The sequence below is a fragment of the Methylocystis iwaonis genome, from assembly GCF_027925385.1.
Lineage (GTDB): Bacteria > Pseudomonadota > Alphaproteobacteria > Rhizobiales > Beijerinckiaceae > Methylocystis > Methylocystis iwaonis.
In genome coordinates this window covers 3,628,096-3,685,386 of record NZ_AP027142.1, presented here as the reverse complement: position 1 = coordinate 3,685,386, position 57,291 = coordinate 3,628,096, and the positions used below count along the sequence as shown (strand labels likewise).

Annotated in this window: 48 protein-coding genes (2 of these 48 cut by a window edge); 30 read left to right on the top strand and 18 right to left on the bottom strand. The window is 65.4% G+C overall.

The annotated features are described in order from the left end of the window. The 6 genes in view from QMG84_RS17570 to QMG84_RS17545 are tightly spaced (at most 53 nt apart) and all read left to right on the top strand, a layout consistent with a single transcriptional unit that may run on beyond the window. Positions 1-155 carry the final stretch of a MotA/TolQ/ExbB proton channel family protein gene (locus tag QMG84_RS17570; RefSeq protein ID WP_202071146.1) on the top strand. The gene continues 487 nt to the left of window position 1, outside the view, so 155 of the gene's 642 nt are visible here — the last part of the coding sequence; its start codon lies beyond the left edge, outside the window; it ends in the stop codon at positions 153-155. Next, positions 156-653: an ExbD/TolR family protein gene (locus QMG84_RS17565; protein ID WP_281929490.1), complete on the top strand. Its 498-nt coding sequence runs from the start codon at positions 156-158 to the stop codon at positions 651-653. Further along, a complete protein-coding gene (locus tag QMG84_RS17560; protein ID WP_281929489.1) occupies positions 650-1,363 on the top strand; it encodes an energy transducer TonB in 714 nt (237 codons plus the stop codon). Before QMG84_RS17565 ends, QMG84_RS17560 begins: the two co-directional genes overlap by 4 nt. A 53-nt stretch (positions 1,364-1,416) precedes the next feature. Next, positions 1,417-1,851, top strand: a complete 435-nt coding sequence (locus tag QMG84_RS17555) for an energy transducer TonB (protein WP_281929487.1) — start codon at positions 1,417-1,419, stop codon at positions 1,849-1,851. A gap of 23 nt (positions 1,852-1,874) precedes the next feature. Continuing rightward, positions 1,875-3,140, top strand: a complete 1,266-nt coding sequence (locus tag QMG84_RS17550; protein WP_281929486.1) for a sialidase family protein — start codon at positions 1,875-1,877, stop codon at positions 3,138-3,140. After that, the gene (locus tag QMG84_RS17545; protein ID WP_281929485.1) at positions 3,137-3,688 is read left to right on the top strand and encodes a TlpA family protein disulfide reductase; all 552 of its coding nucleotides are present in this window, start codon (positions 3,137-3,139) and stop codon (positions 3,686-3,688) included. Before QMG84_RS17550 ends, QMG84_RS17545 begins: the two co-directional genes overlap by 4 nt. A 393-nt stretch (positions 3,689-4,081) precedes the next feature. Here QMG84_RS17545 and QMG84_RS17540 read toward each other — a convergent pair whose 3' ends face one another. The 3 genes from QMG84_RS17540 to QMG84_RS17530 form a co-directional block, all read right to left on the bottom strand. Continuing rightward, positions 4,082-4,489 (bottom strand): bacteriohemerythrin, encoded by a 408-nt coding sequence (locus QMG84_RS17540; RefSeq protein ID WP_281929484.1) that lies wholly within the window; start codon positions 4,487-4,489, stop codon positions 4,082-4,084. Positions 4,490-4,753: 264 nt separating this feature from the next. Then, positions 4,754-5,782: an AMP-binding protein gene (locus tag QMG84_RS17535; RefSeq protein ID WP_281929482.1), complete on the bottom strand. Its 1,029-nt coding sequence runs from the start codon at positions 5,780-5,782 to the stop codon at positions 4,754-4,756. Next, on the bottom strand, positions 5,779-7,620 hold the full coding sequence (locus QMG84_RS17530; protein ID WP_281929481.1) for an extracellular solute-binding protein: 1,842 nt from the start codon (positions 7,618-7,620) through the stop codon (positions 5,779-5,781). Before QMG84_RS17530 ends, QMG84_RS17535 begins: the two co-directional genes overlap by 4 nt. Before the next feature lie 327 nt (positions 7,621-7,947). Here QMG84_RS17530 and QMG84_RS17525 point away from each other — a divergent pair, with 327 nt between their 5' ends. Beyond that, the gene (locus QMG84_RS17525) at positions 7,948-8,658 is read left to right on the top strand and encodes an invasion associated locus B family protein (RefSeq protein WP_202071155.1); all 711 of its coding nucleotides are present in this window, start codon (positions 7,948-7,950) and stop codon (positions 8,656-8,658) included. A gap of 331 nt (positions 8,659-8,989) precedes the next feature. Next, positions 8,990-10,297 (top strand): adenylosuccinate lyase, encoded by a 1,308-nt coding sequence (gene purB, locus QMG84_RS17520; protein WP_281929479.1) that lies wholly within the window; start codon positions 8,990-8,992, stop codon positions 10,295-10,297. 197 nt (positions 10,298-10,494) lie between these two features. On the opposite strand, the gene QMG84_RS17515 is transcribed toward purB, so the two are convergent. Next, a complete protein-coding gene (locus tag QMG84_RS17515) occupies positions 10,495-10,983 on the bottom strand; it encodes a DUF2721 domain-containing protein (RefSeq protein ID WP_202071157.1) in 489 nt (162 codons plus the stop codon). Positions 10,984-11,112: 129 nt separating this feature from the next. Between QMG84_RS17515 and ccmI the strand changes: the two genes are divergently transcribed. The 11 genes from ccmI to QMG84_RS17460 all read left to right on the top strand — a co-directional run bounded on the left by ccmI (position 11,113) and on the right by QMG84_RS17460 (position 21,628). After that, positions 11,113-12,234, top strand: coding sequence for a c-type cytochrome biogenesis protein CcmI (gene ccmI, locus QMG84_RS17510; protein ID WP_281929478.1), 1,122 nt, complete (start codon positions 11,113-11,115; stop codon positions 12,232-12,234). A gap of 135 nt (positions 12,235-12,369) precedes the next feature. Continuing rightward, a complete protein-coding gene (gene ccmE, locus QMG84_RS17505) occupies positions 12,370-12,807 on the top strand; it encodes a cytochrome c maturation protein CcmE (RefSeq protein WP_281929476.1) in 438 nt (145 codons plus the stop codon). 139 nt (positions 12,808-12,946) lie between these two features. Next, positions 12,947-14,923 carry a heme lyase CcmF/NrfE family subunit gene (locus QMG84_RS17500; RefSeq protein ID WP_281929475.1) on the top strand — a complete coding sequence of 659 codons (1,977 nt, stop codon included), beginning with the start codon at positions 12,947-12,949 and terminating at the stop codon, positions 14,921-14,923. Positions 14,924-15,051: 128 nt separating this feature from the next. Next, positions 15,052-15,519: a cytochrome c-type biogenesis protein gene (locus tag QMG84_RS17495; protein ID WP_281929474.1), complete on the top strand. Its 468-nt coding sequence runs from the start codon at positions 15,052-15,054 to the stop codon at positions 15,517-15,519. Positions 15,520-15,919: 400 nt separating this feature from the next. Beyond that, entirely contained in the window at positions 15,920-16,813 is an 894-nt protein-coding gene (locus QMG84_RS17490; protein ID WP_281929473.1) for a lipase family protein, read from the top strand. Positions 16,814-16,928: 115 nt separating this feature from the next. Next, positions 16,929-17,174: a zinc-finger domain-containing protein gene (locus tag QMG84_RS17485; RefSeq protein ID WP_281929471.1), complete on the top strand. Its 246-nt coding sequence runs from the start codon at positions 16,929-16,931 to the stop codon at positions 17,172-17,174. 273 nt (positions 17,175-17,447) lie between these two features. Then, positions 17,448-17,726: a type II toxin-antitoxin system RelE/ParE family toxin gene (locus QMG84_RS17480; RefSeq protein WP_281932059.1), complete on the top strand. Its 279-nt coding sequence runs from the start codon at positions 17,448-17,450 to the stop codon at positions 17,724-17,726. A 48-nt stretch (positions 17,727-17,774) separates the two neighbouring features. Next, complete coding sequence (locus QMG84_RS17475; RefSeq protein ID WP_281929470.1) at positions 17,775-18,095, top strand: HigA family addiction module antitoxin; 321 nt, start codon at positions 17,775-17,777, stop codon at positions 18,093-18,095. A gap of 46 nt (positions 18,096-18,141) precedes the next feature. Then, entirely contained in the window at positions 18,142-19,332 is a 1,191-nt protein-coding gene (locus tag QMG84_RS17470) for an FAD-dependent monooxygenase (protein WP_281929468.1), read from the top strand. Between the two features lie 152 nt (positions 19,333-19,484). Beyond that, a complete protein-coding gene (locus tag QMG84_RS17465; RefSeq protein ID WP_281929466.1) occupies positions 19,485-20,309 on the top strand; it encodes a MipA/OmpV family protein in 825 nt (274 codons plus the stop codon). 689 nt (positions 20,310-20,998) lie between these two features. Further along, positions 20,999-21,628, top strand: a complete 630-nt coding sequence (locus QMG84_RS17460) for a transglutaminase-like cysteine peptidase (RefSeq protein ID WP_202071163.1) — start codon at positions 20,999-21,001, stop codon at positions 21,626-21,628. A gap of 4 nt (positions 21,629-21,632) precedes the next feature. Here QMG84_RS17460 and QMG84_RS17455 read toward each other — a convergent pair whose 3' ends face one another. Further along, positions 21,633-21,914, bottom strand: coding sequence for a hypothetical protein (locus QMG84_RS17455; RefSeq protein WP_281929464.1), 282 nt, complete (start codon positions 21,912-21,914; stop codon positions 21,633-21,635). Positions 21,915-22,099: 185 nt separating this feature from the next. Between QMG84_RS17455 and QMG84_RS17450 the strand changes: the two genes are divergently transcribed. Further along, the gene (locus QMG84_RS17450; RefSeq protein WP_281929462.1) at positions 22,100-22,723 is read left to right on the top strand and encodes a transglutaminase-like cysteine peptidase; all 624 of its coding nucleotides are present in this window, start codon (positions 22,100-22,102) and stop codon (positions 22,721-22,723) included. A 3-nt stretch (positions 22,724-22,726) separates the two neighbouring features. Here QMG84_RS17450 and QMG84_RS17445 read toward each other — a convergent pair whose 3' ends face one another. Continuing rightward, positions 22,727-23,260, bottom strand: coding sequence for a gamma carbonic anhydrase family protein (locus QMG84_RS17445; protein ID WP_281929461.1), 534 nt, complete (start codon positions 23,258-23,260; stop codon positions 22,727-22,729). A gap of 458 nt (positions 23,261-23,718) precedes the next feature. Between QMG84_RS17445 and QMG84_RS17440 the strand changes: the two genes are divergently transcribed. The 3 genes from QMG84_RS17440 to QMG84_RS17430 all read left to right on the top strand — a co-directional run bounded on the left by QMG84_RS17440 (position 23,719) and on the right by QMG84_RS17430 (position 27,528). Further along, positions 23,719-25,374 (top strand): heparinase II/III family protein, encoded by a 1,656-nt coding sequence (locus QMG84_RS17440; protein ID WP_281929460.1) that lies wholly within the window; start codon positions 23,719-23,721, stop codon positions 25,372-25,374. Between the two features lie 140 nt (positions 25,375-25,514). Then, positions 25,515-27,107 carry a bifunctional phosphoribosylaminoimidazolecarboxamide formyltransferase/IMP cyclohydrolase gene (gene purH / locus QMG84_RS17435; RefSeq protein ID WP_281929458.1) on the top strand — a complete coding sequence of 531 codons (1,593 nt, stop codon included), beginning with the start codon at positions 25,515-25,517 and terminating at the stop codon, positions 27,105-27,107. Positions 27,108-27,213: 106 nt separating this feature from the next. Then, a complete protein-coding gene (locus tag QMG84_RS17430) occupies positions 27,214-27,528 on the top strand; it encodes a cellulose-binding protein (RefSeq protein ID WP_202071169.1) in 315 nt (104 codons plus the stop codon). Between the two features lie 52 nt (positions 27,529-27,580). On the opposite strand, the gene QMG84_RS17425 is transcribed toward QMG84_RS17430, so the two are convergent. From QMG84_RS17425 to ptsP, 3 genes are all read right to left on the bottom strand, one after another. Beyond that, entirely contained in the window at positions 27,581-27,847 is a 267-nt protein-coding gene (locus tag QMG84_RS17425; RefSeq protein ID WP_202071170.1) for a hypothetical protein, read from the bottom strand. A gap of 439 nt (positions 27,848-28,286) precedes the next feature. Beyond that, complete coding sequence (gene prfA, locus QMG84_RS17420; RefSeq protein ID WP_281929456.1) at positions 28,287-29,357, bottom strand: peptide chain release factor 1; 1,071 nt, start codon at positions 29,355-29,357, stop codon at positions 28,287-28,289. Between the two features lie 53 nt (positions 29,358-29,410). Then, positions 29,411-31,675, bottom strand: coding sequence for a phosphoenolpyruvate--protein phosphotransferase (gene ptsP / locus QMG84_RS17415; RefSeq protein ID WP_281929454.1), 2,265 nt, complete (start codon positions 31,673-31,675; stop codon positions 29,411-29,413). Positions 31,676-32,105: 430 nt separating this feature from the next. Here ptsP and QMG84_RS17410 point away from each other — a divergent pair, with 430 nt between their 5' ends. The 4 genes from QMG84_RS17410 to ligA all read left to right on the top strand — a co-directional run bounded on the left by QMG84_RS17410 (position 32,106) and on the right by ligA (position 39,540). Next, the gene (locus tag QMG84_RS17410) at positions 32,106-34,976 is read left to right on the top strand and encodes an EAL domain-containing protein (RefSeq protein WP_281929452.1); all 2,871 of its coding nucleotides are present in this window, start codon (positions 32,106-32,108) and stop codon (positions 34,974-34,976) included. Between the two features lie 14 nt (positions 34,977-34,990). Then, positions 34,991-35,587, top strand: a complete 597-nt coding sequence (locus QMG84_RS17405; RefSeq protein WP_281929450.1) for a 2-hydroxychromene-2-carboxylate isomerase — start codon at positions 34,991-34,993, stop codon at positions 35,585-35,587. A 141-nt stretch (positions 35,588-35,728) separates the two neighbouring features. Next, positions 35,729-37,090: an IS4 family transposase gene (locus QMG84_RS17400; RefSeq protein ID WP_281929448.1), complete on the top strand. Its 1,362-nt coding sequence runs from the start codon at positions 35,729-35,731 to the stop codon at positions 37,088-37,090. 329 nt (positions 37,091-37,419) lie between these two features. Further along, positions 37,420-39,540, top strand: coding sequence for an NAD-dependent DNA ligase LigA (gene ligA, locus QMG84_RS17395; RefSeq protein ID WP_281929447.1), 2,121 nt, complete (start codon positions 37,420-37,422; stop codon positions 39,538-39,540). A 155-nt stretch (positions 39,541-39,695) separates the two neighbouring features. Here the strand turns inward: ligA and QMG84_RS17390 are convergent, their stop codons facing one another. The 5 genes from QMG84_RS17390 to QMG84_RS17370 all read right to left on the bottom strand — a co-directional run bounded on the left by QMG84_RS17390 (position 39,696) and on the right by QMG84_RS17370 (position 45,528). Beyond that, the gene (locus QMG84_RS17390; protein ID WP_281929445.1) at positions 39,696-41,045 is read right to left on the bottom strand and encodes a (Fe-S)-binding protein; all 1,350 of its coding nucleotides are present in this window, start codon (positions 41,043-41,045) and stop codon (positions 39,696-39,698) included. A gap of 147 nt (positions 41,046-41,192) precedes the next feature. Next, positions 41,193-41,840: a sterol desaturase family protein gene (locus QMG84_RS17385; RefSeq protein ID WP_281929444.1), complete on the bottom strand. Its 648-nt coding sequence runs from the start codon at positions 41,838-41,840 to the stop codon at positions 41,193-41,195. Positions 41,841-41,844: 4 nt separating this feature from the next. Next, positions 41,845-42,831, bottom strand: a complete 987-nt coding sequence (locus tag QMG84_RS17380) for a fatty acid desaturase (protein WP_281929442.1) — start codon at positions 42,829-42,831, stop codon at positions 41,845-41,847. Positions 42,832-43,073: 242 nt separating this feature from the next. Beyond that, positions 43,074-44,216, bottom strand: coding sequence for a hypothetical protein (locus QMG84_RS17375; protein WP_281929440.1), 1,143 nt, complete (start codon positions 44,214-44,216; stop codon positions 43,074-43,076). Between the two features lie 67 nt (positions 44,217-44,283). After that, a complete protein-coding gene (locus QMG84_RS17370; RefSeq protein WP_281929438.1) occupies positions 44,284-45,528 on the bottom strand; it encodes an aminotransferase class I/II-fold pyridoxal phosphate-dependent enzyme in 1,245 nt (414 codons plus the stop codon). 217 nt (positions 45,529-45,745) lie between these two features. On the opposite strand from QMG84_RS17370, the gene ccmA reads away from it, so the two are divergent. Continuing rightward, on the top strand, positions 45,746-46,408 hold the full coding sequence (ccmA, locus tag QMG84_RS17365) for a heme ABC exporter ATP-binding protein CcmA (RefSeq protein ID WP_281929436.1): 663 nt from the start codon (positions 45,746-45,748) through the stop codon (positions 46,406-46,408). Continuing rightward, the gene (gene ccmB, locus QMG84_RS17360) at positions 46,405-47,076 is read left to right on the top strand and encodes a heme exporter protein CcmB (RefSeq protein ID WP_281929434.1); all 672 of its coding nucleotides are present in this window, start codon (positions 46,405-46,407) and stop codon (positions 47,074-47,076) included. Before ccmA ends, ccmB begins: the two co-directional genes overlap by 4 nt. A gap of 105 nt (positions 47,077-47,181) precedes the next feature. Here ccmB and QMG84_RS17355 read toward each other — a convergent pair whose 3' ends face one another. From QMG84_RS17355 to QMG84_RS17345, 3 genes are all read right to left on the bottom strand, one after another. Beyond that, positions 47,182-47,979 (bottom strand): enoyl-CoA hydratase, encoded by a 798-nt coding sequence (locus QMG84_RS17355; protein ID WP_281929433.1) that lies wholly within the window; start codon positions 47,977-47,979, stop codon positions 47,182-47,184. Between the two features lie 76 nt (positions 47,980-48,055). Next, positions 48,056-50,464 (bottom strand): penicillin-binding protein 1A, encoded by a 2,409-nt coding sequence (locus QMG84_RS17350; RefSeq protein ID WP_202071186.1) that lies wholly within the window; start codon positions 50,462-50,464, stop codon positions 48,056-48,058. A 353-nt stretch (positions 50,465-50,817) separates the two neighbouring features. Beyond that, positions 50,818-52,077: an N-acetylmuramoyl-L-alanine amidase gene (locus QMG84_RS17345; protein ID WP_281929431.1), complete on the bottom strand. Its 1,260-nt coding sequence runs from the start codon at positions 52,075-52,077 to the stop codon at positions 50,818-50,820. Between the two features lie 715 nt (positions 52,078-52,792). Here QMG84_RS17345 and QMG84_RS17340 point away from each other — a divergent pair. Beyond that, the gene (locus QMG84_RS17340) at positions 52,793-55,822 is read left to right on the top strand and encodes an Rne/Rng family ribonuclease (protein ID WP_281929429.1); all 3,030 of its coding nucleotides are present in this window, start codon (positions 52,793-52,795) and stop codon (positions 55,820-55,822) included. Positions 55,823-56,179: 357 nt separating this feature from the next. Here the strand turns inward: QMG84_RS17340 and QMG84_RS17335 are convergent, their stop codons facing one another. Then, a protein-coding gene (locus tag QMG84_RS17335; protein ID WP_281929428.1) for an aminotransferase class I/II-fold pyridoxal phosphate-dependent enzyme crosses the window boundary here: on the bottom strand, positions 56,180-57,291 show its 3' portion. Its footprint extends 58 nt past the window's final position; only the last 1,112 of its 1,170 coding nucleotides appear in the window; the start codon falls outside the window, past its right edge; the stop codon is at positions 56,180-56,182.

Genomic DNA, 57,291 nt, shown 5'->3' with positions numbered 1-57,291 from the left:
GCCTCGCCGCCGCCATTCCGGCTTCGGTCGGCTATAACCGTATCGGCTCTTCCTTCTCGCGCCTCGGCCAGCAGGTCGCGCATTACATCGAGGACGAGGCGCTGCGCATGACCAGCGCGCCGAACGCCCGCCGTTCGCAAAAGGAGGCCGCATAAATGGCGCTCCCGACCCGCTTCAAGAACAACAACGACCTTTATCAGCCGCTCGCCGACATCAATGTCACGCCGCTCGTCGACGTGATGCTGGTGCTGCTCATCATCTTCATGGTGACCGCGCCGCTGCTCGCCAAAGGCGTGAAGGTCAATCTGCCTCAGGCCAGCGCCGCGCAGCCGATCAATCAGAAGGACCCGATCGTCGTCACGGTCGGCAAGGACGGCAAGGTGTCGCTCGGCGCCGATCCGGTGTCCGAGGAGGCGCTCATCGACGGCATTCGCGCCATGATGGGCGAGGACGTCACGCGCGTCGTGCATGTCCGCGGCGATACCGAGGCGGTCTATGGCGAAGTCGTCGCGGTGATGGACAGACTCGCGACGAATGGCATCACTCATATCGCCATCATGACCAATTCGCGCAGCAAGACCGGCTCGGCGGCGAAAGCCGCTGCGCCTGCTACGCCCGCCGCGCCGGCTCCGGCGGGAGGGGCGGCGAAATGACGGACTTCGCCCTCAGCCCCGACTACGCCAGCCAGCCCGACGAGCCGGAAGGCGCGCCGCCGGTCAATCCGCCGTGGCTGCGCCCCGTCGCCGTCACGGTGATCGTCGCCGCGCATATCGCTGTCTTCGCGGCCTTCCTTTACGCGCCGGCGCCCAAGACGATCTCGCTCGACTCGCTCTCCATGGATCTCGTCCAGGAGGGCGATTTCATCGAGCAGCAGGAAGTGAGCGCGGCGGAGGACACGCCCCCGCCGGTCGCCGTCGAGCAGCCGGACCTCGCCTTGCCGCCCCCGGTCGTCATGGCGCCGGACGCGATCCCGCTCGCGGTGAAAAAGGACGACACCGAGAAGCTCGAGAAAAAGAAGGAAGAGCGCAAGGAAATCGAGCGCGCCGAGCAACGCCGCGAAGCGCAGGCGCGTCGTCGCGCCGGCGCGCCGAATGCGGGCGGCGCCACCAGCGGCGCGTCGCAGGCGAGCTGCCTCGCCCATGTCGCCGCCTCGCTGCGCCAGCATACGCCGGGCTCGACGAGCCTCGGCGCCGGCACGGCCCATGTGACCTTTCATGTGAACGCCGGCGGCGGCATTTCGGGCGTTTCGGCTTCCGGCTCGACCCCGGCGCATGCGGCGCTGGCGCGGCGCATCGTGGGCTCGTCACGCGGTCCGGGTAGCTGCGGCTCCGCCTTTGTAAGCCAAGCCTTCGCCTTCCATTGACCTTTGCCGGCGGACTCGCAAGAGCCCGCCGCTTCTCTTGTTGGAAGCACGCCATGAAGGTTCTCCTCAGCGGGCGCGTCGCAATTCTTTGCGCGCTCGTCCTTACCGGCGCCGCGCGGGCGGAGGCCCCCAAGCCGCCGTCCGCCCCAGCTCCCGCCGCCGCGGCAAAGCCGGCGCCTGCGCCAGCCGCGCCGAAACCCGCGCCCCAAACAGCGCCCGCGCCCGCCTCTGGCATGTCCGAGAGCAAATATCTCGGTCTGCTCTACGCCGAGATCGCCAAGCATACGCCGGAGGAAAACGCCTCCGGGCCGGGCGAGGTGAGGGCGAGCTTCATCGTCGGCGCCTCTGGCAAGATCGAGAAAGTGACGATCGACAAGACGACGAGCCCGGCGCATGCCGAGATGGTGAAGAAAATACTGGCGGCGGTTGTCGTTCCTGCCCCGCCCGGCGGCGCGATGGATGTCGGTCAGACCTTCAAGTTCCGCTGAAGCGAAACGATTAGAGGGAAGTCATGGAGTCGATGGCCATTCCGCGCGTGATTATCATATCGGCCGCCATGTTCGGCCTGAGCGGCGGCGCCGACGCCGAGCTCAGCGCGCCGGCTCCGGCGCCGGCCGAAGGGCATCGACATAGCGCGCTGGCCTGCGCCGAGCGCAAGCCGGATTGCGCCGCGACCGTCAACCCGGCGTACGACGCCAAGGGCAAGCTTTGGGTCGCTTACGCCATCGAAAAGACGGTCTATGTCGCCTCTTCCGCGGACGGGGCCAAAAGCTTTTCCGCGCCCGTCGCGATCGCGTCGGTCAGCGACGGCGTCATCGACGCCCATGGCGACGCACGGCCGAAGATCGTTCCCCTCGACGATGGATCGCTGCTCGCCAGCTATACGACGCGGCCCGACAAGCAGATGATCGGCACGATCTTCACGGCGCGCTCGACCGACGGCGGCAAAAGCTTCTCCACGCCCCAAGCGCTGCTCGCCTCCGGCGGGCAGCGCTTCGAGACTTTCGTCGTCACGCCCAAGGGGCGCCTCTACGCCGGCTGGCTCGACAAGACCAATGCTCTGAAGGCCAAGGCCGAGGGCAAGGAGTTCGAGGGCAGCGGCGTCGCCTTCGCCTGGTCGGACGATAATGGGCAGAGCTTTGCGGGCAAAAAAATCCTGATGGACCACGCCTGCGAATGTTGCCGCATGTCTGCGGCGCTGGATCGCGACGGCCTGCCGGTGTTTCTGTGGCGGCAGGTCTTCGACGGCAATGTTCGCGATCACTACGCTGCGAAGCTTTCCGCCGATGGCGCGACGCTGACGGGCGGGCGCGTTTCCGACGATAATTGGGCGATCAATTCCTGCCCGCACCATGGCCCCAGCCTCGCCGTCGACGCCCATGGCGGATGGCACGCGGTCTGGTTCACCAAGGGCAAGAATCGGCAGGGGCTTTTCTACGCGCATAGCGAAGATTCGGGAAAAAGCTTCTCCAGCCCCGAGAAATTCGGCGACGACGCCAAGGCCCCGGGCCACCCCGTCGTGCTCGCGGCGAAAGGCCGTCTCTATCGCGTCTGGAAGGAGTTCGACGGGACGACGACGACCATCCCACTGCAGCTCTCGCGTGATGGCGGCAAAAGCTGGAGCGCGCCGAAAATCCTCGCGCAGACCGACGACGCCTCGGATCATCCGGAGCTCGTCGCCTACAAGGGCGCGGCTTATCTTTCGTGGGTGACGCATAAGGAGGGCTATCGCCTGCTGCCGCTTCCCCGCGACGAGAAGAGTGCCGCAGTGCGATGAAGAAGGTGATCGCCGCTTTACGTGCAGCCTGTCATTCCCGCCTTCGGCTCGCCGGGAATGACGGACGAAACAGTCTCGCTGTTCGTCTCTCCCTCTGCGCCTTTATCGCCTTCACCGCTTCGAGCGCCCATGCGCTCGATTTCAAGCCCTATGGTCGCGGCGCCTTCTCGCAGATCGCCAAGGCGCATGCGGGGCGGCCGCTGATGATTCACTTCTGGTCCGTCACCTGCCCGCCCTGCCTCGCCGAGCTGGCGCAATGGGCGCAGATGACGGCCGAACACAAGGATGTCGACATCGTCTTCGTCAATGTCGATAGCGAAGAAGATCGCGCACGGGCGGCGGCGCGCGCCGAGAAAGCCGGGCTCGGCAAATCGGCGCATTACGGTTTTGCGGATGATTTCGTCGAGAAGCTCTATTTCGAGGCCGATAAGACGTGGCGGGGCGAATTGCCGTTCACCGCGCTTGTGGCGCCCGACGGCGGGGTGATCGCCGTGACCGGCGCAATCGACGATCCGCTCGTTCTGCAGTGGCTGGAAAAACACAGATAAGCGCGGCCAGATTGCTGACAAAGTGGCGATGACGCCCCTCGTGCTTCGAGACGCCTGCTGCGCAGGCTCCTCAGCATGAGGGGCTTCTGCGATTTCGTCGAACACTAATACGAGATCCGCTTAATTGGTTCGGTGTCATTCCCGACGCTCGCGCAGCGAGCGATCGGGAATCCAGAGCAAAGGCGGCTATCATGGCTCTGGATTCCCGGTCGGGCCTTCAGCCCGCCGGGAATGACAAGACCCGATGCGAGCTGTTCAAACGGAAATGGTGTTGGGCCTCTTCCTGAGGAGCGAGCAAAGCTCGCGTCTCGAAGGACGAGGCCGCCTCAAAGTTCGTCAACCAACTGACCTTTCCCGCCTAAGCGGGAAAGGCGCTCTCGAGTATCGAGCTTATCAGGCGACGCCCTTCGCGTTCAGATAAGGGCCGTAGAGCCTGTCGATATTGGGGATGTGGTCCGTCAGCCAGCCGACCACGAAGCCGGCCGTCTCTCCGGTCACCTCCGCTTCGCCGGCGTGGAATTTCTTTTGCAAATCGGCGCAAGTTGCGACCAGCTTGTCGTGCTCGGCTTTGTGGCCGGCTGCGGCTGGATAGTCATATTGTGCGAAATTCGCTTCCTCCGCCGCGAAGTGCTTCACCACATAGTCGATGAGCGCATCGAGCTCCTTGCCGATCGCGTTTCGGTCGCCGCTGGCGACGGCGTCGCCGAGCACATTCACCAGCCTGAATATTTCCTGATGTTCCGCATCATGCGCGCTGACGTTGGTCGCGAATTGTTCCTTGGTCCAGGTGATAAGCGACATGCAGTTTCCTCCACACCAACGCCCCATGCGCCCCTCGTGGCGACGAGTCGCGCAATTGCAAAAGCGCATGCGCGATCTCGTCGCGCACGCACTTTGACGTGATGACTCGAGGCTGTAATTGACCGGCGTCAACACGAGACAATGTGACGCGCCCATCATTCGCCGCCGTCATTGCGAGCAAAGCGAAGCAATCCAGGGCCGTGATGTGACTGTGGATTGCTTCGTCGCTTGCGCTCCTCGCGATGACGGGGCGCGAACGGTCTGTCAGAGTCTGCGCAAAACGAACGCGTCGTCTTCCGCGCGCAGCGCGATAATCGGACAGCGTTCTTGCGAGTCGCCGACGCAAGCGGCGCCATCTCCCAAGGCGACGACTGCGGCGATGGCGCCATTGTCGAGCAGTCCGGCGCGTACGAGATCGGCGAGGATGGAAACCGGTGCAATCAATCGCGCCGACCCAAGCGCATCGAGCGTTTCGAGAAAGCGCGCCGTGGTGAAAGGCGCAAGAAAATGCAGCGGCGCGCCTGCGAGCAACGCCGCGAGCGGGCCCGCGACAAGAGCCGCGAGCGAACTCGGCGCATAGAGCGAAAGAATGGGCGCTTCGCGCGCGGCGCGAGTCGCGCGCACGAGATCGAGCGCTGCGCCGAGCAGCGCGCCTTGCGAAGCGAAACGGACATTCCCGCGCTCGTCGAGCGCGCCGACATCGAAGCGTTCGTCGTCGCTCCAATCTTCGGAGAGCGGCACGCGCGGCGACATCTGCGCCGCGAGCGCTTGCGCTGAAAAATCAGCAGCGCCGTCGAGCGCGCCATGCAGCGCGCCGATCACACGCAATGACGGCGTATCGGCGGCGATGTCGAGCAGCGCCTCCTCGAAATCGAGGCCGCAGATCTGCGCCGGCGCGAACAGCGCACCGATCTGCAATGTCTTCGCCCCATGCGCGATGGCTGCGCGCCATTGGGGGAGGGGCATGGGCGCGAGCGTCGGCGCCAGGCCCGCGGCGAGCGCGCCGACGAGCGCGACAAAGGCTTGCGCGCCGGATGGAGAGCAGATGAGAATTCTCTCGCCGCGCGCGAGATCGAGGGCGCGGAGCTTGGAAAGGCAAGCGCCGACGCGCTGGTAGAGATCGGCGTAGGTGACCTGGTCCACGGCGCCGTCGACGTCATCGAGAAAGGCGAGCCCGCCGGGACGCGGTCTCGCCGCGCCGGCGACGAGGGCGTCGAAGCCGAATTGCGTCAGCGGATGGGCGCGGACGAGCGCCGCTTCCTCTCTCTCGGAAACAGCGGCGCGCGCGGTCATGGATTTTTCCTCCACCAGCTCTCGAGCGTCGGGCCAAAGAGCGGCGCTGCGTAGCGCGGCAGGCGCTCGGGCCGGGCGAGGTCGGTCGAATGCGCGATCCATTGCTCGGAGGCGTGAAACAAAGGCACGACATAAAAGCCCGAGAGCAGCACGCGGTCATAGGCGCGCACCGCCGCGACGAAATCCTCGTGGCTTTGCGCGGAGAGGAGCGCAACGATCAGGCTGTCGATCGCGGGCGATGCGGCGCCAGCGAGATTGAAAGAGGATTCCTGCGTCGCGCTCGCCGAGCCCCAACGCATGCGCTGCTCATTGCCGGGCGAGGCCGACGCCAGATACTGCCCGATCATCATGTCGAAATCGAACTTCTGGCGCCGGCGCTGATATTGCACTTCGTCGACGAGCCTGACGCGCGCCTCGACGCCGATGCGCGCGAGGGAAGCCGCATAATTGAGCGCAAGACGCTCCTGATTGCGGTCCTTCACCATGATCTCGAAGGAAACCGGCGCGCCGTCCTTCGAAAGCTTGTCGCCGTTCACATGGTAGCCGGCCGCCGCCAGCAATTCGAGCGCGCGCTTGGCCATCTCGCGGTCGCGGCCCGAACCGTCGTTGACCGGCGGGCGCCATTTCCCGTCGAGAATATCCGCGCGCACGGCGTCAGGGTAGGGCGCAAGAAGCGCGCGCTCCTTCTCATTCGCGGGACGGCCCGAGGCGGAAAGCTCCGATTCGTCGAAGAAGCTTTTGGTGCGCGTATAGAGGTTCGAATAGAGATTGGCGTTGATCCACTCGAAATCGAACATCATGCCGAGCGCTTCACGCAGCCGGATGTCTTTGAAGATCGTTTGTCGCGTGTTGAAGACGAAGCCTTCGAGCCCCTTGGGGTTCTCGTTCTTCAACGCCTCGGTTGCAACGCGGCCCTCGCGCAATGCGGGGAAGTCGTAGCCGGTCGACCAGCGGGTCGTGCTGGTCTCTTCGCGATAGTCGATCAAGCCGGCCTTGAAGGCCTCGAACAGGGCGTTGCCGTCGCGGAAGTATTGAATGTCGATCTCGTCGAAATTGTAGAAGCCGCGCTGGCTCGGAACGTCCGCGCCCCAATAGTTGGGGTCGCGCTTCAACAGCAGCCGCGCGCCGGCCTGCGCATCCGCGACGATATAGGGGCCTGAGCCAAGGGGCTTGGCGAGCGTCGCGTCCGAGAATCGCTCGAGGTCGGTCGCGTGCCTGGGCAGCACGGGCATGATGGCGAGAATAAGCGGCAGCTCGCGATCGCCGACGCCGGTCAGATCGTAGGAGACCGTCTGCGCGTCGGGTGCTGTGATCGATTTCACGAGCCCATAGGCGACCCGCTGCTGCGGGCGGCCCTTCGACTTGAGCAGGTTGAAGGAAAACAGCACGTCTTCCGAGGTGATGGGTTTGCCGTCGGAGAAATGCGCTCGTGTGTCGAGGTGGAAGGTCACATGGGCGCGGGCGGCGTCGATGTCGAGCGATTGCGCGATGAGCGGATAGAGCGTGAAAGGCTCATCCTGCGACCGCGCCATCATTCCTTGAAAGACATTGCCGACGAGGCCCTGGGCCGTGGAGCCGGATTTGAGATTGAAGGGGTTGAGGCTGTCGAATGTCCCGGCGAGACCGACACGAAGCCTGCCGCCTTTCTTTGCTTGCGGGTCGGCGTAAGGGAGATGATCGAAGTCCGGCGGCAGCGCCGGCGCGCCATGCGCCGCCAGGCCATGAGTAGGCTCGCCCGCCATGAGCGGACCGCCGGGCGCAAAGGCCGTCAGCAGCGCAAGGGCGAGGCTCGGAAGGCGGCGCCTCTTTGGGCGGCCGCGAATCGCGGAAGAGATCATGCTGCGACAATAGTCGAAGCTATGGCGGCAAGAAGCCGAGACCGGGCGTCATTCCGCCTCATTTATGAAATTTTAACGTAATCGGCGCTCGCGGGGGCTTTATGCGCGCCGGGGACCGCTGGAATTTGCCGCGGCGACAAGGTAAGAGCTTTGCCGTCGCTCCGGCGCGGCGGCTGCGCCGGGGGAGAATCGCGGTCGGGGCAAAAGTTCCAAGGGCGTTCCATTTTTCGTCCGCGCAGGCGGGCGGCCCCCGCAAGACGAGACAACAAGAGCTGTTTAGAAGCCGGAAGAGCGCCGGCTAGAGAGCAATCGAAAGGGACTTCGGAAATGTCGAACCTCTTCTCGCGGTCCGCCGCGGTCGCGCTGGCAGGCGCTTTCCTGCTCGCCGGCGTTTCGGCGCAAGCCCAGCAGGCTCCGGCCGCTGCCGGGCAGCAGCCTGCCGCAGGCGGGGCGCAGGGCCCCATCACCGCCACGCTTCAGGCGGTGCAGCCCGACTGGACCAAGGTCTGCGGCAGCGATCCGGCGACCAAGAAGGAAGTCTGCTACACGACCCGCGATTTCGGCGCCGCCGCGAAGGAAGGCGACGCGCCGCAGCCGCTGCTCGCGCTCGCGGTCTACGATCCCAAGGGCGACGACACCAAGATCATCCGCCTGCTGCTGCCGCCGGGCCTGATGCTGAAGCCGGGCTTCCGCTTCGCCATCGACAAGGGAGCCATGGAGGCCGGCGCCTTCGAGATCTGCTTCCCGAACGGCTGCTTCGCCGAGGCGAAGGTCAAGAAGGCCTCGGTCGACGGCATGAAGAAGGCCCAGCAAATGACGGTCATCGTCAAGAACCAGGCCAACACCGAGGTCACTTTCTATTTGCCGCTGAACGACTTCGGCAAAGCCTTCGACGGCCCGGCGATCGACCCCAAGGTGCTCGAGGAGCAGCAGAAGAAGCTGCAGGAAGAGCTCCAGAAGAAGGCCGAGGAAGAGCGCAAGAAGCTCGAAGCCAAGAGCGCCGCGCCGGCCGCGGCTCCTGCGCCGGCCAAGAAGTAAGCGTCTCTCTTTAGGAACAAAGAAACGCCCGCATGCCTCATGCGGGCGTTTTCTTTTGGGCGGTGGGAGAGAAGCCGGGAAATGCCGGGAAGCTGGTCCAGCGCGGCCAAGTAGCGATGATGGGCATGCGCTGGCGTCCGTCATTGCGAGGTGCGCAAGCGACGAAGCAATCCAGAGCCGCGATGGCTGCCCTGGATTGCTTCGCTCCGCTCGCAACGACGGGATGGGCTGCGAGCCCGAAGGCTCGCGGTTTCGAGGCGCTCTTTTGCGCTTTCCGCCGCTCTATGCTAGCGCGAGCCCTCCCAATGCGTTCCACACTCGAGCTGCGCCCATGATCCCTCGCTATTCTAGATCCGAGATGACCACGATCTGGGAGCCGCAGACGCGCTTCCGCATCTGGTTCGAGATCGAGGCCTATGCCTGCGACGCGCTGGCCGAGCTCGGCGTCATCCCCAAGGAAAGCGCCAAGAATATCTGGGACAAGGCGGATTTCGTCGAGTTCGACGTCGCCCGCATCGACGAGATCGAGCGGGTGACGAAACATGACGTCATCGCTTTCCTCACCCATCTTGCCGAATTCATCGGCCCGGATTCGCGCTTCGTGCACCAGGGCATGACGTCCTCGGACGTGCTGGACACCTGCCTCGCCGTGCAGCTCTCGCGCGCCGCCGATCTGCTGATCGCCGATGTCGACGCTTTGCTCGCGGCGCTCAAAAAGCGCGCTTTCGAGCATAAATTCACGCCGACCATCGGCCGCTCGCATGGCATTCACGCCGAGCCCACCACCTTCGGGCTCAAAATGGCGCAGGCCTATGCGGAGTTCACCCGCGCCCGCGAACGCCTGGTACACGCCCGCAAGGAGGTCGCGACCTGCGCCATCTCCGGCGCCGTCGGCACTTTCGCCAATATCGATCCGCGCGTCGAAGAATATGTGGCGCATAAGATGGGCCTCGTCGCCGAGCCCGTTTCGACGCAGGTCATTCCGCGCGACCGCCATGCGGCGTTCTTTGCGACGCTCGGCGTCGTCGCGTCTTCGGTCGAGCGGCTCGCCATCGAAATCCGCCATTTGCAGCGCACGGAAGTGCTGGAGGCCGAGGAATATTTCTCCGCGGGCCAGAAGGGCTCGTCGGCCATGCCGCACAAGCGCAATCCGGTGCTGACCGAAAACCTCACCGGCCTCGCCCGTCTCGTGCGCGGCATGGTGATTCCCGCCATGGAGAATGTGGCGCTCTGGCACGAGCGCGATATTTCGCATTCCTCCGTCGAGCGCATGATCGGCCCCGACGCGACAGTGACTCTCGACTTCGCGCTCGCGCGGCTCACCAATGTTGTCGAGAATCTTCTCGTTTACCCCGAGAATATGCAGAAGAATTTGGACAAGCTCGGCGGCCTCGTCCATTCGCAACGCGTGCTGCTCGCTCTGACGCAAAAGGGCGTCTCGCGCGAGGACGCCTACGCCATGGTGCAGCGGAACGCCATGCCGGTCTGGCGGGGCGAGGGCGAGTTCCGCGATCTCCTCGGCAAGGACAAGGATGTGAGCGCCAAACTCTCGCCCGCGGAGTTGGACGAGCTGTTCGACCTCTCGTACCACTTCAAGCATGTGGATACGATCTTCCGCCGGGTGTTCGGGGAGGGCTGAGGCAGTTTCCGTTTGAATAGATGGGGATTTGTCATTCCCGGCGGGCTGAAAGCCCGACCGGGAATCCACAGCCACAAGAGCGCTGGTTTTGCCAGAGCCCGTCATTGCGAGCGAAGCGAAGCAATCCAGGGCAGCGATGCGGCGCTGGATTGCTTCATCGGCTCCGCCTCCTCGCAATGACGGCGGTGGATCTCGTATCACTCCTGCGCCGGCGCCTTCAGATGGCCGCGCCGCCGGTCCCGTTGCCTCATCAACGTGTCCGCGGCGTCGATTTCCGCGTAAGCGAGCTTTATCTCCAGGGCGAAGGCGACGAGCGCCGCAGTGAAAAGCCCCATGGCGATCATGAACAGAAACCCCGCGCCGAATTCGTGGCGGAAGCGGAAAAACGCCGATGCGAAGGCGACGATGACGAGAAAGCTCGTCACGACGCAGCTCGCCACGCCCCAATAGATCGAGCGGTGGACCAGCACGGCGCGCCGCCGCAGGATCGGCACCTCGACCTTGCGATGCGCCTGGGCGTGTCCGTCGTCGAGATCGGCCAGCTCGCGCGCGCGATCCACGATCCGATCCTGCCGTGAGACGAGCACGCCCAAAAGCTGCGCCTCGGCGGCGAGCAGAAAGGCCGGGCCGGTCACCTGGGAGATGACGATGGAAAGCTGCTCGATGGTCGGCGCGTCGAAAAGCATGGGCGGTCCCGCGTAAAACAGTTCGTCGCCGCATCTTATACCGGTTTGTGGCCCGCCTGAGCGGGGGGTGGCGGCGCAAGCCCGCATTTCTCTTCCAAAGCGCCCGGCAAAGCCTTAAACAGCGCTTCCATGATGTGGCTCATTTTCGCTCTCCTCACCGGCGCCGCGGTTATGGCCGTCCTCCTGCCGCTCGCCATGCGGGGCGAGGCGAAAGACGCGGGCGCCGCCGACATCGCCTTTTTCGAGGAGCAGCTCGCCGAGATCGCGCGCGAGCGCGCTGAGGGCCGCCTCGATCCGGTCGAAGCCGAGGCCGCGAAGACCGAGGCCGCCCGGCGCCTGCTGCGCGCCGAAGCGGCTCCGAAGGCGCGGGCCCAGGGCTCCCGCAAGGCGGCGCTCGCGGCGGCGCTTGCGGCGATGGTCATTGTCCCGGCGGTCTCGCTGCCGCTCTATCTGCGCCTCGGCAAAGTCGACATGCCGGACATGCCGCTGACGGCGCGGCTCGACTCCCAGCCTGACAAGGGCGATCTCGCCGGCGCCGTCGCCCGCATCGAGCAGCATTTGCGCGAACATCCCGAGGATGGCCGCGGTTTCGAAGTGGTGGCGCCTTATTACCTGCGCTCCGGGCGTGGCGAGGAGGCGATCGACGCTTATTCGAGGGCGTTGAAGCTCCTCGGGGCCACGGCGGAGCGCCACGCCAATCTGGGGCAGGCGCGCATGATCGTCGCCGAGGGCAAGGTGACGCCGCAGGCGCGGCAGGATTTCGAGGCGGCGCTGGCGCTCGACCCCAATAATGTAATGGCCGCCTATTATCTCGGGATTGGCGCCGAGCAGGCGGGCGAGAAGGACAAGGCCGTCGGGATTTTCGAGAAGCTCGAAGCCGAGGCCTCGGCCGACGCGTCCTATCTGCCGGCCGTGAAGCGCCGGCTGGCGGCGTTGCGGGGCGAAGACGCGCAAGAGCGGCCGCCCTTCGCGCAGGGGCCCGCGAGCGCGCAGGGCAAGGCCATCGCCGCCATGCCGGCCGACGAGCGCGCGGCGACGATCAAGGGCATGGTCGACAAGCTTGCGTCGCGGCTGGAGAGTAAGGGCGACGACGTCGAAGGCTGGCTGCGGCTCATCCGCGCCTATAGCGTGCTGTCGGAGCCCGAAAAGGCGAAAAAGGCTGTCGAGGACGCCCGCAAGGCGCTCGCCGGCAAGCTCGAGGAAGTCGCCCGCATCGAGGCGCTGGCGAAGGAATTGAACATCGGGGGGTGATATCCCTCTCCCGCTTGCGGGAGAGGGTGGCCCCTGCGTCAGCAGGGGTCGGGTGAGGGCCCTCATCCGTCACCGCTTCGCGGCGACACCTTCTCCCGCAGGCGGGAGAAGGGAAAAATCAGCAGTGAGAGCGACATGACGCGCAAAGGCAAGAGACTGACGCTGATCATCGGGGCGCTGGCGGTTTTGGGCCTCGCGGCGGGTCTGATGCTTTTCGCCCTGCGCGACAATATCATCTTCTTCTACACGCCCTCGGAGCTGGCCCAGAAGCAGGTCGCGCCCGGCGCGCGGCTGCGCATCGGCGGACTCGTCAAGGAAGGCAGCGTCGTCAAGAACGGCAAGGACGTGGCCTTCACCGTCACCGACAAGACCAAAGACCTCGCCGTGGCCTACACGGGCCTCTTGCCCGATCTCTTCCGCGAGGGCCAGGGCGTCGTCGTCGACGGGTTGCTGCAAACGGACGGCAAGTTCAAGGCCGACAGTGTGCTCGCCAAGCATGACGAGCGCTACATGCCCCGCGACGTCGCGGACAAGCTGAAGCAGCAGGGCGTGTGGCAAGGAGAGAAGAAGTGAAGCATCTGGCCCCCTTCCCCTCTCCCGCAAGCGGGAGAGGGCGGCCCTCGCGCCAGCGAGGGTCGGGTGAGGGCCCTCATCCGTCACCGCTGCGCGGCGACACCTTCTCCCGCAGGCGAGAGAAGGAGGAGATCCCTCAATGATCGTCGAAACCGGACATTACGCGCTCATTCTCGCGCTCGCCCTCGCTTTGCTGCAATTCGCCATTCCCTCCGCCGGCGCGCGGCTGAACGATTCGTCGCTGATGCGCGTTGCGCGGCCGACGGCCATTGCGCAGTTCCTCTTCGTCGCCTTCGCCTATGGCGCGCTGACATACGCCCATGTCGTTTCCGACTTCTCGCTCGTCAATGTCATCGAGAATTCGCACTCGCTGAAGCCCTTCGTTTATAAAATCTCCGGCGTGTGGGGAAATCACGAAGGCTCCATGCTGCTGTGGGTGCTGGTCCTTTCCTTCTGCGGCGCGCTCGTTGCGATTTTCTCTTCCGCCATGCCGGATAGACTGCGCGCCGATGCGCTTTCCGTTCAGGGCCTGCTCGGCGCGGCCTTTCTGCTGTTCATCCTGCTGACCTCCAATCCCTTCGCGCGCGTCGATCAGCCGCCGTGGGAGGGACGCGACCTCAATCCGATCCTGCAGGACCCCGGTCTCGCGATCCATCCGCCGCTGCTGTATCTGGGCTACGTCGGCTTCTCGATCGTCTTCTCTTTCGCCGCCGCCGCGCTGATCGGCGGCCGCATCGACGCCGCCTGGGCGCGTTTCGCCCGGCCCTGGACGCTCTTCGCCTGGACCGCCCTGACGCTCGGCATCGCCATGGGCTCCTATTGGGCCTATTATACGCTCGGCTGGGGCGGCTTCTGGTTCTGGGACCCGGTCGAGAACGCTTCGCTCATGCCCTGGCTCGCGGGCACGGCGCTCCTGCACAGCGCGGCTGTGATGGAGAAGCGCGAGGCGCTGAAGGTCTGGACGATCTTCCTCTCGATTCTCGCTTTTTCGCTCTCGCTGCTCGGCACCTTCCTCGTGCGCTCGGGCGTGCTCACCTCGGTGCACGCCTTCGCGAGCGATCCTGAGCGCGGCGTCTTCATTCTCGGGATTCTGGTTTTCTTCATTGGCGGCGCTCTGGCGCTCTTCGCCTTGCGGGCGGCGTCGCTCCCTGTCGGCGGCGTCTTTGCGCCGATCTCGCGCGAGGGCGCGCTGGTGGTGAATAACCTCCTGCTCTCCGCGAGCTGTGCGACGGTCGTCATCGGGACGCTCTATCCGCTCGCTTTGGAGGCGCTCACGGGCGAGAAGATTTCGGTCGGTCCCCCCTTCTTCAATACGGTGCTGATCCCCATCGCGCTGCCGCTCGCGCTGCTCATGCCCATTGGCCAGATGCTCGCCTGGAAACGCGGCGATCTGCCGGCGGCGCTGCAGCGCCTGCGCGCGGCCTTTGCTGTCGGCGTGCTCGCGGCGGCGGCGCTCGGCGCCCTTTATGGGACGCCTTTCCTCTCCATCGTTTCGGGGGGCATTGCGGTCTATCTCGTTGTCGGCGCGGTGAGCGACATCGCCCACCGCGCGACCTTCCGGGCCTCTTCGACGGGAGCGGTGTTCTCGCGCCTGCGCGGCCTGCCGCTTTCGGCCTGGGGGACGTCGCTCTCGCACGCCGGCATGGGGCTGACGCTGCTCGGCCTTGCGGCGACCGGCTGGGGCGTCGAGAACATCGTCGCCATGAAGCCCGGAGAGTATTACGACGTCGGTCCCTATAAGCTCGGCATCGAGGAAATCTCGCCACGGAACGGTCCCAACTACTCCGAAACCTACACCGTGATGTCGGTGCGCTCGGGGACCGAGACCGTCGCCAAAATCGAACCCGCCAAGCGCTTCTATCAGGCCCGCAAGATGCAGCGGTCCGAGGCCGGCATTGTGACGCTGGGCTTGGGGCAGGTTTACGCCGCGATCGGAGATTCGCATGAGGACGGGACGATCGACGCCCGGCTCTATTGGAAGCCCTTCGTCACGCTGATCTGGATCGGCGCGCTGGTCATGGCCTTTGGCGGCGGCTTGTCGCTCGCCGACCGGCGGCTGCGGATCGGCGTGGCCCGGCGGGCGAGCGCGGTGGCGATGCCGGAGGCTGCGGAATGATGCGGAAGGCCCCCTCCCTGTCCCTCCCCCGCTTCGCGGGAGAGGGGACGCTCACGATCAGCATTCTGGATGAAGGCCCGCGGCTAACTCCCTCTCCCGCGAAGCGGGGGAGGGCTGGGGTGGGGGCCGTGGCAATAATAGCCGTGCTCTTCATCTCCCCCGCCCACGCCGTCACCCCCGGTGAAAAGCTCCCCGACCCGGCCATGGAGGCCCGCGCCCGCGCCATCACCAGCGAGCTGCGCTGTCTCGTCTGCCAGAATCAGTCGGTCGACGATTCCGACGCCTCCCTCGCCAAGGATCTGCGCGTGCTCGTGCGCGAGAAGCTCAAAGACGGTCTGAGCGACGCTGAAGTGAAGGAGTATGTCCACTCCCGCTATGGCGACTTCGTTCTGCTGCGGCCGCCGATGAAGCTGGACACGATCCTCCTCTGGACCGCCCCTTTCCTCGCGCTGCTCGCAGGCGCCGCCGCCGTCTGGAGCGCCGCGCGCCGGCGCCGGGCGGCGCCCGCAGGCTCTGCCGAATTGACGGCCGAGGAACGCGCGCGGCTGGCGGCCTTGGGCCTCTCTGAACAACCTGGTAGGGATTCGGCAGAATAGTTTCGCTCAAGATAGCGTCCTCGCCGGCATCCCCCCTTGTTGCGCCGCAGAGCGTTCTGCGGCGGTTTTTTTGTGTGCCTTTGTTTCCCTGTTCTATTGCAGTGAATGTGAGACCTTGCCTTGTCGAGGCGTTGACGCCATAGATCATAAGTCGGCGAAATGTCGACGCTTTTAATATCTTTCTAGTCTATTCGGAGAAATGCTTATGTCTGCCCAATTGAAACAAGCAATGCTGCAACCCCCGGGAGCCACTGACTTTTTTGGCGTAGCCTATCTCCAGCTTTGCCAGATCTCCTACGCGCTCCCCTCGTCCATCCCCTACCTCGTTAACAACAAGATGCCACCATTGAGCGCGGATGGACGCTGGGAATGCGTTTGGGGACCGGCGGAAAGCGACGATTTGGCGAATCTCGTGTTCGTCGCCGCCTATTATGACGGGCCAAACCTCCCGCCGGTTTTCGCCGCGGTCGTCACCCGCGGCACGGATGTCGACGTCAATGATTTTTGGGGCGTGCTGCAGCAGGCCTTCGAGGATTTTTACGTCATCTTCCAGAGCACGCCGCCCTGGTTGCCCGCCGATAGCCCGGCGCTTGTAGCCGATGGAACGCTTTACGCGCTGGAGACGATCCAGGGCTTCACCTCCAATGGGGCGTCGCTTGCCGCCTTCCTGGCGGAGTTCCTCCAGTCGCCGCAGAATGAAAACCCGGTTCTGGTGTGCACGGGCCATAGTCTCGGCGGATGCGTCACCACTGTGCTGGCCCCTTGGCTGCAAGCCTCGCTCGCCGCTGTCGGGGTCAACAACCCGATCGTTCCGGCGACCTTCGCGGCGCTTACGGCCGGCAACAGCGCCTTCGCCGATTATTATACATCGACCTTCGGTTATTGCCCCCGCTATTACAACACGCTGGACGTCGCGCCGCTCGCCTGGGGCAATTTGGACGCCGTCTCGACCATCTATGATCCGTGCAGCATCCCGATCCCGGACGCCGCCTATGTCGCCCTCGTCCTGTGGCAGGACGCGCTGCTGCTCGAAGGGGCGAGCTATTCGCAGCAGCAGGCCAATAACGCCCCGCTGCCGGGCACATGCTTCGAGCTCTATCCGGCGGATTGGTTCACGCAGGCCTCCATGCAGCATCATACGGGTACCTATATGCGCCTGCTCGGGGGAACCTCGATCGACATCGGCCCGAGCCTGGCCGCGCGAAGCCGGCCGAGACGGCGCGTCTCCCGTTACCGCCTGCTGTCGCAGGTGAGGAGCCGCGAAAACCTGCTGCTGAAGTCTAACAAGGGCTGAGTCAGCTCAGGCGCGGGGGAGTCCCCGCGCCCCCTATCCAATTCCGCTGGGCTGCAATATAGGGGGCGGCAGCGTTGTCGAGCCGCCGGCGCGGCGTCACCTGAAAGAGCGGACCATGGCCGAACATTCCACGCCCCATTTCCACAATACGCCCGGCGTCGCCCAGATTCGCGTAGGGGCGAAGGAATTCATGTGCATCGGCGCGCTGCCGCCATTCGACCATCCGCATGTCTATATCGACATGGGCGCCGATACGCAGGCGGTCTGCCCCTATTGTTCGACGCTCTACGTCTACGACGCCTCGCTTCACGGCGGCGCCGAGCCGGCGGAATGCGTCTATCACGCGGAAGAGCCGGCTTAAGGTCTCGAGCGGTCCAAGCTGTACCTGCCCGAGAATTCGAAGCGCCTTGACATGAGAGGCGGGGCGGCTCATATGTCGCGTGTCGCACGACACGCGACTGTTTCATTTCAAGCGATTCAATTTTGATCAGCTCGCATTGGGCCTTGTCATTCCCGGCGGGCTGAAAGCCCGACGAGGAATCCAGAGCCACAAAAGCGCAGGTTTGGCTCGGATTCCCTATCGCTCGCGGCGCGAGCGTCGTGAATGACAACGAGCCAATCGAGCGGATCTCGTATGATAAAGTCGTTCATCAGCAAAGGTTTGTCTGAAATTTTTGAAACGGGGAGATCATCGAAAATATCAAGCGAGTTGCATGGGAGGATTGTTCGAAGGTTGGACGCGCTCGACGCCGCGAAAAGTCCGAGCGACATGCGTGTGCCCGGCTTTGATTTCCACCCTTTGAACGGATTCGATCCGACACGGTATTCGGTCCATGTGAATGGCCCATGGTGTATTACGTTCGAGTTCGAGGGACAGGATGCGACGCGCGTCGACTTCGAGCAATATCACTGAGGGAGGGGAGGGCTTCTCTCCCCGACAGAAAGCTTTGGTGAGACAGAAATGACCGAGGTCTTTGCAGCCAAGCGGGCGGATCGCGAGCCCACGCATCCCGGCGTCATCCTGCGGGAGGATGTTTTGCCCTCCCTCGGCGTCACAGTGACCGAATTCGCCAGGATGCTCGATGTCGGTCGGCAGCAGTTGCACCGCATTCTCTCTGGAGACTCCAGCATCTCTCCTGAAATGGCCCTGAAACTTGGCAAGCTCTGCGGCAACGGCCCCGAATTCTGGATCAACATGCAGGTCGCCGTGGATTTATGGCGCGCCCGAAAAGAGTTGGGCGCTCGGCTGGATGCGATCCAGGAAATCAGGCCTTGCGCCTGATGGCTTTTTTCCGGCCCGCTGATTTCCATCCGCAAGGGCGACGCCCATGAGCGCCCCCATCGTCATCGCCGGCGCGGGCGTCGGCGGCCTCACGGCGGCGCTGTCCCTGGCCCGCGCGGGAAAGCGCGCGCTGGTATTGGAGCGCGCGCCCAAGATCGAGGAGGTCGGGGCCGGTTTCCAGATCGCCCCCAACGCCGGACGGATTCTGGCGGGCCTCGGCCTCGAAGAGCCGCTGGCCGCCGTCGCGCTGGAGCCGCAAGCCATCAATATCCGCCGGGGACGCGACGGCGCCGTTCTCGCGAAGCTCGATCTTACGGATTCCCGCGCCCGCTGGGGCGCGCCGTTCCGGGTCTATCACCGCGCCGATCTTCAGCAGGTTTTGCTGCAAGCGGCGCTCGCCCATGAGGCGATCGAGGTCCGCGCGGGCGCGCGGGTCGGCAGTTTCGAGGCGCGCGCGGGCAGCGTCTCTTTGCGCGTCCACGCCGGCGACGGCGTCGAGGAAATCGAGGGCGTCGGGCTCGTCGGCGCCGATGGGCTGCGCTCGGCCGTGCGCGGGCGCCTTCTCCCGACAGAAAAAGACGCGCCCGTCTATTCCGGCCTCACGGCCTGGCGCGCGCTCGTGCCGGCCGAGCTGGCGCCCGCCGTCTTTCGCGCCCGCGAGAGCAATCTGTGGATGCTGCCCGGCGGCCATGTCGTGCATTACCCGCTGCGCGACGGAAGCATCATCAATGTCGTCGTGATCGTCGCCGAGCCGCCGCGCCAGAGCGAGGGCGCCTCGATCCTCTCTCTGGACGGGGCGCAGCTCGCCCGCGCGCTCGAGCGTCTGCGTCCCGCCGCGGAGCTGCGGGCGCTGATCGAGGCGGGCGCGTCTTGGCGGCATTGGCCGCTTTTCGGCCGCCCGCCGCTCGAAAGCTGGAGCCAGGGCGCCGTGACGCTGCTGGGCGACGCCGCCCATCCCATGCTGCCCTTCCTGGCGCAGGGCGCGGCTCAGGCGATCGAAGACGCCGAGGCGCTGGGTCGCGCCTTTCTGCAGCTCGGCGCGACCGCCGAGACGGCCTTTGCGGCTTATCAACAGATAAGAATCCCCCGGGCCTCGCAAATTGTTCGAGCCTCGCGCCGGCAGGGCGATTATTTCCACCTCGCCGGTCCGGCGGCGCTGGGGCGCGATCTTGCGATTCGGGCGCTGGGCGGGCGCGGCATGCTCGCCCGCAACGCCTGGCTTTACCGCCAGCCCTGAGAACGACGTTCGCGAGGACCGTCCGCCAGTCGAAGTGTTGCGCAACGGCTACGCTCGCCAAGATGCTGACGCTTTAGCGTGGCAGAGAGTGACAAGCGGGGCCGGGAGTTGTTAAAGAACTATCAAGAACCGTGTTGTGAGGGCTGTTTTCGTTGCGATTCGGAGTCGTCAAAATTTGGGGCGCAGCCGCCGTCGCCGCTTTGTCCTGCGCCGGCGGCGCAGGCGCGGCCGAGCTGATTCCCCCGCCCAAGACCGACGCCAACGGCTGGATCGTCACGGTGAGCGTCATCGGCGCGATATCGCCGAGCTTTCCGGGCTCTGGTCAGGTTCGCCCCTATCCCTTCCCGGCGGTCGCCGTGCGCCGGGTCGGCGAGGCCGAGACCTTCTCCACGCCGGACGAGGGCTTCGGCTTCCCCGTCCTCGATCTGGATTATGTGCGCGCCGGTCCGGTCGCGAACTTCGTCTTCCAGCGCGGCCAGCGCGACGGGCTATTCGGTTTGCATCGCGTCGCTTTGACCCATGAGGTGGGCGGTTTCGTCGAGCTTCATCCCTTCGATCATCTCCGCGTGCGCGCGGAGATGCGGCAGGGAATCGACGGGCACAAGGGCTTTGTGGCGGCGCTTTATGCGGACGCCTATGAGTCGGTCGGCCCCTTCCGCTTCTCCGTGGGGCCCCGGCTCAATTTCGGCGATAATTCCTATGCGAACGCCTATTTCTCGGTGACGCCCTTCGAGGCGCTGCTGAACGGGCGCCTCACCCCCTATACGGCGACCGGCGGCTTCACCGCAGCCGGCGGCATGGCGACGGCCCGCTATACGCTGAACGACAAGGTGAGCGTCTCGATCTATGGCGGCGGCCAGCGGTTGCTGGGTAGCGTCGGCTCCAGCCCCATCCCCAATTTGATCGGCTCGCGCAACCAGTTCAACGCGGGCCTGGCGGTCAATTACTCCTTCATCGTCCATAACCCGTTTCAATAATCAGGCGCGCATCTCTTTGATTTCGTCGCGCTCCTGCCGGGCGCGCTGGAGACGCGAGGGTGGCCGCCGGCGCCTCGCGCCGTCTGGACACACAGGGTATCACCGCCGTCATTGCGAGGAGGCGGAGCCGACGAAGCAATCCAGGGCCGCATCGCCGCCCTGGATTGCTTCGCTTCGCTCGCAATGACGGGCTCTGGGCGAAACCAGCGCTCTGGTGCGGACCTTTCAGCCCGCCGGGAATGATAGCGTTTCCGTTTGAATAGCTCGGATTGGGGCTTGTCATTCCCGATCGCTCGCTGCGCGAGCGTCGGGAATGACACCGAACCAATCAAGCGGATCTCGTATGACACGCGCCCGGTGCGAGCTGTTCAAACCGAAACGGCGTCAGCCACAAGGCTTGTCCACCCGCCCGCCTGTTAACCTGATAGCGCCCGGCGTATTTACCGAGACGAACAACAAGTTGAGAAAGTCGCGGCGCGGCCGGGCCGCGACGCCGCGGGTGTTTAATATTTGCATTTAGAATCAGCGATATATGACATTCTGCCAAATTTTATCGGTTCCTTTTTCAGAAAATTATACTTACCATCCGCGCGGACAATTCTAAACGTGTTCGCCTAAAATGCGGGCGATTTACTTTCAAGGACAGCAAAAGAAGGAACCTATTCTCGTCTCGTTACAGGAGATGGGAAATGTTCGGGTTCATCGGCAAATCGGTTTTGGCGCTCGGAATGGCTGGGGCGGCGCTTATGCCTGTCGCGGCGACGAGCTTTGCCGGGCCGGATGTGTCGAGCTTCGCGACGCTTGGCCCGGAGACCAGCATCCCCTACGGCTGGGTCGATTTCTGTCAGCGCTATCGCGGCGAATGCCAGGCCGATTACCAAATCCCTCAGGACATCGACCTCAACGCGTCCAACTTCAACAAAATCACCCGCATCAATCTCTGGGTGAACAAGCACGTCGCTCCCATCGCGGATAGCGAGCATTGGGGCGTCATCGACGCCTGGGACTATCCGACCGACGGCAAGGGCGATTGCGAAGATTATGCGCTGTTGAAGCGCCGCATGCTGATCGAGGAAGGCTTTCCGAGGGGAGCGCTGCTTCTGACCGTCGTCAAAGAGAAGAACGGCGACGGCCATTCGGTGCTGACCGTCCGCACGAATCACGGCGAATATATTCTCGACAATCTCACCGATCAGGTGCGGCCCTGGACCAAGGCGCCCTATCGTTTCGTCAAGCGTCAATCGCAGCAGGACCCGAATATCTGGGTCGCGATCGGCGCGCCGACAGCCGCGCCGGCCTATGTGTCAAACGGCCCGTGAGGCGTCACTCGCCGCGGAACGGTTTGACGTGCCGATGGCGGCGGTGGGCGGGAATCGCCGTCTGCCACTTCGCGTCGGGGTGCGGACGCACGATGGTCGGCTGGCCGTCCGCCCGCGTATTGGACGGGGCCGTCTCCATGGTCCCGTGAGGCAGGGCGTTTCCCGACGAGGGCGCCAGAACGGTTGGGTTGATCGCCTGCTGGGCGCGCGCAGCGTCGCTTGCCCATAGGCAGGCCAAGGCGGGAATGGCCAAGGCGCATAGCCTGCTTTGAAATTGCTTGGGCATGGCAAGGCTCCTTTCGGGCGCCTCTATGGATAGCATTCGAATCCCCCTTGCGCCATTTGGCGGCGGCGCGCGCTCTTTGCGCGCGTAAACCATAAGTTAAGGTCTTCTTAACGCCGATCTTGGCAAAGCCGCCGTAACTGTTAAAAATTCCTTAACGATCAATTGGCGTTTAGGGTTGCGTTAAGATGTGTGCCGCTCGTCGCATCCTGCAGGGTTTTGCTCTCGCCTTTGTGGCGTGGAGCGTCTCGCTCTCCGCGCAAGCCGGCGCCCGTCTGCCGATGTCGAGCTTTTCGCCGCTCGGTCCGGAGACGAGCGTCCCCTTCGGATGGTTCGACTTCTGCCAGCGCTATAGCGGCGAATGCGACGACGCGGCCCGACCGGCGCAGAACATCGAGCTGACGGCGGCCGCCTTTCGCAAGATCGAAAGCGTCAATGCGCTGGTGAATAACCAGATCGAGCCGGTTTCCGATCCCCAGCACGCCGGCGTTCCCGACGCCTGGGATTATCCCGAGGATGGCAAGGGCGACTGCGAAGATTATGCGCTAATGAAGCGCCGTCTGCTGATCCGCGCCGGATTTCCGCGCGGCGCGTTGCTGCTTTCGGTGGTGAAGGACGAGCATGGCGACGGCCATTCGGTGCTCTTGGTGCGCACCAGCCGCGGCGATTTCGTGCTCGATAATCTCGCCGATGAGGTCGCGCCCTGGGCGAAGACGCCCTATCGCTTCGTCAAGCGCCAGTCGCAGGAAAATCAGAACGTCTGGGTCGCGGTCGGCGCGCCGACGAGCGCGCCGATGTATGTGGCGAAGTAAAGCTCAAGGGACGATTTCGACGAGCCCTTTCGCAAAGCGCTGGCCGTTCTCGACATAGTGCTTGGCGGACTCGAGGAGCTTTTCGCGCGAGTCGCCGTCGAGAACGCGAATAACCTTGGCGGGCGCGCCGACGATCAGCGAATTATCCGGGAATTCCTTGCCCTCCGTCACCAGCGCATTGGCGCCGACAAGGCAATTTTTCCCGATCTTGGCGCCATTGAGGATCGTCGCGCCCATGCCGATGAGGCTGGCGTCGCCGATCGTGCAGCCATGCAGGATCACATTGTGCCCAATGGTGCAGTCGGCGCCGATCGTCAGCGGAAAGCCCATATCGGTGTGGAGAATGCTGTTGTCCTGGATATTGGTGCGGGCGCCGATGGTGATCCACTCATTGTCGCCGCGCAGCACGCAATTGAACCAGACATTGGCGTCTTCCTGCAGCTCGACGCGGCCGATGAGATGCGCGCCGGGCGCAACGAAATAACGTCCCTCGGCGGGCAGGCGCGGCGCGACGCCGTCGAGCGTGTAAAGCGGCATTCAGTTTCTCCTACAAGGCTTGAGCGCGCCGGACATTGCCATTTCCGGGCGCGCGCGAAAAGCGGCGGCTGCCAACAATTGATGGCTTTGGCGCGAATAGCCCGCGTTGGGGATTGTCATTCCCGGCGGGCTGCGAGCCCGACCGGGAGTCCAGAGCCACAAAAACACTGGCTTTACTCAGAGCCCGTCATTGCGAGCGAAGCGAAGCAATCCAGAGCCGCGATAGCTGCCCTGGATTGCTTCGTCGCTTACGCTCCTCGCGATGACGAGGCGCGGGCTTGGCGCGAGAAAGCGCAAATGCATCCGGCCGAGTCTCGGAAAATAGTGTATAAACCGTTGCGCGCGCTTCTCTCTTAGCCGTGGAGCGGGCAGTTTGCCGGTCAGCTTACGCGCCATGTCAGGCGCGCCGGCGAATTGGAGGATGCGACCTGGACGGCGGCTCTTGGGATCGGATGCGGATGGCTGGCGTTTTGGCGGCGGCGAACGCTGTCGCGCGCACCGCTGCGACCCCCTTTCATATCGTCAAGTCGATGGCGATCGCGCCGCCCGAGCGGCTGCGCATCGCGCCGCCCGACATTCGCACGGCCGATCCGACGGTCGCCGATGAAATCTACACGGGCTATTTTTCCTTCGCCGGCAAGACGCTGCAAAGTTACGGCGAATCGCCCTTCGCACTGATGCCGCCGTCGCCCGCCTGGCGCCGCGCGCTGGCGGGTTTCTCCTGGTTGAGGCATTTGCGCGCCGCCGACAAGACGCTGGCGCAGGAGAAAGCGCGCGCGCTCGTCGGCGAATTCCTGGCGATCAAAAAGCTCTCCCCCGATGATCCGGCGCTGGAGCCCGCTGTGGCGGCGCGCCGTCTTCTCTCCTTCCTGGCGCAGTCGCCCGTGCTGCTCGAGGGGGCGGACGCGGAATTCTACGACGCCTTCATGCTCTCGCTCGCGCAAAGCGCGCGGCTGCTGTGGCGCGCGCTCGCGACCGGCCAGGCTCAGGGCGCCGACCGTGCGCTCAGCGCCATTGCGCTCGCCGAGTTTGCCGTCTGCGCCGACACCGGCCGCAAGATCGCGCCGCAGGTGTCGCATGCGCTCTCCGCCGAGCTCGACCGCCAGATATTGGGCGACGGCGGGCATATCAGCCGCAATCCGCAGGTCGCGGTCGATCTGCTGCTCGATCTTCTGCCGTTGCGGCAGGTGCTGGCGGCGCGCGGGTTGCAGACGCCGCCAGCCATGCTGCGCGCCATAGACCGCATGATGCCGACCTTGCGCATGCTGCAGCATGGCGACGGTTCGCTGGCGCTGTTCAACGGCATGGGGGCGACGGAGCTCGACCGCGTTGCGAGCGTGCTCGCGAATGAGGACACGCGCGGCGCGGCGCCGCTGAAGGCGCCCTATGCGGGCTATCAGCGGCTGGAAGCGGCGGATGCGGTCGTTCTGGTCGACGCCGGCGCCGCCCCGCCGCCCGAGTTTTCGCTCGCCGCCCATGCGGGCTGCCTGTCCTTCGAATATTCTTTAGGCACGGAAAGAGTCGTGGTGAATTGCGGCGCGTCGTCGGCGCCTCATGAGGATTTGCGCGATTTGGCGCGCGCCACCGCCGCCCATTCCACCCTCGTCGTCGACGACCGCTCCTCCGCCCGCATCGCCAGCAAGGATTCCGGGCGCTGGCGCGCTGGCCGGCTGTTCGACGGGCCGCGCAATGTCACGGTCGAGCGCACCGACGCGCAGGCGGCGACGGCGCTTTCGCTGACCCATGACGGTTACGCCAAATCATTCAGCTTCATTCACGAGCGCGAACTGATCCTCTCGGCCGACGGAGCGACGCTGGCGGGCAGGGATCGGCTGCTCGGCGTCGAGGCCGGCGCCGCCGGGCCGGGCGAGCAGGAATTCGCCATCCGTTTTCACCTCCACCCGCGCGTGCGCGCGGTGGAGCTTTCGGAGGCGATCGAATTGCAGCTCGCCAGCGGCGAGACGCTCATTTTCGAATCCGACGGCGCCTTTCCGGCGATCGAGGAAAGCATATTTTTCGCCTCGCCCGGCGGCGTGCGCAAATGCGCCCAGATCGTTCTGCGCGGAAAGGCCGCGCCCGGCGCGGAGGTGAGTTGGTCCTTCCAGCGAGCCTGAATCTGGACCGCGCGCCTTCAGGCGCGCAAATTCAAGCGAGCCTGAAGGCTCGCGGTCCGAGGGGCGCGGTCCAAGGTTTCACCACCTGAGGATGTGTGATAAGCGCGGCGTAAATTGCCTTCAGGAAGGACATCCATCCCATGCCGGTCGATCAGCGTAAAGTCGCGCGCGCCCTTCTCTCCGTCTCGGACAAGACGGGCCTTGTCGAATTCGCGCGCGCCCTCGCGGGCCATGGGGTGGAGCTTGTCTCCACCGGCGGCACGCGCAAGGCGCTGGCCGACGCCGGCCTTGCGGTGAAGGATATTTCCGACCTCACCCATTTTCCCGAGATGATGGACGGGCGCCTCAAGACGCTGCATCCGAAGGTCCATGGCGGGCTGCTCGCGATCCGCGAGAATCCCGAGCATGAGGCGGCGATGCTTGCGCATGACATCCGCCCGATCGACCTGCTGGTCGTCAATCTCTATCCCTTCGAAGCGACGCTCGCCAAAGGCGCGCCTTTCGAGGAATGCGTGGAGAATATCGACATCGGCGGGCCGGCGATGATCCGCGCGGCCTCGAAGAACCATGACGATGTCGCCGTGGTGGTAGACCCCGCCGACTATGCCGCCATGGTGGAAGAGTTGACGGCGACGCAAGGCGCGACGACACGCGCCACGCGCCGGCGTCTGGCGCAAAAAGCCTTCGCCCGCACGGCCGCCTATGACGCGGCGATCTCCAACTGGCTGGCGCAAGAACTCGGCGAGGCGTCGCCGCCGGTTCGCGCCTTCGGCGGCAAGCTCTCCGAGCCCATGCGCTATGGCGAGAACCCGCATCAATCGGCGGGCTTTTATGTCACGGGCGAGGCGCGGCCCGGCGTCGCCACCGCGAAACAGGCGCAGGGCAAGAAGCTCTCCTACAATAATATCAACGATACCGACGCCGCCTTCGAATGCGTTGCAGAATTCGATCCCGCGCGCACGGCCGCCGTCGTCATCGTGAAGCACGCCAATCCCTGCGGCGTCGCGGAGGGCGCGTCGCTCGAAGAGGCCTATGTGAAGGCGCTACGCTGCGACCCGACCTCGGCCTATGGCGGCATCGTCGCCCTGAACCGCAAGCTCGATGCGCAGGCGGCGCGCGAGATTGTTAAAATCTTCACCGAAGTGATCATCGCTCCCGACGCCGAGCAGGAGGCGATCGAGATCGTTGCGGCGAAGAAGAATTTGCGGCTGCTGCTGACGGGCGGATTGCCCGATCCCCGCGCGCGGGGCCTCGCCTTCCGCAGCGTCGCCGGCGGCTTCCTCGCGCAGTCGCGCGACAACGCCGTCGTCGACGCCATGGATTTGAAGATCGTCACCAAGCGCGCGCCGAGCGAGGCGGAGCTTGCCAATCTGAAATTCGCCTATCGCGTGGTAAAGCACGTGAAGTCCAACGCCATCGTCTATGCGCGCGATCTCGCCACGGTCGGCATTGGCGCGGGGCAGATGTCGCGCGTCGACAGCTCGCGCATCGCCGCGCATAAGGCGGGCGAGGCGGCGCAGGCGGCCGGGCTCGCCCAGAGCCTGGCGAAAGGCGCGGTCGTCGCGTCGGACGCTTTCTTTCCCTTCGCGGACGGGTTGCTCGCGGCGGTGGCGGCGGGCGCGACGGCGGCCATTCAGCCGGGCGGCTCGGTCAACGACAAAGATGTCATCGCCGCCGCCGACGAGAAGGGCATCGCCATGATCTTCACCGGCGTGCGCCACTTCCGGCACTAGTTGTCATTCCGTAAAGGATGGCGTGAATTCCTGCCGCTCGCATAATTCCGTGCGAGCGGGACGCGCGCTAGGGTGACGCTCCGCAGATCTTTTTTGGAGTTCGCCTATGCGTCGCGCTTTCGCCCTGTCACTTTGTTTTGCTTTGGCCAGCATGTTCTTGTCGGGGGACGCGCTGGCGAAATCACATAAGCGGGCGCCCGCGCCGCCGCCCGCCGCCGAGAGCGACGACTTTCCGATTCCGCTGCCCAAGGAGCTGACGTCGAATCTGGACTGGCTCAACGACGGAGCAGGCGATCCGGCCACCGGCAATCTGCAGCCGAACGCGCATGCCAACGACAATTATTTTCTCGAGCAACAGGATTTTCGCAGGAACGATCCGACGCGCTTCACCGAGATGGGCACGATTTTCGACGGTTGGTGATCGCAATAAACTGGGCCGGCGCCGGGCCGGCCCCTTTTCGTTCTCGTCATACTCAGCACACCGGGACCTGACGGTAGCCGACGAAATAGCCGTGACGATAAACCGGGCGGCTCTCGTAATAGCAGCTATCGCTCTCCGCAATCGCGCCGGCGACGAGGCCAAGAGCAACCGCGCCGGCCGCACCCGCCGCATAGGGGCCCCAGCCATAGCCGTGGTGATGATGCCAGTAATAGGCCGAAGCCGGCGTGGCGCTGGCGATGGAGCCGGCGACGACGGTGGCGGCGATCGCGGCGACGAGGGATTTTTTCGACTTGAACATGACGCTCTCCTCTTTGTTTTCGCAATCTCGTTGCGATGAAGAGAGATTAGGCGGCGTCACGCCTGGGCGCCGTGCGTCCTCGCACATGACAACCGGACCGCGAGCCTTCAGGCTCGCATTGTTGAGCGAGCCCCGAGGCACAGTTTGTCAATAAACCTCTGAGGCGGCCTCGTCCTTCGAGACGCGAGCTTCGCTCGCTCCTCAGGATGAGGCCTAAGTGTTTGGTTTAAGTGGCAGAAGCCCCTGATGCTGAGAAGCCTGCGAATCACCGCCGTCATTGCGAGGAGCGAAAGCGACGAAGCAATCCAGGGCCGCATCGCTGCCCTGGATTGCTTCGCTTCACTCGCAATGACGGGCGCTGAGCGAGCGGTTCAAACGGAAAGGGCGCCAGCCCTTTGTCAGCGGTCTGAGCGAGCCTGAAGGCTCGCGGTCCATGACATCACGCCTCGCTTTGCGCCAGCAGCTTTTGCTGATGGTCCGTCGTCAGCGCGTCGAAGATCTCGTCGAACTCGCCCTCCATCACCCGATCCAGCTTGTAGAGTGTCAGATTGATGCGATGGTCGGTGACGCGGCCTTGCGGAAAATTATAGGTGCGGATGCGTTCCGAGCGATCGCCTGAGCCGACTTGCGCCTTGCGGTCGTCCGAGCGTTCCTTATCGAGCCGCTGCCGCTCGGCGTCGTAGAGGCGCGAGCGCAGGACGTTCATCGCCTTCGCCCTGTTGCGGTGTTGCGAACGCTCCTCCTGCATCATCACGACGATGCCGGATGGGATATGCGTGATGCGAATGGCGGATTCCGTCTTGTTGACATGCTGGCCGCCGGCGCCTTGCGCGCGCATCGTGTCGATCTGCAAATCCTTCTCGTCGATGTCGAGATCGACTTCCTCCGCCTGCGGCAGCACGGCGACCGTCGCGGCCGAGGTGTGAATGCGGCCCTGCGTTTCCGTCTCCGGCACGCGCTGCACGCGATGCACGCCCGATTCGAATTTCAGCCTTCCATAGACGCCGCGGCCCGTAATCTCGGCGACGATTTCCTTGAAGCCGCCGAGCGCGCCGGGGCTCTCGGAAATCAGCTCGACGCGCCAGCCTTTCAGCGCAGCGTATTTCTGATAGGCGCGGAAGAGATCGCCGGCGAAAAGCGCCGCCTCGTCGCCGCCCGTGCCGGCGCGCACTTCGAGAATGACGCCCTTTTCGTCGGCCTCGTCCTTCGGCAGCAAGGCGAATTGCAGGGTTTTCTCGGCGTCCGCGAGCCGCTCGCGCGCCTCGTCCACTTCCGCCTCGGCGAGCGCGCGCATCTCCGGATCGAGCGACGCGTCCGCGAGCATGGCCACAAGATCATTCGCCTCGCGCTCGGCGGCGCGATAGGCGCGGATCGCCTCGACCACCTCGTCGAGCGTCGCGCGCTCGCGCGAGAGCGCGACAAAGGCCTGTCCGTCGGCGCCGCTGGAGAGCTTTTCGCCGATTTCCTCATAGCGGCGCAGAATGAGGTCGAGCTTGTCTTGTGCGAACATCGAGAATTTCAGAGCGAGAGGGAAATCGTCGGGAAGAGGCCGGGCGCGCGCCGCTACAGAGGCACGCCGCGCGCGACGGCATATTCGCGCAGCTTCTCGCGCACGGAAGGCGCGCCGTCGTCCGAAGCGAGCAGGGTCGCGAGAAAGACCTGCGCTTCGTCGATATCGAGGTTGAGGATCATCGATTTTACCGGGCCGATAGCCGCCGGCGCCATGGACAGCGAGCGATAGCCGATGGCGATTAATGCTAGCGCCTCGAGCGGGCGTCCGCCCATCTCGCCGCACAGCGTCACCGGCGTTCTGGCGCGCCGTCCGGCGTCGGCGACGCGTTCCAGCGCACGCAGCACCGGCGTCGAGAGATTGTCGTAACGCTTGGAGACGCGCGTATTGTCGCGGTCGGCGGCGTACATATACTGCACGAGGTCGTTGGAGCCGACCGAGAGAAAATCCGCGCGCGCGGCGATGAGATCGAGCTCCCAGAGGAGCGACGGCACTTCCACCATGGCGCCGAGCTTGAGCGTGAGGGGCTCCGGATAGCGGTGGCGGCGCAAATGCGCCAGCTCGCGCAGCGCAATGGCTTTCGCCGCCTCGAATTCCGAGACATTCGCGATCATCGGGAACATGATGCGCAATTCACGCCCCGCGCCGGCCTTCAGCATGGCGCGAATCTGCATGCGCAAAAGGCCCGGCCGGTCGAGGCCGATGCGGATGGCGCGCCAGCCGAGCGCCGGATTCTCCTCTTCGATCGTCGCCATATAGGGAAGGATCTTGTCGGAGCCGATGTCGAGCGTGCGGAACGTCACCGGACGGTTCGGCACGGCGTCGAGCACGCCTTTGTAGAAGCGATACTGCTCGTCCATGCGCGGAAAGCGCGAGGCGAGCATGAATTGCAGCTCCGTGCGGAACAGCCCGATCGATTGTGCGCCCGTGTCGTGCACATGCGGCACGTCGATGGCGAGGCCGGCGTTCATATGCAGCGCGATCTCGACGCCGTCCTTGCTGATCGCCGGCACGTCGCGCAGCTTGGCGTATTGCTCCTGACGCCGGGCGCGCAGCCGCGCCTTTTCGGCGTAGGCGTTCTGCACGTCGGGCTGCGGACGCACATGCACCTCGCCGGTCGAGCCGTCGATGATGATCGGATCGCCCGTCTCGACGAGGTCGATGACCCCCCGCACGAGGCCGACGGTCGCGACGCCGAGCGCGCGCGCCACGATGGCGACATGGCTCGTCGGCCCGCCTTCCTCCAGCACGAGGCCGCGCAGCCGCGCCCCGTCATAGTCGAGCAGCGCCGCCGGCCCCATGGTGCGGGCGACGATGATGGCGTTTTCGGGCACGCTCTCCCGGTCGGCCACATAGCCCTGGCCGGTCAACTGGTGCAGCAGGCGGTTGGCGATGTCGTCGAGATCGTGCAGCCGGTCGCGCAGATAGGGGTCGGTCTGGCGCTGCATGCGGGCGCGCGCGTCGTTCTGCACGCGCTCCACCGCCGCTTCCGCCGTCAGGCCGGATTTCACAGCCTCGCGCAGGCGGCGCACCCAGCCCTGGTCATAGGCGACCATGCGGACGGTCTCCAGCACGTCGCGGTGCTCGCCGGCGCCCATGCGGTCGCCATGGGCGACGAGCTCGTCGATCGAGGCGCGCATAGCGTCGACCGCCTGCTCCAGCCGGCTCAATTCGCGCGACAGATCTTCGGCGACGAGCTGCTTCACGACGACGCGCGGCTCGTGCAGCAGCACATGGCCGAGCCCGACGCCCTCGCACATGGGCGCGCCGCGCAGCGAGGCCGGCCGGTAGAGCGCGAGGTCGCGCGGGTCCTGGATCGCCTGCAGCTCGCCCGATGCGATGAGCTCCGCGAGCAGCATCGCCGTCGTCTGGAGCGCCTCGACCTCCTCCTCGGAATAGACCCGGCGGACTTTGTTCTGGACGACGAGGACGCCGAGCGTCGAGCCGCCGCGCAGGATCGGCACGCCGAGGAAGGAGTGATAGGCTTCTTCGCCCGTCTCCGGCTTATAGGCGAAGGCGGGGTGGTCTTGCGCCTCCGAGAGGGCGAGCGGCTCGGCGCTGCGGGCAATGAGGCCGACGAGGCCCTCGCCAGCATGCATGGTCGTCTGGTGGACCGCCTCGCGGTTCAAGCCTTCGGTGGCGTAGAGCTCCAGCCGCTGGTCCGCCCGCAGCACATAGACGGAGCAGACCTCGGCGACCATATTCGCGGCAATCTGCACAACGATTTTATCGAGACGCGTCTGCGCGCTCACCGGCTCCGCGCTGATCTCGCGCAGCCGGCGCAGCAAAAGGCGGGGGCCGCCAAGGGCGCTACGCATCCGTTCCATTCCTATCCACAGCGCGCCGCCCGCGGCCGGGGCGTCGCGAAAAACTGCCGTTCACCTTTGTCGGAAATCCGCGCGCGCCGCGCTGCTGACATCCTCGAGCGTATATTACGGCTTCCGCCGTCCGCAAGCGCAGCCGAATTTCCCTCGCAAAGACCATACCGCATTTTCGGCAAGCTTGAATCGACTTGCGGATGAGAGCCGAAGGCTCTACTGATTTTGCGGGCTTTTCGTTTCGAAAGCCGCCCGGCGCGGCGCCGGCTTCGCCCGGGACGGAGTGGCGTTGCGTCCGATATTCTGGCTTCCAGTAGGCGGGATGGCGGCGCGTTGCAAGTTTCGGCCGCGCAATCGTCTCGCCATGGCCGCGATCCAGGAATAGCGAACCGCCCCTTCGAGCGACAGGCTCCACAGCCGAGAAAAGAATGTGCGTCTTCAAACGATTCTGATCGCCCTCTTTGGGTTTCTGGTCTCGACGACCGCCGCGTTTTCAGTCGAATCGGTGCGCGTGCCGCAGGGGGCGCGGGCGATCGATCTCACTCATGTGGTGGAAAAGCATTACTCGCAAAGCGACCGCCTGCAAGTTTCCACCGCGCCGGGCTCGGATGGCATTGTGCGCCGCATCGAAGTCGGCGCCAGGGAGGCCGGCAGCCGCCCCAACTGGATCGTCTTCGCCCTCACCAACGATACGGACGAGCAGATCGAGCGGCTGATTGTTGCGCCGCACTTTCGCCTGCAGGGCTCCGGCGTCATCTGGCCCGATCTCGGCTCGACGCGCATTTCCGCGATCACCGCGAGCCAGGGCTTTCCGCCCGAGGCCGAAGAGTCCGCCGACGCCGACGTCTTCCGCCTGACGCTCGATCCGGGCACGACCGTCACTTATGTTGCGGAGCTGCGCACGCCCAACCTGCCGCAGCTCTATTTGTGGGAGCCCGACGCCTATAAGGACAAGGTGACGAGCCTGACGCTCTACAAGGGCATCGTCATCGGCATCGCCGGCCTGCTGGCGCTCTTCCTCACCATCGTCTTCGTCGTGAAGGGCGCGGTCATCTTCCCGGCGGCGGCTGCGCTCGCCTGGGCGGTGCTGGCCTATGTCTGCATCGACTTCGGCTTCTGGGACAAGATTTTCGGCTCCGACGCCAATGCCGACCGCATCTGGCGCGCCGGCGCCGAGACCGTGCTGTCGGCGACGCTGGTCGTCTTTCTGTTCGCCTATCTCAATCTCAATCGCTGGCATGTGCGCGCCTGGCATGTCGCGGCGCTGTGGCTGCTGATTCTGCTCGATCTCGCCGGACTCGCCGTTTTCGACGCTCCCGTAGCGGCAGGCGTCGCGCGCATCTCCTTGGCGACGGTCGCCGTCGTCGGCTTCGTGCTGGTGCTCTATCTCGCCTCGCACGGTTTCGACCGCGCGATCATGCTGATTCCCACCTGGTTCCTGCTCGTCGTCTGGGTGGCGACGGCAGGCTTCGCCGTCGCCGGCTGGATGACGAACGACCTCGTGTCGCCCGCGCTCGTCGGCGGCCTGGTGCTCATCGTCATGCTCATCGGCTTCACGGTGATGCAAAACGCCTTCGCGACAGGCGGGCTCTCCCACGGCGCGATCAGCGACGTCGAGCGCAAGGCGCTGGCGATGACCGGCGCCAATGAGATCGTCTTCGACTGGGATGTGCCGTCGGACCATATTTACGTCAGCCCAGAGGCGGAGGCCGCGCTTGGCCTCGACCGCGGCGGTCTGGAGGGAGCCGCCTCCTCCTGGCTCGACCTCCTGCACCCCTTCGAGCAGGACCGCTACCGCGCCTGCCTCGACGCGCTGCTGGAACAACGCCGGGGCCGCATCAATCAGGAGTTCCGCCTGCGCGGCGCCGACGGCCATTATCTCGCCTACCGGCTGCGGGCGCGGCCCGTGGTCGGGCCGGACGGCGAAGTCATTCGCGTCGTCGGCACGCTGACCGACGTCACCGACGAGCGCAACGCCCAGGAGCGTCTGCTGCACGACGCGGTGCATGATAATCTGACCGGCCTGCCCAATCGCGAGCTGTTCTTCGACCGTCTCGAAGCGGCGCTGGTGTTTGCGCGCATGGAGAAGGACGTGCGCCCGACGGTGCTCGTCATCGACATCGACCGATTCAAGCAGATCAACGAGCAGGTCGGCATCGCCATGGGCGACAGCATCCTACTCACCGTCGCGCATCGCCTGACGCGCCTGCTGCAGCCGCAGGACACGCTGGCGCGGCTGCATGGCGACTCTTTCGCGATCATCCTTGCCTCCGAGACGCACGCCGACCATGTGATCACCCTCGCGGACTCGGTGCGCCGCTCGTTGGCGACGCCGGTGCGCTTCACGGATCGCGAGATCGCGCTGTTCGCCTCCATCGGCATCGCGCTCTATGACCAGCAGATCCACCCCGGCGCCGACGACATGCTGGAGGACGCCGAGATCGCCATGCGCCACGCCAAGCGCACCGGCGGCAATCGCATCGAGGTCTTCCGTCCCTCCATGCGCGCGCAGCGCTCCGACCGCCTGACGCTCGAGGCCGATATGCGCCGCGCGTTGGAGCGCGGCGAGGTGAAGGTCTTCTTCCAGCCGATCGTGCGGCTGGAAGACCGCACCATCGCCGGTTTCGAGGCGCTGCTGCGCTGGGACCATCCGCGCCTCGGCCGCCTGGAGCCCGGCCAGTTCATCCCGATCGCCGAGCAGACCGGCCTGATCATCGACATGGGCCTGCTCGCCTTGGAGCGCACGGCGCGCGAGCTTGCCGCCTGGCAACGCGCGCTCGCGGTCGATCCGCCGATCTTTGCTTCGGTGAATGTCTCCTCGCGCCAGCTTCTGCGTCACGATCTCTTGCGCGACGTCAAAAGCGTGCTGATGCATCACGACATTGTGAAGGGCAGCCTCAAGCTGGAGCTCACCGAAAGCCTGGTGATGGAGAACCCCGAATACGCCGCGCAAATGCTGGCGCGCATCAAGGAGCTTGGCGCCGGTCTGTCGCTCGACGATTTCGGCACGGGCTATTCGTCGCTCTCTTATCTGCAGCGCTTTCCCTTCGATACGATCAAGATCGACCGCTCCTTCGTCAAACAAAGCGGCAAGGGCGCGCGGCCCGTCATTCTGCGCTCGATCGTCGCTTTGGCGCATGATCTCGGCATGGACGTCGTCGCCGAGGGCGCGGAGACCGAGGCCGACGCGATCGAGCTTTATCAGCTCGGCTGCGGCTATGCGCAGGGCTACGCCTTTGGCCGCCCGATCAGCGCGCAGGAAGCCCGCCGCCTCGTGGGCGCGGCGCCGGAGGCGGCGTAGCATCGGAGAGGCCCGTGGCGGCGAGGCTGGAATTCTGGTTCGAATTCGCGAGCACCTATTCCTACCTCGCGGCGGAGGAAATCGAGGAAAAAGCCAAGGCCGTCGACGTCCACGTCGTTTGGCGGCCGTTCCTGCTCGGGCCGATTTTTGCCGGCCAGGGCTGGTCGGACTCGCCTTTTAATCTCTATCCCGCCAAGGGCGCCTATATGTGGCGCGACATGGAGCGGCTCTGCGAGAGAAAGGGGATCGCCTGGCGACCGCCGAGCGTTTTCCCGCGCAGTGGTCTTTTGGCGGCGCGCGTGGCGGCCGCTCTCGAAGGGACGGATCGTCTGGCCCCCTTCGCTCGGGCGGTTTATCACGCGAATTTCGCGCTGGATCGCGACATAGCCGACCCGACCGTCCTCGAAGAAATCCTGCGCGAGCTTTCTTTTGAGGCGGAAGAGCTGCTTCGGCGCGGGACAGAGGACGATATCAAGGTTCGGCTGAGGGCGAACACCGACGAAGCCATCCGCCGCGGCGTTTTCGGCGCGCCGAGTTTCTTCGTGAAGGACGAGCTTTTCTGGGGCGGCGACCGCTTGGATCAGGCGCTGGAGATGGCGGCTGCGCCATGAAAAGGCAGCAGCGGATGAAACGCCGGGCGTGAGCTCATCCCTCCCCTTTACGGGCTACCGCATGCACACAAGTCTGGGCTTGCGGGGGCGGGCTTGGTTTGATTCCTTTCTGGTGATGAATCGGGAGGGATCGAGGATGGCTTGGCTCGGCGAACTCGGGTCGTTCGGCGACGAACGGCTCAAAAAAGGGGGCGCGATTTTCTGTCGGCGCTGGTCGAGAAGAAGCGCTGCTGCCTGCGCAAACTCGGCGGCTCCCGCGCTGGCGAGGTGCGGTTCGGGCGCTTCTTGCGCAACCCGAGCGTGACGAAAGAGGAGATGCTGGCGACGGCCGCCGCGCAGACGGGCGGGCGCGTCGCGGGGCGCAAGCTCCTCGTCCTGCAGGACACGAGCGAGCTGAATTTCTCGGGGCACGCGGCGAGCAAGCGCGGCTTCGGCACGGTCGGCAACGGCGCGGACATCGGCTTTTTCATTCACCCGCAGCTCGTCGTCGATGCGCTGACGGGCGGGATCATCGGGCTCGCCGGCGCGAGCGTGATCAACCGGACGGACGGCGCGGCGACCGATCGGCGCAAGCGCGGGCCGGATGAGAAAGAGTCGCGCCGTTGGCTCGCCGGCGCGCAGACGGCGGGCGCGGTTCTCGGCGCGGCCGAGGAGATCACCGTCGTCGCCGACCGGGAAAGCGACATCTACGACGAATTCGCCCGCCGCCCCGCCAATGTGCATCTTCTGACGCGCGTGGCGCAGGACCGCGCGCTGGCGAACGGCTCCCGGCTGTTCGCCTTTGCGCGCGCCCTGCCGGAGGCGATGCGCTACGAGATCGAGGTTCCGGCCAAGGGCGCCCGGGCGGCGCGCAAGGCGGTCGTTTCGTTGAGCTTCGGCAAAGCCGCGATCGCGCGCCCGCTGACCGCCGACAAGGCGTTGGCGCCGAGCGTGACGCTTTCCCTCGTCGACGTGCGGGAGATCGATCCGCCTGCGGGCGAGGCTCCCGTGCATTGGCTGCTGTCGACGACGCATGCGGTCGACTCCGTCGAGGACGCGCGGCGCATGGTGTTCTGGTATCGCCGGCGCTGGCTGATCGAGCAGATGTTTCGCACCTTGAAGGGCCAATGCCTGCGGGTGGAGGAGAGCCAGATCATCGAGATGGAGCCGCTGGCGAAACTCACCGTGGCGGCGATGATTGCGGCCGCGCGCGTGCTGCAACTGGTGCAGGCGCGCGACGGAGCCACGGGGCAGACGCTCGCCGACGCCTTCGAGGAAGCCGACGCGCCTTTGATCGAAGCCTTGACGGCGAAGCTCGAAGGCAAGACCGAGAAGCAGAAAAACCCACACGCCAAGGGCACGCTGGCGCGCGCCGCCTGGGTAATCGGCCGCCTCGGCGGCTGGTCCGGCTACGTCGGCGGCGGCTACAAGCCGCCCGGCCCCAAAACCATGTATGACGGCCTCGTGGAATACGACGCCATCAGGCGTGGCTGGACCATCGCGAGACTTGTGCGACTCCCGTAGCCCCTTTACGGGGAGGGTGGCCCCGCGTAAGCGGGGTCGGGTGGGGTAAAGCCCCAACGACGGTCGTAGCGGCGCGAACCCCACCCGGCGGCCTTTGGCCGCCGACCTCCCCGTAAAGGGGAGGTATTTGGAGCCGCCAGGTTGCCGTTCACCCGATTGGCTCTCGCGGAGGGCCCCTCGCGCCGCCGCCCCGAACGCGGTAGGTTGCGCCGCTTCGTATTCCCCCGTCATTGCGAGCGAAGCGAAGCAATCCAGAGCCGTAACGCGGTTGTGAATTGCTTCGTCGGCTTCGCCTCCTCGCAATGACGGCTGTAGGCCACCTTTGCGATATGACGAAAAAGTCCGCCGCCTCTCATTCCTTGCCCATCGAAGAGCTATCGCTCGCGCAGGCGCGCGCCGAACATGCGAGCCTCGGCGAAGACATCGCCCGCTATGATCGCGCTTATTATCAGGAAGACGCGCCGCTCGTTCCCGACGCCGACTATGACGTGGCCCGCCGCCGCTACGAGGCGCTCGAAAAAGCCTTCCCCGAACTCGTCTCCGAGGAGTCGCTGACAAAAAAAGTCGGCGCCAAGCCCAGCGAAAAATTTGCGAAAGTGAAACACGCCGTGCCGATGCTCTCGCTCGGCAATGTCTTTTCGGACGAGGAAGTCCGCGACTTCGTGGCGCGCGTGCGCCGCTTTCTCGGCCTCGCCGAAACGGCGCCCATCACCTGCACCGCCGAGCCGAAAATCGACGGCCTTTCCTGCTCGCTGCGTTACGAGCGCGGCCATCTCGTGCAGGCGGCGACGCGTGGCGACGGCTATGAGGGCGAGGACGTCACCGCCAATATCCGCACATTGAAGGAAGTGCCGCAGCGCCTGCACGACGGCGCGCCAGAAGTGCTGGAGGTGCGCGGCGAAGTCTATATGACGCATGCGGCCTTTGCGGCGCTGAACGAGCGCCAGACAGCGGCGGGCAAGCAAATCTTCGCCAATCCGCGCAATGCGGCGGCGGGCTCGCTGCGCCAGCTCGATTCGCGGATCACCGCCGAACGGCCGCTGCATTTCTTCGCTTACGGCTGGGGCGAGGTGAGCGCCTTGCCGGCCCGAACGCAATGGGGCGTGCTGCAAGCCTTCAACGCCTATGGGTTGAAGATCAATCCGCGCACAAGGCTTTGCGAAAGCGTCGAGGAGATGGTGGCCCATTATCACGCGATCGAAGCCGATCGCGCGACGCTGGGCTATGACATCGACGGGGTCGTCTACAAGGTCGATGACATTGCGCTGCAGGAGCGGCTCGGTTTCGTGTCACGCGCGCCGCGCTGGGCGGTGGCGCATAAATTCCCCGCCGAGCGCGCGACAACCATTTTGCGCGACATCGAGATAAATGTAGGCCGCACCGGCGCGCTGACGCCCGTCGCGCGGCTGGAGCCGGTGACCGTCGGCGGCGTCGTCGTGTCGAACGCCACGCTCCACAACGAAGACGAGATCGCCCGCAAGGACATCCGCATCGGCGACACGGTCGTCGTGCAGCGCGCCGGCGACGTCATTCCGCAGATCGTGGAGGTCATCCCGGAAAAGCGCCCCCATGGCGCGAAGCCTTACGAATTCCCGCAAATCTGCCCGCGCTGCGGCTCGGCGGCGCTGCGCGAGATCGACGAAAAGACCGGCGAGGCGGATGTGGTGCGCCGCTGCACGGGCTCGCTCGTCTGCCCGGCGCAGGCGGTCGAGCGCCTGAAGCATTTCGCCTCGCGCAATGCCTTCGACATCGAGGGGCTCGGCGACAAGCAGATCGAATATTTCTTCGCCGAAGGCCTCATCAAAACGCCTTCGGATATTTTCACGCTCGAAGAGCGCGATCGAAAGAGCCTCACAAGGATCAAGAATCGCGAGGGCTTCGGCGAGACCTCGGTGCGCAATCTCTTCGCGGCGATCGAGGCGCGGCGGGTCATCCCCATCAATCGCTTTCTCTTTGCGCTGGGCATCCGCCATGTGGGCGAGACCAATGCGCGCCGCCTCGCGAGACACTTCGGCGATTTTGACTCTCTGCGCGAGACGTCGCGCGACGCCGATCCGGGCACGGAGGCGCGCGCCCGCATCGATTGCATCGACGGCATCGGGCCGGTGGTCGCCGAGGCGTTGCACGACTTCTTCGCCGAGCCGCATAATGAGAAGGAGCTCGACGCCCTGCTCGAGCAGGTGACGATCGAACCGATGCCGCAGGTCGCGTCATCTTCGCCTGTCGCCGGCAAGACGGTGGTCTTCACCGGTTCGCTGGAGCGCCTCACCCGCGACGAAGCGAAGGCGCAGGCCGAGCGCTTCGGCGCGAAGGTCGCGGCGTCCGTGTCCAAGAAAACCGACCTCGTGGTGGCGGGGCCCGGCGCCGGCTCGAAGCTCGCCAAGGCGCAGGAGCTTGGCATCGAGGTCATTACGGAAGACGATTGGTTCAAGCGGACGGGGCAGGAGTAGGCGCCGGCTGCTCGTCATGGGGGTCTGTCATTCCCGACGGGCCGAAGGCCCGATCGGGAATCCAGAGCAACGCCCGCTACTTCTGCTCTGGATTCCCGATCACTTCGCTGACGCGAAGCGTCGGGAATGACATTCCGACCGATTGTGGATGGGCCTCACGCGAGCGCGTCGCGCAGCAGCAGCGCGATGTGCCGAGCTTTTCGGCCGCTGCCGTGCTCGATCTGGTGACGGCAGGAGAAGCCGTTGGCGATCAGCGGCGTGTCTTCCGATGCGGCGCGCACCGCCGGCAGCAGGGATTGTTCGGCCATCGCCATGGAGGCCTCGTAATGCTCGGCCTCCAGGCCAAAGCTTCCCGCCATGCCGCAGCAGCTCGAATCGATCACCTCGAAGGAAAAGCCCGGTATCCAGCTCAACACCTTGCGCGTCGCCTTCATCACGCCGAAAGCTTTCTGGTGGCAATGGCCATGCAGCAGGGCCTTGGGTAAATCCAGCGGTTTCAACTCCAGCCGCAGGCCGTTGTTTTGATGCTCACGCGCCAGAAACTCCTCAAAGAGGTAAAGCTGCTTGCCGAGATCGCCGACCTCGGGACCGAGCCCCAGGCTGTAAAGCTCGTCGCGGAGCGACAGAAGGCAGGATGGCTCCAGCCCGATGATCGGCGTCTTGGCCGCGATGGCGTCGCGGAAGGCGGCGAGAACGCGGCTCGCTTCGCCCTTCGCCTTATCCGCCATGCCGGTCGTGAGATAGGTGCGTCCGCAGCAGAGCGGCCGGTTGGGTTCGGCGTCAGTCGGCGCGGGCTTGGCGAAGCGCACACTGTAGCCGGCGCGTTCCAGCACGGCGACGGCGGCCTCGGCGATCTCGGGGTCGAAATGGTGGCAGAAAGTGTCGACGAAGAGAATGACGTCGCCGCGCGCGCCCGCCGCCGCGCTAGCCTTCTTCGCCGGCGCGAAGGGTTTCGCCGCCAGCTCCGGAAGCGGCCGGCGCGCCGTGATACCGAGCCGTCTTTCCGCAAATTTGGCGAGCGCCGAGAAACGATTTCGCAGGCGAATCGCGAAGCCCAGCACAGCGCGATGCCGGCCGGTCCATTCCGGCACGCCGCCGAAGAGCCGTGTGCGGATCGGGACCCCGGTGATCGCATGGCGCTGGGCGAGATATTCCGTCTTGATCAGCGTCATATCGACGGCGCTGGGACATTCCTTCTTGCAGGCCTTGCAGGAGACGCACAAATCCATCGCTTCCGCGAGGCGCGGATCGGCGAAGGCGCGCGCGTTGGCGGGGTCGTTGAGGGCGGCCTTGAAGGCCGCGACGCGCGCTTCGGTGGAATGCTTGGGGTCGCCGGTGATGCGGTAGCTCGGGCACATGACGCCCTTGCCGGCTTTCTGACAATCGCGGCTGTGCATGCACACAGCGACAGCCTTGGCGTAATTGCCGCCCGTGGCCGGAATGCCCGAATAGGCGTCGCCAATGCCGTAGGTGTCGTAAGCCGACCAATCGAGAAAGGTTTTCATGCCGGGTCCATTTCCGGCAGCGAAAAGCAAAATCGGGGCCGAATGGACGACGGCAAATCCCGCAAGAGCGCTTTTGTGGCTCTGGATTCCCGGTCGGGCTTTCAGCCCGCCGGGAATGACACGCCCCTGAGCGCGTTATTCAAAGGCTCAGACGGCCTTGGTCCCCGGCGTCTCGCCCTTCTGATAGGCCGTGCCGAAGACATAGTCCCACCAGATCGCATGCACGCCGAAACCCTTCTCGGCGTCGCGGAAATGGTGGAGCATATGCAGACGCTTCACCAATTTGCCGAGATCGGAAGTCGGCTGGCCGTGATGCGTCCAGTAATGCACGCAGTCATAGGCCACATAGCCGGCCATGAAGCCTGCGAACACCGGCCAGGCGAAGGTCGCGCCGAAGATCAGCCGGATGATCGTCAGCGCGATGAGCATGATCGGCGCGGAGAGCAGCGGCGGCATCACGAGCCGCAGCGGGTCGCTCGGATAGATGTGATGCACGCCGTGAATCAGGAACTGGAAGCGCGGTCCGAAGCCGAAGGGCAGCGGAAACACCGTGTGGAAGAGATAGCGGTGGCCGAAATATTCGGTCAGCGTCCAGGCGACATAGCCGATGACGAGGCCGAGCAAAACGAGCCCGGCGCCCTGCAGCGACAAGGAGTAGAACAGCAGGCCCAGAATGATCGGCGTGTAGATGATCACGGGCGTGAGGTGATGCACGCGCGAGAAACGATCGAGAAGGTCGTTCTCGAAAATGCGCGGCGAGGCGTCCAGCGCTTCTGTGCGTGTGTCCTGCGTCATGATTTTACTCCGCCGGGGCAGCGATCTGCTGCGCCGCTTGCGTGACATTTACCGACCGCGTGCCGAGCGAATAGGTCGGATCGAAGATGAAGGTGACGAGCAGCGCGAACCAGGAGCGGTGGCAGCGCAGCGTGTCATAGAACTCCGGCGCCATGGCGGTGAGCTCCGGCAGCCGGTTCCACGGGATCTCGTGAAAATCGTGGTGCTCGTTGTGATAGCCGATATTGAGCGCGAGCTTATTGAGCGGCCCATAATAATCGAACGTGCCTTGGTCGGGCCCGAAGGCGAAATGCTCCTGCAGCCAGCGCGCGCTCAACGGATGCAGCCCGCCCACCGAAAACCAGAAGGACAGGAAGAGATAGAGCAAAGCGTTCGGGCCGAAGGCCCAGAGCATGAAGAGATCGAAGGCGATGATGACCGCGATGTTGATATAGGTCCATTTGCCCATGATCGGCACGGTGCCCTTCAGCCGAGACAGGCGCGCGAGCTGGATCGCGGGAAAGGCGAAAAGCCAGGCGGCCTTGCGCCATGCGCTATTGCCGACCCACTCCACTTCCCAGTGGCTCGGCACATCGGCGTCATAGTCATAGGCCGAGAGATGCGAATGGTGCTTGATGTGATAGCAGCGGAAGCCCATCGCTGTGGGGAAGCCGTTGGGGAGATCGGCGAGGATCGCCGTCCATTTATTGGCGAGAGGGTCCTCGAAGACGCAATTGTGAATCGCGTCGTGGATGATGACGAAATTCGCATGGTTCGCGAAGGCGCCGACACAGATCGCCAGCAGCAGCGACAGCCACCAATAGGAGAGGCCGAGCCAGCCCATCACGGCCGCGATCACGAATTGCCCGGCGAAGATGCCGGCCGTGATCTTGAAGGTCACCGGGTCTCTGCCAAAAAGCTCGCGCACCTGCGGATATTTTTCCAAGATCAAGCGGCGGCGCTCGACATGCGAGCGGTCGGCGCCCTGGGCGGTGACCGAAATGCCGTTCATGGATCACGTTCCCTTCAGTTGGAAGCGGAGCAACCGGGTGGATGCCGGGCGTGAGCCAATCCCTCCCCTTTACGGGGAGGGTGGCCCCGCGTAAGCGGGGTCGGGTGGGGTCAAGCCCCACCACTGCCGTTGCGGCGCGAACCCCACCCGGCGGCCTTTGGCCGCCGACCTCCCCGTAAAGGGGAGGTATTTGGGGCTAACGACGCCATGCCGTCATTCACCCGATTACCCCGGACCTGAACTCAACCGATACGCTTCTCATAAATGCGGTGAACCTTGTCGACCTTGCCGCCGAACATTTCGATCGGCTTGCGCATCGCCATGTTGTCTTCGAGCACCCAGCCAGCCTCCATATGGGTGATAGAAGCCTTGGCGCCGCGGCGGCGCATCTCCTCGATCATGGAGAGCAGAATGGCGCCGCCCGTCGCGCTGTTTTGCAGCGCCTTGCGGGTGCCGAGCAGCACAATGCGCGCAGTGTTGAACTTGTGGTTGCGCATGCGCGAGATCAGCTTCGGCAGGCCGAAGGGGAACAAGCGGCCGTCGAAGTCGGAGACGATCTCGAAGAGATTGGGGAGCGCGACCAAGAAGCTCACCGGCGCGCCGTCGAGCTCGACCATGATGCCGAAGTCCGGCGGCATGACATACTTAAGCGCGTCGGCGGTCGAATCGAACTCAGCCTTGGTGAAGGGCACGAAGCCCCAGTTGTCCCGCCAGCCGTCGTTGAAGAGCTCCTCCATCAGCGCCGTCTCGGTCGTCTTAAGATTGTCGAGATCGAGCGGGCGGAGCTTCAAACGGTCTCGCCATTCCTTGCGGTTCGAGATGAGGGGCTTTTCGTTGAGGAAAGTCTCGTCGATGGCGATGCGATAGGAGACGAGGTCCTTGGCCTTCTCATAGCCGAGCGCCGCGAGATGGCGCGAGAGATAGGGCGGATGCCAGGGCGTGAGGAACATAGGCGTCGACTCGAAGCCCTCGATCAGCATGCCGACTTCGCCGTTGATCGTCGGCGAGAAGGGGCCGTTGATCCGCGTCGCGCCTTTCGCCTTCAGCCAATCCTCCGCGGCCTCGACCAGCGCGCGCACCGCCTCGATATCATCGACGGCGTCGAGCGCGCCGAACTGCGCGGGGCTCGCGGCGACGGGCGTGATCCCATCCTTATAGACATGCGCGGCAATGCGGCCGACCCATTCGCCGTCGCGGCGAGCAAGGAATTTCTGATCCTCGACCAGCTTGTAATGCGGATTGAGCATATGGGCGAAGAGCGTCCAGCGCTCGATGTCGAGCGGCGGCGCGAAGCCCGGCGCGCCCTTGTAGAGAAGGCGCGGAAGCTTGCAGAAAGTCGTGAACGTCGAGAGCCCAGCGACCGGTACGATCTCGATTCGCGCCATGGACAAAATCCTTAGCCTTTGCGGGGGAACGCGGAAAGCGTCATGATGACGCGCCCGCGCCGTCGTATCAGGCGGCGGCGCCGGACATGGCGGCGGCGACGATGCGCTGCGCCTCTTCCGACACAGGCGGGATGTCGCGCAACGCCTGTATGACGCCGCGGATTTCCGCCTCCGTATGGTTCGCCGAGAAGAAGAAGCGCAGGCGCGGTCCGTCCTTGGGCACGCCGATGCGCACGACGGGCGGCACATAATAGCCCTTCTCGAGCAGATGCCGCGCCGCCCACATCGTTTCCAGATCGTTTTCGAAGAGGATCGGCACCACGCCGCGGCCGATCGCCGGGCCCGTGGAGAAGCCGTTTTCATGCGCGACCTGGCGGAAAAGCTCGGCGTTCTGCGCCAGCTTGCCGATGCGCCAGGTCTCTTCCTGCATCAGCCGCAAGGCTGTGCGCGCCGCCGCGAGAACGACCGGCGAGAAGCCGACGCTATAAACGAAGCCCGGCAGCGTGTAGCGGAACCACTCGATCACTTCCTTCCTGGCGCAGATATAGCCGCCGCAGGAGGCGAGCGATTTGGAGAGTGTGCCGATGATGAGGTCGATGCGCTGCGGATCGACGCCCTGATGCTCCGCAAGCCCGCGGCCATGGTCGCCCAGAACGCCGAGCGAATGGGCTTCGTCGACCATCAGCCAGATTTGATATTTGTCCTTGATTTCATAGAGGCGCGGCAGATCGGCGGTGTCGCCGTCCATGCTGTAGACGCCTTCGACGACGACCAGCACATTGCGATATTCCTCGCGATGGCGCGCCAGCAGATGGTCGAGATGGTCCATGTCGTTGTGGCGGAACTTGACGACATGGGCCGGCGCGCCCTCCGCGCCATAGACGATGCTGTTATGGGCAAGCTCGTCGATGAAGATCGCGTCGCGCTTGCCGTTCATCAGATAGGAAATAGTGGTGACGTTCGAGAGATAGCCGGAGACGAGCGCCAGCGCGCTTTCCATGCCGATGAATTCGGCGATCTCCGCCTCGAACTGCTTATGCGTGGTGCGCTCGCCGCCCACGAGCCGCGAGGCGAGCGCCCCGACGCCGAGCCCGTCGACCTCGCGCTTGGCCTCCTCGCGGATGCGCGGATGATTGGCGAGGCCGAGATAATCGTAATTCGCGAAGCTGACGAAATGCGTCCCCTGCGCTTCGAAGTCCGCCTTGAGCTTGTCGATCTGCGCGAAGAAGGGGTTATTGAACTCGAGCAGGGCGTTGCCCGCGAAGCGGAATCTCCGCGAGGCATAGTCGGGGAGGCTTCTGTGTTTCGTCACTGAATTCGCAGTCCCTGAATGGCCGGGCGCGGCCGCGCGCGCTTGCTTTTCCCGAAGAATCAAGGCGCCCTGAGCCGTTAGGGCGCCTGGAGGCTGATCGGATCCCTTAGCACCCTCCTCGCCCTCGCGCCAGTGCGCCTGCGCCTTGGGTAGGCTGGCAGGAAAGCGAGAGCGGGCCTATGGCGCTTGCGCCCGGCTTTCTCTATTGGCTTTCAACATGGAAAAGAGCCCGCATCGCCCCCATGCAGACGTCCAGTCCGCCCTCCGGCTGAGCGTGGAGAATCTCGCCGTCTCGCGCGGCGGCCGGCCCGTGCTGGCCGGTGTCAGCTTCGCTCTTTCGGGCGGCGAGGCGCTGGTGGTGACGGGCCGCAACGGCGCCGGGAAATCGACCCTGCTGCGCACGCTCGCCGGCCTTCTGCCGCGCGCCGCCGGCGAGATGCGGCTGGAGGGCGCGGGCGAAGAGGCGGAACTGCCCCAACAGGCGCATTATCTCGCGCATGCCGACGGCATGAAGGCGGCGCTCTCCCTCGAAGAAAATCTCGAATTCTGGTCGTTCTATCTCTCCCCCGCGGCCGATCCGCGCGCCCGGACGATCGCAGAGGCGCTTGCCGTCGTCGGGCTCTCTTTCGCGTCGCGCGCCCCATTCGGCGCGCTCTCGGCGGGCCAGAAGCGCCGCGCGGCGCTGGCGCGGCTCCTCGTCGCTTTCCGTCCCGTGTGGCTCCTCGACGAGCCGCTGACGGCGCTCGACAAGGTTTCGCGCGAAAAATTCGCCGCGGTGATGCGCGATCACTGCGCCAAGGGCGGCCTCATCGTCGCCGCGACCCATGAGCCGCTGGGGCTCGAGGAAGCCGGCGAGCTGGCATTGGGAGGCGCGAAATGACCTCGCCGATCGGCGCGCTCTTCCTGCGCGAATGGCGCATCGCCCGCCGTGTCGGCGGCTCGGGCGCCATGGGGGTGGTGTTCTTCCTCACCCTCGTGACGATCGTCCCCTTCGCCGTGGGGCCGGACCCGAACCTCCTCGCCCGCATCGGCCCGGCGATCCTGTGGATCGCGGCGTTGCTCGCGAGCCTGCTCGCCTTCGACCGGCTGTTCCAGGCGGACGCCGAGGACGGCTCGCTCGATCTGCTGCATCTGGGCGAAACGCCGCTGGAGCTGGCGGTGCTGGTGAAATGCGCCGCCCATTGGGCCGCGACCGGCCTGCCGCTCATCATCGCTGCGCCCTTTCTGGGGTTGATGCTGCAGCAGGAGACGATCGCGCTCGCGGGCGTGGTGGCGACGCTCTTAGTGGGCACCCCGGCGCTGACCCTCATCGGCGCCATTGGCGCGGCGGCGACGGTGACCGTGCGGCGCGGCGGTCTGCTGATGGCGTTGCTGGTGCTGCCGCTGACGATTCCGGTGCTGATTTTCGGCGTCTCGGCCTGCGAGGCGGCGACCGGCGGGACCGTGCCTTTCTATTCGCCCTTCTCGATCCTCTGCGCCATCACGCTCGTGGCGCTGGCGCTGTGCCCCTTCGCGGCGGCGGCGGCGTTGCGGCATTTGGGGGAGTAACGCCGTCATTGCGAGGAGCGCAGCGACGAAGCAATCCAGGGGCCCCGATGTGGCTCTGGATTGCTTCGCTGCGCTCGCAATGACGGGGCGGCAGTGATTGCCACGTCACGGCTCCCGCCACTCCGGCGCCCGCTTCTCCAGAAACGCCGCGATCCCCTCTTTCGCGTCCTCGGCGAGCATATTCTCCGCCATCACGGCGCTCGCGAGATCATAGGCCTCGACGAGCGGCTTCTCGCGCTGGGCGTAAAACGCCCTCTTGCCGAAGCGGATCGCCTCCGGCGACTTCGCCGCGATCAGCTCGGCGAGGGCCCGCGCGCCGGTGCGTGCGCCGTCCTGTGAGACGCGGTTGACGAGCCCGATGCGCAGCGCCGCCTCCGCGCCGATTGGGAAGCCGGTGAGCAGCATTTCCAGGGCGTGTTTCGGCGCGAGATTGCGGGAGAGCGCCACGGCGGGCGTCGAGCAGAACAGGCCAATGTCAACGCCCGGCGTGCAGAAGCGCGCGTTCGGGCCGGCGACGGCGAGGTCGCAGCTCGCGACGAGCTGGCAGCCCGCCGCGGTGGCGATTTCGTCGACGGCGGCGATAACGGGCTGCCGCAGCCCGACGATCTTTTGCATCAGCGCCGAGCAGCCCCGCATCGTCTCCTCGAAGAACCCACGCCCGCCGTCGGCGTCGCTCCGGTGAGCCGTCAGCTCCTTGAGGTCGTGACCCGCGCAGAAGGCCGGGCCCTCGGCCTGCAGCACCACGACGCGAATGTCGCCGCGCTTCTCCAGACCGTCTAGCCGCTGCGACAGCGCCGCCAGCATCGCCACCGACAAAGCGTTGCGCGACGCCGGCCTGTTGAGCGTCAGCCGCGCGACATGCCCCGCTTCTTCCTGGAGGACGAATTCATTGCTGTCGGTCATGGGCCAGGGCTCTTGTGCAACCATTAGTTAAAAATAGAGCGGCCGGAAACTTTCGTCTCCGGCCGCTTTCTCTCGATCAGTAAAGCCCGCCCGTGCCGCTGCCGACCTGCTGGTCGACGTCATGCGGCGTATTGAGCTGGCGGGGGCCGCCGCCTTCGCCGCTCGTGTAGGAATCCGGCGGCGCGGTGCCCGGCTTGAAGGGCCAGAGCTCGCCGCCGCTCGCGGTGCGCAGGCCGGTGCTCGGATTGACCGAGATCAGCTTGATGCCCGGCGGCACGCGGAACGGCGTATCCGGCTTGTCCTTGAGGGCGACCGTCATGAAGTCGCGGAAGATCGGCGCGGCGAAGAGCGCGGCCTGGGCGTGGCTGCCCATGGAGCGCGGGCGGTCGTAGCCGATATAGACGCCGACGGCGAGGTCCGGCGAGAAGCCCACGAACCAGAGGTCCTTCGCCTCATTGGTCGTGCCGGTCTTGCCGGCGAGATGCTTGCCGACGGATTTGATCGACACGCCGGTGCCGCGCTGGATGACGCCTTCCATGATGTTGGTGATCTGATAGGCGGTGAGCGGGTCGAGCACCTGCTCGCGCTTGTCGATCAGCTTGGGCTCGTTCTGATTGTCCCATTTCGCCGCGTCGCAGCCCAGGCACTGGCGCTCGTCGTGGCGGAAGATGGTCTTGCCCCAGCGGTCCTGCACGCGGTCGATCAGCGTCGGCTTGATGCGCTTGCCGCCATTGGCCAGCATGGAATAGCCGGTGACCATCTTGAGCAGCGTCGTCTCGCCGGCGCCCAGCGACAGCGAGAGATAAGGGCCCATGTCGTCGTAAACGCCGAAACGCTTGGCGTATTCGGCGATGAGCGGCATGCCGACGTCCTTGGCGAGGCGCACCGTCATCATGTTCTTCGAATGGACGATGCCGTAATTGAGCGGATGCGCGCCGGTGCCGTGGCCGCCTTCGAAGTTCTCCGGCGTCCAATAGCTGCCGTCGGCCTGCTGGATCGAAATGGGCTCGTCGAGGATGGACGAGGAGGGCGTATAGCCATTGTCGAGCGCCGTCGCATAGACGAAGGGCTTGAAGGAGGAGCCCGGCTGGCGCAGCGCCTGGCTGGCGCGATTGAACTCCGATTGGTCGAAGGAGAAGCCGCCGACCATGGAGAAGACGCGGCCCGTATAGGGGTCCATCGCCACCATGGCGCCCGAGATTTCGGGGATCTGGCGTAGGCGGAAGTGGCCCGGATTGCCCACCATCGGCTCGACATAGATCACGTCGCCGACCGTGAGCGCGCCGCGCGGGCCGCGGCCGGTCCAACGCATGCCCTCGGCCGTGAGCAGGCCGGTCTCGCGCTCGCGCGCCACGTCGCCGGAAGCCTCGCGGCCCGGCTGCAGGCCGACGCGGGCGCCCGCTTCGTTGACGTCGAGCACCACGGCGAGGCGCCAGGGCTTGATGTCGCCGAGCGCAGGAATGCCGGCGAGCGGGACGCCCCAATCGGAAGAGACGTCGATATGGTTCATGGCGCCGCGGAAGCCATGCGCCTCGTCGAAGCGCACGAGGCCGTCCGCCAGCGCCTTGCGGGACCAGGCCTGCATCTTGGGGTCGAGCGTCGTGCGCACCGACAGCCCGCCCTCATAGAGGCCCTTGTCCTTGTAGCGGTCGAGCAGCTCGCGGCGCACTTCCTCGGCGAAATAGCCGGCGACGTAAGTATTGGGCGAGAGGGCGCGCGGGTTGACGCCGAGCGGCTCCGCCTTGGCCTTCTCCGCCTCCAGATGCGTCACGACGCCATCGGCCTCCATGCGGTCGATCACATAGTTGCGGCGCTCGATCGCGCGGTCGCGATGCTGGAAGGGATGGTAATTATTGGGGCCCTTGGGCAGCGCGGCGAGATAGGCGGCTTCGGCGAGCGTCAGCTCATTGACCGATTTGTTGAAGTAATTGAGCGCCGCCGCGGCGACGCCATAGTTGCCGAGGCCGAGGTAGATCTCGTTGAGATAGAGCTCGAGGATGCGCTCCTTGGAATAGGCGGCCTCGATGCGAAAGGAGATCAGCGCCTCGCGAATTTTGCGGTCGATCGAGCGCTCATTGCCGACGAGGAAGTTTTTGGCGACCTGCTGGGTGATCGTCGAGGCGCCCTGCACATGCCGGCCGCCCTGCGCCAGCACCGAGAGCGCGCGCACGACGCCTTCCGGGTCGATGCCGTTATGGGTGTAGAAATTCTTGTCTTCGGCCGAGATGAAGGCCTGCTTCACGAGCGCCGGAATGGCGGAGCTCGGCAGGAACAGGCGCCGCTCGCGCGAATATTCGGCCAGAATGGAGCCGTCATTGGCGTGAAGACGCGTCGTGACCGGGGGCTCGTAGTTTCGTAGCTGCGCCGTATCCGGCAGATCCTTGGAATAATAGTAGACCAGCGCGGAGGCCGCGACGGCGCCGATCAAAAAGACGATCGTGCCGGTCGCGAAGACAAAGCCTAGAAACCTTGCGAGAAGTCGCATGAAATTCTTCCTCTCAGCGGGCGGGGAGGCCCGTGGCTTTTCGCCTGATCTTATATGGCGCCGGCGCCCGCCCTTTCGCTAGGACTGGGCCGGCCGGCAAGCGCGCAATTCGGCGTTGGTCCGCCGCGTGCGCGATTAGTTTTTCTGGATGGGGCCCACTCGAAACGGAAATCACCCGTCAATTCGCCTCGTGGCGCGGCAATGCTTTAGCACCGCCAGCGCCCGCCGATCCAGTGGCTTTTGGCCGATCGTCGCGCCGCCGTGGTGGCCAGGCGTGATGTCGCCGGTCTGTCCGGCGCGCAGCGAGCCGCGGCCCTGACGGCGCCTTTTTCAAAATGATGCGGTTTTGTGTTTTATTGTGGGCGCTCGAGCTTGACCGGCGCGCGCGCCTCGCGCGACCGCGCGGCGAAGAAGGCCTCGATCGCTTCCGCGGTCTTGCCGGCGGCGCGGTCGCGCCAGTCGACCGAGGTCAATCGCGCGAGATCCTTCTCGCTCGAAAGATAACCAAGTTCCAGGAGGACCGAGGGGATGTCGTAGGACTTCAGGACAACGAATCCGGCGGCGCGCGCGGGGTTCTTGTTCAGACTGCCGGCCTCCTTCCAATGCGAGATCAGCGTTTGCGAAAACTGGGCGCTGAAGGCGCGGGTTTCGCGCTGAGTGAGTTCGTAGAGGATGTCGCCGACCTGCTCGACGTCCTGCTTGCTCTCCAGGCCCGCCGCCTTGTCCGCCAGATTTTCCTTTTCGGCGATTTTCGCCGCCTCGGCGTCGGAGGCCTTGGTCGACACTGTATAGATGGTCGCGCCCTCGACATGGCCCTCGGCGAGCGTGTCGGCGTGGATCGACAAAAAGAGCGCGGCGTTGTTGCGATGGGCGATCTGGACCCGCTCGTTGAGCGGCAGGAAAATGTCCTCGCTGCGCGTCAGCACGGCTTTCAGCCGACCGCCAGCCTCGATCTTGGCCGCAAGCGCGCGGGCGAACTCGAAGACGACCGCCTTTTCCTGCTCCCCGTGCTTGCCCGTCGCGCCCATGTCGACCCCGCCATGGCCGGGGTCGATCACGACGACCGGCTTATCGGAAGCCGCCGGAGTCGCGGCGGCCGTGGCAGGCGCAGGCTCGGCGCGCGCCAAAGCGGCGGCGCTTTCGGCGGCGGCGGCGGTGAATTGCGCTTCGGTGGTCGGCGCGAGCTCGACGATCAACCGGGCCCCGTCGCCAGCGGGCTCGCTTTCGGCCCGCACAATCTGGGCGGGCGCCGCGAGATCGACCACCACCCGCGAGCGTCCCTGGGCGAACTGGCCATAGCGGTAGGATTTGACGAGCCGGGACTTGGCGGGCGCGCGGCCGTCCTTGGCGTCGAGATGGAAGGCGACCTCGGGCAGATCGACGATGACGCGCGCCGGATTGACGGCGAGATGCGCGCTCGCCTTTACGGCGCCGGTCAGCTCGAAAACCAGGCGGGCGTGGTCTGCGAGCGTCTCGACGCGGCCGGCGACCGCCGCAACAGGGGCGCCGGGCTCGGCGGCCAAAGCGGCGCTCGCGCCGGCGAGAAGGGCCGCCGCAGCGCCGACAGCGCGGCGCGCCCAAGTCTTTTTTCGGCGGGAAGGCGGCTGTCGCATGGCCCGAAGCTCGCAAAATTGCGTCAATCTGGAGAACTATATAAACGATTCTTCAAGCGCGTCCCTTAAGGGACCGTTAGCATCCACAGCTTCAGCCGGAGCGCGGCGCCGTTTTCGGGCGTCCGTCGCATAAATGCCGCAGAAGCGACGCTTGCGCGTCTTGCGGGCGCCCGCTATGAAGTGGGAAGCGCTCTGTGGAAGTCTGGCGCCGCAGCGTGGGCAGGCGCCCTTTGCATCGGCGGCCGACGGATTTCCAGGACGGGCTGACGTCTTCCGTCACGCGCGGCTTTGCGCCGGCTGTGACGCATACTCGCCGCCTTTGGGCGTCGCGAAAGGTTTTTTGACGATCTCATGGCTACGACCATGATAAGCGCTGCAGCGAAGATTCGCCTCGCCCGGTTCGGCCGCGCGATGCGGCTGCGCTCAAATCTTGCGCTTCGCGGTCTTTGCCGCAGGGACCGCGACGCAGGCAATGGTCGCGTTCCCGGTCGTCATTTTGTTCGGTCGATCGCCGCGGATGCGGCGTTCCGGCCAGGCGATCTGTCCGCCGGCCTTCGCGCCGGCCAGCGTGTCAAAGGCCTTCGGCCTTTTCCCTTTTCCCCGACAACATGCGTTCGCGCCCTCGCGCTTCGCCGAACAGCGGTCGCCGCGTCCTTGAACGGATCGCGGCTTGCTCCTCCGGCCGTCGCGCGCGCAACGCCGCAAAGAGTCCCCCATGGCAAACAAAATGCTGATCGACGCCTCCCACCCGGAGGAGACCCGCGTCGTCGTATTGCGCGGTAATCGCGTTCAGGAATTCGACTTCGAGGCCGCCGAAAAAAAACCGCTGCGCGGCAATATTTATCTCGCGAAGGTCACGCGCGTGGAGCCCTCGCTCCAGGCCGCTTTCGTGGATTACGGCGGAAACCGCCACGGCTTCCTGGCCTTCGCCGAAATCCATCCGGATTACTACCAGATTCCCGTCGCCGACCGTCAGGCGCTGATCGAGGAAGAGAGCCGCGCCCATCGCGAGCACGAGGAGGAAGAGCATCGTCCGCATGGCCGGCGCCGCTCCCGCCGCCGCCAGCACGAGGCGGCCGAAAAGCGCGCGGCCGAGGACGAGACGCTCGTCAGCGAGCCGGTCGACGTCGAGGCCCTGATCGAGGCCGCCGAGGAGGGCGAAGCCCCCGCCGCCGAGCCTGTGGACGCCGGCGCGCCGACGATCGCCGCCGAGGCTATCGAATCCCCGGAAGCGATCGCGCCGACCGACGTCGAAGTCGAGGCCGAAGCGGTCCTGCCCGTCTCCGCCGAGGTCGAAGAGGCCGCCGCGCCCGCCGCCGACGAGGCGCATCATACGATTTCCGTCGATCCGTCGGGCTTCGGCTCGGTGGAAGAGGGCGAGGCCGACGAATTCGTCGAGGAGACGCCCGCCCCCGACCATGAGCTGAAGGCCCGCCGTCAGGACGAGCGTGACGAAGAGCGCGCCCGCGAGGAAGGCCAGGAAGACGAGGAAGGCGCGGCCGAGGAAGGCCAGGAAGACGAGGAAGACGAGGCTGCGATCCACGCCCGCGCCCCGGCTGAGGAAGAGCATCACGACGACGACCACGACGACGAGGAGCACGACGAGGAAGAGCACGTCGAGCACATCGGCGGCGACGCCATGGACGAAGCGCCCTTCCGCGTGGTGCGTCCGCGCCGCCAGTATAAGATTCAGGAAGTCATCAAGCGCCGCCAGGTGCTGCTCGTCCAGGTCGTCAAGGAGGAGCGCGGCAACAAGGGCGCGGCGCTCACCACCTATCTCTCGCTCGCCGGCCGCTATTCGGTGCTGATGCCCAACACGGCGCGCGGCGGCGGCATTTCCCGCAAGATCACCGATGGCGCCGACCGCAAGCGCCTCAAGGAGATCGTCCACGACCTCGAAGTGCCGGAGGGGATGGGCGTCATCCTGCGCACCGCCGGCGCGACCCGCACCAAGGCGGAGGTCAAGCGCGACTTCGAATATCTGCTGCGGCTCTGGGAGAGCGTGCGCGAGCTGACGCTGCGCTCCTCGGCGCCGATGCTCGTCTATGAGGAAGGTTCGCTCATCAAGCGCGCGATCCGCGACCTCTATGGGCGCGACGTCGAGGAGATCGTGGTCTCCGGCGACGACGCCTATCGCGAGGCCAAGGATTTCATGCGCATGCTCATGCCGAGCCATGCGAAAAACGTAAAGCAGCATCGCGAGCCGGTTCCGATCTTCGCGGAAGCGGGGGTCGAGGCGCAGCTCGACGCCATGTTCTCCAACAATGTCACGCTGAAGTCCGGCGGCTATCTGGTCATCAACCAGACCGAGGCGCTGGTCGCCATCGACGTGAACTCCGGCCGTTCGACCCGCGAGCATAATATCGAGGACACGGCGCTGCGCACCAATCTGGAGGCGGCCGACGAAGTCGCTCGCCAGTTGCGCCTGCGCGACCTCGCCGGCCTCATCGTGGTCGATTTCATCGACATGGAGGAGAGCCGCAACAATCGCGCCGTCGAGCGCCGTCTGAAGGACGCGCTCAAGAACGACCGCGCCCGCATCCAGGTCGGCCGCATCTCGCATTTCGGCCTGCTGGAGATGTCGCGCCAGCGCATCCGCGCCGGCGTCGTCGAGGGCTCGACCGTGCCTTGCCCGCATTGCGCCGGCGCCGGGCATGTGCGGTCCACCGCCTCGGTCGCGCTGCATGTGTTGCGCGTGCTGGAGGAGGCGTTGCTCAAGAGCGCGTCGCATGACGTAACGCTGCGCACAAGGGCCGTCGTCGCGCTCTACATCCTCAATCAGAAGCGCGCGCATCTGCAGGCGCTCGAGAACCGGTTCGGCGTGCATATCACCGTCGCCGCCGACGACACGTTGACGGGCGCCAATTATCACGCGCTGGAGCGCGGCGAGCCGGCCTCTGGTCCGCGTATCCCCGTCGCGCCGGCGCCGCTGCGCGTCGATTCGGTCCGGGCGGAGCCGATCGAGGAGGAAGTCCTCGAAGAAGAGGTTTTCGCCGAGGAAGAAGAAATGGCCGAGGCCGGAGAACCGGCTCTCGCCCATGGCCGCCGCGAGAGCCGCGAGCCGCGCCGCGCCAATGGGAATGGGGAAGAAGGCGACGAGGGCGCTCAGCGCTCGCGCCGCCGCCGCCGCCGCCGCGGCCGTGGCGGTGGACTGAATGGCGAGGCGAGTTTGGCTCCCGGCGCCGAGCAGCCGTCCGACGAAGGTCTCGCCTTCATGGCGGCCATCGAAGGGCAGCCCGCCCCCCGCGAGACGCGCGAGCCTCGCCCGGCCCGTGGCCGCGGTCCCGGCCGCTGGCGCCGTTCGGCGCCGCTGCCGGAGGAATTTCGCGATCCTTCCGCGCTCTTCCCGTCCGACGAGGGCGCGCAGGAGCAGGAAGCTTTGGTGACGCCGCGCGAGGCCCATATGCCGGACTTTGCGCCGCAGGCCGAAAGCGCTGCGCCGTTCCAGGAGGCGCCCGCGCCGGTCGAGCAGCCTTCGGCGGCGCCGATTGCGGCCGAGCCTGCGCCGGTAGAGGCGCCGAAGGCTGAGGTCTCCGACGTCGAGGCGAAGACCGAGGCTGCGCCGGCGGCGCCCGTCTCGGTAGAGCGGGCTGCGGAGACGGCGGCCCCGGCAGAGCCTGCTGCGCCCGCGCCCGCGCCGGTCCCACCGAGGAAGCCGACCGAGGTGGTGATCACGCAGGCTGACCCGACCGCACCGAAGAAGGGCGGCTGGTGGCAGCGGGTGAAGACGCCTTTCGGGGAGTAAGGGGGGCGCGTCGCAACGGCAGCGCTGGGGCCCGCCGCTTCCTTCCAGGGAAGTGAGAAATCACGAATCTTGGGCGCGTCATGGCCGGGCTTGTCCCGGCCACCCACGCCGAGGGATATGGCCTTCTCCGGGAAGAGCTGTTGGTTTGGCGCCATCCCTGGCGCTCGCGCCGTTCAGACACACAGGAAATCCACCGCCGTCATTGCGAGGAGGCGGAGCCGACGAAGCAATCCAGGGCCGCATCGCCGCCCTGGATTGCTTCGCTCCGCTCGCAATGACGGGCTCTGAGTAAAGCCAGCGATTTTGTGGCTCTGGATTCCCGGTCGAGGTGACGGTGGGAAGGGATGATGTCGCTACTCACCCCCGAGGCTGCGTCGAAAGCCACGCCGCGAGCCGCGCGGCGCCCTCGGCGACCTCGGCCTCTGCGCCCGCATAAGAGAAGCGGATCATCGTTCGCCCGCGCCTCCGATCGAAATCGAGGCCGGGCGTCGCCGCGACGCCCGCCTCCACGAGCAGGCGCTTGCAAAAGTCCATCGAGTCGGCGGTGAAATCCGACACATCCACGTAGAAATAGAAGGCGCCGTCCGGCGGCGCGAAGCGGGTCAGACCCATCGCCGGCAGGCGCTCGCGCAGCAGCGCCCGGTTGCGCGCATAGGCGGCGCGGTTTTCCTCGAGCTCCTGCGTGGCGTCGAAAGCCGCGAGCGCCGCCCGCTGCGAAATGGTCGGCGCGCAGATCGCCAGCGATTGTTGCAGGCGCTCCAGAGGCCGCATCAGCCCTTCCGGCGCGATCAGCCAGCCGAGCCGCCAGCCGGTCATGGCGTAATATTTCGAGAAGGAATTCACGACGATGGCGTTCGGCGTGAAGCGCAAAGCCGTTTCGGCCGGCGCGTCATATTCGAGCCCGTGATAGATCTCGTCCGACACGAAGACGATCCCCGCCTCGTCGCAAAAGGCGCAGATTTTCGAAAGCTCGTCCGCGTCGATCATCGAGCCGGTCGGATTGGCCGGGCTCATGAACAGCGCGCCGTCGAGCTTCTTCTCGCGATGCGCGGCTGCGAGCATGGCGGCGGTGGGCGCGAAACGGGTTTCCGGACCGACCTCCAGCGGGACCGCCTCCAGTCCGAGGGAGGCGAGAATATTGGCGTAGGCCGGATAGCCCGGCGCCGTGACGGCGATGCGCGCGCCGGCGTCGAAGGCGCCGACCAGCGCCAGCATGAAGCCGCCGGACGCCCCCGTCGTGACGATCACCCGGTCCGGCGAAACGCAGGCGCCATATCGCGCGCCGTAATGCGCCGCGATGCGCTCGCGCAAGGCCCGATCGCCCAGCGCCTCGCCATAGCCGATTCTGCCGTCCCGCAGCGCCGCGGCCGCGGCCTCCCGCACGCGCAGAGGCGCCGGCGCGCCCGGTTCGCCCAATTCCATATGCACAATGTGCCTGCCGGCGCGTTCCAGCGCCCTGGCGTCGCGTA

Excerpts from the sequence above, each read along its gene's own strand:
- QMG84_RS17565 (WP_281929490.1), top strand. The coding sequence starts at position 156 with ATGGCGCTCCCGACCCGCTTCAAGAACAACAACGACCTTTATCAGCCG.
- QMG84_RS17560 (WP_281929489.1), top strand. The coding sequence starts at position 650 with ATGACGGACTTCGCCCTCAGCCCCGACTACGCCAGCCAGCCCGACGAG.
- QMG84_RS17555 (WP_281929487.1), top strand. The coding sequence starts at position 1,417 with ATGAAGGTTCTCCTCAGCGGGCGCGTCGCAATTCTTTGCGCGCTCGTC.
- QMG84_RS17550 (WP_281929486.1), top strand. The coding sequence starts at position 1,875 with ATGGAGTCGATGGCCATTCCGCGCGTGATTATCATATCGGCCGCCATG.
- QMG84_RS17545 (WP_281929485.1), top strand. The coding sequence starts at position 3,137 with ATGAAGAAGGTGATCGCCGCTTTACGTGCAGCCTGTCATTCCCGCCTT.
- QMG84_RS17540 (WP_281929484.1), bottom strand. The coding sequence starts at position 4,489 with ATGTCGCTTATCACCTGGACCAAGGAACAATTCGCGACCAACGTCAGC.
- QMG84_RS17535 (WP_281929482.1), bottom strand. The coding sequence starts at position 5,782 with ATGACCGCGCGCGCCGCTGTTTCCGAGAGAGAGGAAGCGGCGCTCGTC.
- QMG84_RS17530 (WP_281929481.1), bottom strand. The coding sequence starts at position 7,620 with ATGATCTCTTCCGCGATTCGCGGCCGCCCAAAGAGGCGCCGCCTTCCG.
- QMG84_RS17525 (WP_202071155.1), top strand. The coding sequence starts at position 7,948 with ATGTCGAACCTCTTCTCGCGGTCCGCCGCGGTCGCGCTGGCAGGCGCT.
- purB (WP_281929479.1), top strand. The coding sequence starts at position 8,990 with ATGATCCCTCGCTATTCTAGATCCGAGATGACCACGATCTGGGAGCCG.
- QMG84_RS17515 (WP_202071157.1), bottom strand. The coding sequence starts at position 10,983 with ATGCTTTTCGACGCGCCGACCATCGAGCAGCTTTCCATCGTCATCTCC.
- ccmI (WP_281929478.1), top strand. The coding sequence starts at position 11,113 with ATGATGTGGCTCATTTTCGCTCTCCTCACCGGCGCCGCGGTTATGGCC.
- ccmE (WP_281929476.1), top strand. The coding sequence starts at position 12,370 with ATGACGCGCAAAGGCAAGAGACTGACGCTGATCATCGGGGCGCTGGCG.
- QMG84_RS17500 (WP_281929475.1), top strand. The coding sequence starts at position 12,947 with ATGATCGTCGAAACCGGACATTACGCGCTCATTCTCGCGCTCGCCCTC.
- QMG84_RS17485 (WP_281929471.1), top strand. The coding sequence starts at position 16,929 with ATGGCCGAACATTCCACGCCCCATTTCCACAATACGCCCGGCGTCGCC.
- QMG84_RS17480 (WP_281932059.1), top strand. The coding sequence starts at position 17,448 with ATGATAAAGTCGTTCATCAGCAAAGGTTTGTCTGAAATTTTTGAAACG.
- QMG84_RS17475 (WP_281929470.1), top strand. The coding sequence starts at position 17,775 with ATGACCGAGGTCTTTGCAGCCAAGCGGGCGGATCGCGAGCCCACGCAT.
- QMG84_RS17470 (WP_281929468.1), top strand. The coding sequence starts at position 18,142 with ATGAGCGCCCCCATCGTCATCGCCGGCGCGGGCGTCGGCGGCCTCACG.
- QMG84_RS17460 (WP_202071163.1), top strand. The coding sequence starts at position 20,999 with ATGTTCGGGTTCATCGGCAAATCGGTTTTGGCGCTCGGAATGGCTGGG.
- QMG84_RS17455 (WP_281929464.1), bottom strand. The coding sequence starts at position 21,914 with ATGCCCAAGCAATTTCAAAGCAGGCTATGCGCCTTGGCCATTCCCGCC.
- QMG84_RS17450 (WP_281929462.1), top strand. The coding sequence starts at position 22,100 with ATGTGTGCCGCTCGTCGCATCCTGCAGGGTTTTGCTCTCGCCTTTGTG.
- QMG84_RS17445 (WP_281929461.1), bottom strand. The coding sequence starts at position 23,260 with ATGCCGCTTTACACGCTCGACGGCGTCGCGCCGCGCCTGCCCGCCGAG.
- QMG84_RS17440 (WP_281929460.1), top strand. The coding sequence starts at position 23,719 with ATGGCTGGCGTTTTGGCGGCGGCGAACGCTGTCGCGCGCACCGCTGCG.
- purH (WP_281929458.1), top strand. The coding sequence starts at position 25,515 with ATGCCGGTCGATCAGCGTAAAGTCGCGCGCGCCCTTCTCTCCGTCTCG.
- QMG84_RS17430 (WP_202071169.1), top strand. The coding sequence starts at position 27,214 with ATGCGTCGCGCTTTCGCCCTGTCACTTTGTTTTGCTTTGGCCAGCATG.
- QMG84_RS17425 (WP_202071170.1), bottom strand. The coding sequence starts at position 27,847 with ATGTTCAAGTCGAAAAAATCCCTCGTCGCCGCGATCGCCGCCACCGTC.
- prfA (WP_281929456.1), bottom strand. The coding sequence starts at position 29,357 with ATGTTCGCACAAGACAAGCTCGACCTCATTCTGCGCCGCTATGAGGAA.
- ptsP (WP_281929454.1), bottom strand. The coding sequence starts at position 31,675 with ATGCGTAGCGCCCTTGGCGGCCCCCGCCTTTTGCTGCGCCGGCTGCGC.
- ligA (WP_281929447.1), top strand. The coding sequence starts at position 37,420 with ATGACGAAAAAGTCCGCCGCCTCTCATTCCTTGCCCATCGAAGAGCTA.
- QMG84_RS17390 (WP_281929445.1), bottom strand. The coding sequence starts at position 41,045 with ATGAAAACCTTTCTCGATTGGTCGGCTTACGACACCTACGGCATTGGC.
- QMG84_RS17385 (WP_281929444.1), bottom strand. The coding sequence starts at position 41,840 with ATGACGCAGGACACACGCACAGAAGCGCTGGACGCCTCGCCGCGCATT.
- QMG84_RS17380 (WP_281929442.1), bottom strand. The coding sequence starts at position 42,831 with ATGAACGGCATTTCGGTCACCGCCCAGGGCGCCGACCGCTCGCATGTC.
- QMG84_RS17375 (WP_281929440.1), bottom strand. The coding sequence starts at position 44,216 with ATGGCGCGAATCGAGATCGTACCGGTCGCTGGGCTCTCGACGTTCACG.
- ccmA (WP_281929436.1), top strand. The coding sequence starts at position 45,746 with ATGGAAAAGAGCCCGCATCGCCCCCATGCAGACGTCCAGTCCGCCCTC.
- ccmB (WP_281929434.1), top strand. The coding sequence starts at position 46,405 with ATGACCTCGCCGATCGGCGCGCTCTTCCTGCGCGAATGGCGCATCGCC.
- QMG84_RS17355 (WP_281929433.1), bottom strand. The coding sequence starts at position 47,979 with ATGACCGACAGCAATGAATTCGTCCTCCAGGAAGAAGCGGGGCATGTC.
- QMG84_RS17350 (WP_202071186.1), bottom strand. The coding sequence starts at position 50,464 with ATGCGACTTCTCGCAAGGTTTCTAGGCTTTGTCTTCGCGACCGGCACG.
- QMG84_RS17345 (WP_281929431.1), bottom strand. The coding sequence starts at position 52,077 with ATGCGACAGCCGCCTTCCCGCCGAAAAAAGACTTGGGCGCGCCGCGCT.
- QMG84_RS17340 (WP_281929429.1), top strand. The coding sequence starts at position 52,793 with ATGGCAAACAAAATGCTGATCGACGCCTCCCACCCGGAGGAGACCCGC.